General features: G+C 65.0%; 58 protein-coding genes and 1 pseudogene (2 of these 59 cut by a window edge). 20 read left to right on the top strand and 39 right to left on the bottom strand.

Features of this window, described 5'->3' with window-relative positions; all coding sequences use genetic code 11:
- From DID99_RS01805 to DID99_RS01770, 8 genes are all read right to left on the bottom strand, one after another.
- Nucleotides 1-55, bottom strand: partial view of an N-acetylmuramidase family protein gene (locus DID99_RS01805; RefSeq protein ID WP_124665957.1) — the beginning only. It extends 752 nt beyond the left edge of the window; the window shows 55 of its 807 coding nt (coding positions 1-55); its start codon is at nucleotides 53-55; the stop codon falls past the left edge of the window.
- On the bottom strand, nucleotides 52-324 hold the full coding sequence (locus tag DID99_RS01800) for a phage holin family protein (protein WP_124665956.1): 273 nt from the start codon (nucleotides 322-324) through the stop codon (nucleotides 52-54). Before DID99_RS01800 ends, DID99_RS01805 begins: the two co-directional genes overlap by 4 nt.
- 1 nt (nucleotide 325) lies before the next feature.
- Entirely contained in the window at nucleotides 326-670 is a 345-nt protein-coding gene (locus DID99_RS01795; RefSeq protein WP_124665955.1) for a putative holin, read from the bottom strand.
- 16 nt (nucleotides 671-686) lie between these two features.
- Nucleotides 687-893 carry a tail protein X gene (locus DID99_RS01790; RefSeq protein ID WP_124665954.1) on the bottom strand — a complete coding sequence of 69 codons (207 nt, stop codon included), beginning with the start codon at nucleotides 891-893 and terminating at the stop codon, nucleotides 687-689.
- Nucleotides 893-1,366, bottom strand: a complete 474-nt coding sequence (locus DID99_RS01785; RefSeq protein WP_124665953.1) for a head completion/stabilization protein — start codon at nucleotides 1,364-1,366, stop codon at nucleotides 893-895. The genes DID99_RS01790 and DID99_RS01785 overlap by 1 nt, the downstream gene beginning before the upstream one ends.
- Nucleotides 1,367-1,463: 97 nt before the next feature.
- Nucleotides 1,464-2,147, bottom strand: coding sequence for a phage terminase small subunit (gene gpM, locus DID99_RS01780; RefSeq protein WP_185733723.1), 684 nt, complete (start codon nucleotides 2,145-2,147; stop codon nucleotides 1,464-1,466).
- Nucleotides 2,144-3,160, bottom strand: coding sequence for a phage major capsid protein, P2 family (locus DID99_RS01775; RefSeq protein WP_124665952.1), 1,017 nt, complete (start codon nucleotides 3,158-3,160; stop codon nucleotides 2,144-2,146). The genes gpM and DID99_RS01775 overlap by 4 nt, the downstream gene beginning before the upstream one ends.
- Nucleotides 3,161-3,220: 60 nt before the next feature.
- Nucleotides 3,221-4,300 carry a GPO family capsid scaffolding protein gene (locus DID99_RS01770; protein WP_124665951.1) on the bottom strand — a complete coding sequence of 360 codons (1,080 nt, stop codon included), beginning with the start codon at nucleotides 4,298-4,300 and terminating at the stop codon, nucleotides 3,221-3,223.
- Nucleotides 4,301-4,492: 192 nt separating this feature from the next.
- Between DID99_RS01770 and DID99_RS01765 the strand changes: the two genes are divergently transcribed.
- Both DID99_RS01765 and DID99_RS01760 read left to right on the top strand, forming a co-directional pair.
- Entirely contained in the window at nucleotides 4,493-6,256 is a 1,764-nt protein-coding gene (locus DID99_RS01765) for a terminase ATPase subunit family protein (protein WP_124665950.1), read from the top strand.
- Complete coding sequence (locus tag DID99_RS01760; RefSeq protein WP_124665949.1) at nucleotides 6,256-7,308, top strand: phage portal protein; 1,053 nt, start codon at nucleotides 6,256-6,258, stop codon at nucleotides 7,306-7,308. The genes DID99_RS01765 and DID99_RS01760 overlap by 1 nt, the downstream gene beginning before the upstream one ends.
- 7 nt (nucleotides 7,309-7,315) lie before the next feature.
- On the opposite strand, the gene DID99_RS01755 is transcribed toward DID99_RS01760, so the two are convergent.
- Entirely contained in the window at nucleotides 7,316-8,218 is a 903-nt protein-coding gene (locus DID99_RS01755) for a hypothetical protein (RefSeq protein ID WP_124665948.1), read from the bottom strand.
- Between the two features lie 496 nt (nucleotides 8,219-8,714).
- Between DID99_RS01755 and DID99_RS01750 the strand changes: the two genes are divergently transcribed.
- A complete protein-coding gene (locus DID99_RS01750) occupies nucleotides 8,715-8,969 on the top strand; it encodes a type II toxin-antitoxin system HicA family toxin (RefSeq protein WP_124665947.1) in 255 nt (84 codons plus the stop codon).
- A complete protein-coding gene (locus DID99_RS01745; protein ID WP_124665946.1) occupies nucleotides 8,966-9,361 on the top strand; it encodes a type II toxin-antitoxin system HicB family antitoxin in 396 nt (131 codons plus the stop codon). The genes DID99_RS01750 and DID99_RS01745 overlap by 4 nt, the downstream gene beginning before the upstream one ends.
- Before the next feature lie 21 nt (nucleotides 9,362-9,382).
- Here the strand turns inward: DID99_RS01745 and DID99_RS01740 are convergent, their stop codons facing one another.
- The 12 genes from DID99_RS01740 to DID99_RS01690 all read right to left on the bottom strand — a co-directional run bounded on the left by DID99_RS01740 (nucleotide 9,383) and on the right by DID99_RS01690 (nucleotide 15,737).
- Nucleotides 9,383-9,787: a hypothetical protein gene (locus DID99_RS01740; RefSeq protein ID WP_124665945.1), complete on the bottom strand. Its 405-nt coding sequence runs from the start codon at nucleotides 9,785-9,787 to the stop codon at nucleotides 9,383-9,385.
- Nucleotides 9,787-10,137 carry a hypothetical protein gene (locus DID99_RS01735; protein WP_260444529.1) on the bottom strand — a complete coding sequence of 117 codons (351 nt, stop codon included), beginning with the start codon at nucleotides 10,135-10,137 and terminating at the stop codon, nucleotides 9,787-9,789. The genes DID99_RS01740 and DID99_RS01735 overlap by 1 nt, the downstream gene beginning before the upstream one ends.
- On the bottom strand, nucleotides 10,118-10,753 hold the full coding sequence (locus tag DID99_RS01730; RefSeq protein ID WP_124665989.1) for an AAA family ATPase: 636 nt from the start codon (nucleotides 10,751-10,753) through the stop codon (nucleotides 10,118-10,120). Before DID99_RS01730 ends, DID99_RS01735 begins: the two co-directional genes overlap by 20 nt.
- Nucleotides 10,754-10,817: 64 nt before the next feature.
- Nucleotides 10,818-11,111: a hypothetical protein gene (locus tag DID99_RS01725; protein WP_124665944.1), complete on the bottom strand. Its 294-nt coding sequence runs from the start codon at nucleotides 11,109-11,111 to the stop codon at nucleotides 10,818-10,820.
- An 11-nt stretch (nucleotides 11,112-11,122) separates the two neighbouring features.
- The gene (locus DID99_RS01720) at nucleotides 11,123-11,335 is read right to left on the bottom strand and encodes an ogr/Delta-like zinc finger family protein (protein WP_124665943.1); all 213 of its coding nucleotides are present in this window, start codon (nucleotides 11,333-11,335) and stop codon (nucleotides 11,123-11,125) included.
- The gene (locus DID99_RS01715; RefSeq protein ID WP_185733721.1) at nucleotides 11,332-11,592 is read right to left on the bottom strand and encodes an ogr/Delta-like zinc finger family protein; all 261 of its coding nucleotides are present in this window, start codon (nucleotides 11,590-11,592) and stop codon (nucleotides 11,332-11,334) included. The genes DID99_RS01720 and DID99_RS01715 overlap by 4 nt, the downstream gene beginning before the upstream one ends.
- Complete coding sequence (locus tag DID99_RS01710; protein WP_260444528.1) at nucleotides 11,576-13,345, bottom strand: replication endonuclease; 1,770 nt, start codon at nucleotides 13,343-13,345, stop codon at nucleotides 11,576-11,578. Before DID99_RS01710 ends, DID99_RS01715 begins: the two co-directional genes overlap by 17 nt.
- A 283-nt stretch (nucleotides 13,346-13,628) precedes the next feature.
- A complete protein-coding gene (locus DID99_RS01705; protein WP_124665942.1) occupies nucleotides 13,629-14,603 on the bottom strand; it encodes a phosphoadenosine phosphosulfate reductase family protein in 975 nt (324 codons plus the stop codon).
- Nucleotides 14,600-14,875, bottom strand: coding sequence for a hypothetical protein (locus DID99_RS01700; RefSeq protein ID WP_124665941.1), 276 nt, complete (start codon nucleotides 14,873-14,875; stop codon nucleotides 14,600-14,602). Before DID99_RS01700 ends, DID99_RS01705 begins: the two co-directional genes overlap by 4 nt.
- A complete protein-coding gene (locus DID99_RS01695; RefSeq protein WP_124665940.1) occupies nucleotides 14,875-15,057 on the bottom strand; it encodes a hypothetical protein in 183 nt (60 codons plus the stop codon). The genes DID99_RS01700 and DID99_RS01695 overlap by 1 nt, the downstream gene beginning before the upstream one ends.
- 2 nt (nucleotides 15,058-15,059) lie before the next feature.
- Entirely contained in the window at nucleotides 15,060-15,197 is a 138-nt protein-coding gene (locus tag DID99_RS37095; protein ID WP_185733720.1) for a hypothetical protein, read from the bottom strand.
- A gap of 114 nt (nucleotides 15,198-15,311) precedes the next feature.
- Nucleotides 15,312-15,737, bottom strand: a complete 426-nt coding sequence (locus DID99_RS01690; RefSeq protein ID WP_124665939.1) for a hypothetical protein — start codon at nucleotides 15,735-15,737, stop codon at nucleotides 15,312-15,314.
- 232 nt (nucleotides 15,738-15,969) lie between these two features.
- Here DID99_RS01690 and DID99_RS01685 point away from each other — a divergent pair, with 232 nt between their 5' ends.
- Nucleotides 15,970-16,299 (top strand): DUF3693 domain-containing protein, encoded by a 330-nt coding sequence (locus DID99_RS01685; RefSeq protein ID WP_124665938.1) that lies wholly within the window; start codon nucleotides 15,970-15,972, stop codon nucleotides 16,297-16,299.
- 367 nt (nucleotides 16,300-16,666) lie between these two features.
- On the opposite strand, the gene DID99_RS01680 is transcribed toward DID99_RS01685, so the two are convergent.
- The 3 genes from DID99_RS01680 to DID99_RS01670 form a co-directional block, all read right to left on the bottom strand.
- A complete protein-coding gene (locus DID99_RS01680; protein ID WP_124519438.1) occupies nucleotides 16,667-17,035 on the bottom strand; it encodes an addiction module antidote protein in 369 nt (122 codons plus the stop codon).
- Nucleotides 17,036-17,037: 2 nt separating this feature from the next.
- Nucleotides 17,038-17,334, bottom strand: a complete 297-nt coding sequence (locus tag DID99_RS01675; RefSeq protein ID WP_059449128.1) for a type II toxin-antitoxin system RelE/ParE family toxin — start codon at nucleotides 17,332-17,334, stop codon at nucleotides 17,038-17,040.
- A 374-nt stretch (nucleotides 17,335-17,708) separates the two neighbouring features.
- Entirely contained in the window at nucleotides 17,709-18,473 is a 765-nt protein-coding gene (locus DID99_RS01670; RefSeq protein ID WP_409362688.1) for a TetR/AcrR family transcriptional regulator, read from the bottom strand.
- A 342-nt stretch (nucleotides 18,474-18,815) separates the two neighbouring features.
- Between DID99_RS01670 and DID99_RS01665 the strand changes: the two genes are divergently transcribed.
- The 7 genes and pseudogenes from DID99_RS01665 (at nucleotide 18,816) to DID99_RS01635 (ending at nucleotide 28,979) form a co-directional block, all read left to right on the top strand.
- Nucleotides 18,816-19,982, top strand: a complete 1,167-nt coding sequence (locus DID99_RS01665) for an efflux RND transporter periplasmic adaptor subunit (RefSeq protein WP_124665936.1) — start codon at nucleotides 18,816-18,818, stop codon at nucleotides 19,980-19,982.
- Nucleotides 19,979-23,149 (top strand): efflux RND transporter permease subunit, encoded by a 3,171-nt coding sequence (locus DID99_RS01660; RefSeq protein WP_124519531.1) that lies wholly within the window; start codon nucleotides 19,979-19,981, stop codon nucleotides 23,147-23,149. Before DID99_RS01665 ends, DID99_RS01660 begins: the two co-directional genes overlap by 4 nt.
- Nucleotides 23,149-24,615 (top strand): efflux transporter outer membrane subunit, encoded by a 1,467-nt coding sequence (locus DID99_RS01655; RefSeq protein ID WP_185733719.1) that lies wholly within the window; start codon nucleotides 23,149-23,151, stop codon nucleotides 24,613-24,615. Before DID99_RS01660 ends, DID99_RS01655 begins: the two co-directional genes overlap by 1 nt.
- Before the next feature lie 129 nt (nucleotides 24,616-24,744).
- Nucleotides 24,745-26,079: a paraquat-inducible protein A gene (locus DID99_RS01650; protein ID WP_124665934.1), complete on the top strand. Its 1,335-nt coding sequence runs from the start codon at nucleotides 24,745-24,747 to the stop codon at nucleotides 26,077-26,079.
- A 39-nt stretch (nucleotides 26,080-26,118) separates the two neighbouring features.
- Nucleotides 26,119-27,714 (top strand): annotated as a pseudogene (locus DID99_RS01645) (intermembrane transport protein PqiB).
- 26 nt (nucleotides 27,715-27,740) lie between these two features.
- Nucleotides 27,741-28,412, top strand: a complete 672-nt coding sequence (locus DID99_RS01640; protein ID WP_260444527.1) for a membrane integrity-associated transporter subunit PqiC — start codon at nucleotides 27,741-27,743, stop codon at nucleotides 28,410-28,412.
- Between the two features lie 81 nt (nucleotides 28,413-28,493).
- Complete coding sequence (locus tag DID99_RS01635) at nucleotides 28,494-28,979, top strand: TetR/AcrR family transcriptional regulator (RefSeq protein WP_124665932.1); 486 nt, start codon at nucleotides 28,494-28,496, stop codon at nucleotides 28,977-28,979.
- Nucleotides 28,980-29,142: 163 nt separating this feature from the next.
- Here the strand turns inward: DID99_RS01635 and DID99_RS01630 are convergent, their stop codons facing one another.
- The 8 genes from DID99_RS01630 to DID99_RS01595 form a co-directional block, all read right to left on the bottom strand.
- A complete protein-coding gene (locus DID99_RS01630; RefSeq protein ID WP_124665931.1) occupies nucleotides 29,143-29,868 on the bottom strand; it encodes an OmpW family protein in 726 nt (241 codons plus the stop codon).
- Nucleotides 29,869-29,987: 119 nt separating this feature from the next.
- On the bottom strand, nucleotides 29,988-31,043 hold the full coding sequence (locus DID99_RS01625; protein WP_124665930.1) for an amidohydrolase family protein: 1,056 nt from the start codon (nucleotides 31,041-31,043) through the stop codon (nucleotides 29,988-29,990).
- A 78-nt stretch (nucleotides 31,044-31,121) separates the two neighbouring features.
- On the bottom strand, nucleotides 31,122-32,153 hold the full coding sequence (gene dmpG, locus DID99_RS01620; protein WP_124519448.1) for a 4-hydroxy-2-oxovalerate aldolase: 1,032 nt from the start codon (nucleotides 32,151-32,153) through the stop codon (nucleotides 31,122-31,124).
- A gap of 11 nt (nucleotides 32,154-32,164) precedes the next feature.
- Nucleotides 32,165-33,112, bottom strand: a complete 948-nt coding sequence (locus DID99_RS01615; RefSeq protein ID WP_124665929.1) for an acetaldehyde dehydrogenase (acetylating) — start codon at nucleotides 33,110-33,112, stop codon at nucleotides 32,165-32,167.
- Nucleotides 33,109-33,918, bottom strand: coding sequence for a 2-keto-4-pentenoate hydratase (locus DID99_RS01610; RefSeq protein WP_124665928.1), 810 nt, complete (start codon nucleotides 33,916-33,918; stop codon nucleotides 33,109-33,111). Before DID99_RS01610 ends, DID99_RS01615 begins: the two co-directional genes overlap by 4 nt.
- A 26-nt stretch (nucleotides 33,919-33,944) precedes the next feature.
- The gene (locus DID99_RS01605; RefSeq protein WP_124665927.1) at nucleotides 33,945-35,711 is read right to left on the bottom strand and encodes a bifunctional 3-(3-hydroxy-phenyl)propionate/3-hydroxycinnamic acid hydroxylase; all 1,767 of its coding nucleotides are present in this window, start codon (nucleotides 35,709-35,711) and stop codon (nucleotides 33,945-33,947) included.
- A complete protein-coding gene (locus DID99_RS01600; protein WP_124665926.1) occupies nucleotides 35,708-36,718 on the bottom strand; it encodes a VOC family protein in 1,011 nt (336 codons plus the stop codon). The genes DID99_RS01605 and DID99_RS01600 overlap by 4 nt, the downstream gene beginning before the upstream one ends.
- Nucleotides 36,719-36,734: 16 nt before the next feature.
- Nucleotides 36,735-37,598, bottom strand: coding sequence for an alpha/beta fold hydrolase (locus DID99_RS01595; RefSeq protein WP_124665925.1), 864 nt, complete (start codon nucleotides 37,596-37,598; stop codon nucleotides 36,735-36,737).
- 155 nt (nucleotides 37,599-37,753) lie between these two features.
- Between DID99_RS01595 and DID99_RS01590 the strand changes: the two genes are divergently transcribed.
- Entirely contained in the window at nucleotides 37,754-38,455 is a 702-nt protein-coding gene (locus DID99_RS01590) for a TetR/AcrR family transcriptional regulator (protein ID WP_124665924.1), read from the top strand.
- A gap of 578 nt (nucleotides 38,456-39,033) precedes the next feature.
- Here the strand turns inward: DID99_RS01590 and DID99_RS01580 are convergent.
- Nucleotides 39,034-39,783, bottom strand: coding sequence for a TetR/AcrR family transcriptional regulator (locus DID99_RS01580; RefSeq protein ID WP_124484818.1), 750 nt, complete (start codon nucleotides 39,781-39,783; stop codon nucleotides 39,034-39,036).
- Between the two features lie 149 nt (nucleotides 39,784-39,932).
- Between DID99_RS01580 and DID99_RS01575 the strand changes: the two genes are divergently transcribed.
- The 7 genes from DID99_RS01575 (at nucleotide 39,933) to DID99_RS01545 (ending at nucleotide 49,074) form a co-directional block, all read left to right on the top strand.
- Nucleotides 39,933-40,241: a hypothetical protein gene (locus DID99_RS01575; protein ID WP_124519454.1), complete on the top strand. Its 309-nt coding sequence runs from the start codon at nucleotides 39,933-39,935 to the stop codon at nucleotides 40,239-40,241.
- 12 nt (nucleotides 40,242-40,253) lie between these two features.
- Nucleotides 40,254-41,324: a 2,4,5-trihydroxytoluene oxygenase gene (locus DID99_RS01570; RefSeq protein ID WP_124665923.1), complete on the top strand. Its 1,071-nt coding sequence runs from the start codon at nucleotides 40,254-40,256 to the stop codon at nucleotides 41,322-41,324.
- Between the two features lie 36 nt (nucleotides 41,325-41,360).
- Nucleotides 41,361-42,317, top strand: coding sequence for a fumarylacetoacetate hydrolase family protein (locus DID99_RS01565; RefSeq protein ID WP_124665922.1), 957 nt, complete (start codon nucleotides 41,361-41,363; stop codon nucleotides 42,315-42,317).
- On the top strand, nucleotides 42,314-44,308 hold the full coding sequence (locus DID99_RS01560; RefSeq protein ID WP_124665921.1) for an acyl-CoA synthetase: 1,995 nt from the start codon (nucleotides 42,314-42,316) through the stop codon (nucleotides 44,306-44,308). Before DID99_RS01565 ends, DID99_RS01560 begins: the two co-directional genes overlap by 4 nt.
- Nucleotides 44,309-44,423: 115 nt before the next feature.
- Nucleotides 44,424-45,161: an OmpW family protein gene (locus DID99_RS01555; protein ID WP_124484823.1), complete on the top strand. Its 738-nt coding sequence runs from the start codon at nucleotides 44,424-44,426 to the stop codon at nucleotides 45,159-45,161.
- Nucleotides 45,162-45,215: 54 nt separating this feature from the next.
- Complete coding sequence (locus DID99_RS01550; RefSeq protein ID WP_124665920.1) at nucleotides 45,216-48,194, top strand: molybdopterin-dependent oxidoreductase; 2,979 nt, start codon at nucleotides 45,216-45,218, stop codon at nucleotides 48,192-48,194.
- Nucleotides 48,195-48,204: 10 nt separating this feature from the next.
- Nucleotides 48,205-49,074: a 4Fe-4S dicluster domain-containing protein gene (locus DID99_RS01545; protein WP_124665919.1), complete on the top strand. Its 870-nt coding sequence runs from the start codon at nucleotides 48,205-48,207 to the stop codon at nucleotides 49,072-49,074.
- A gap of 139 nt (nucleotides 49,075-49,213) precedes the next feature.
- Here the strand turns inward: DID99_RS01545 and DID99_RS01540 are convergent, their stop codons facing one another.
- The 6 genes from DID99_RS01540 to DID99_RS01515 form a co-directional block, all read right to left on the bottom strand.
- Entirely contained in the window at nucleotides 49,214-50,659 is a 1,446-nt protein-coding gene (locus DID99_RS01540; protein WP_124519460.1) for an NAD-dependent succinate-semialdehyde dehydrogenase, read from the bottom strand.
- Between the two features lie 175 nt (nucleotides 50,660-50,834).
- Nucleotides 50,835-52,163, bottom strand: a complete 1,329-nt coding sequence (locus tag DID99_RS01535; protein WP_185733718.1) for a cytochrome c — start codon at nucleotides 52,161-52,163, stop codon at nucleotides 50,835-50,837.
- 16 nt (nucleotides 52,164-52,179) lie between these two features.
- On the bottom strand, nucleotides 52,180-54,399 hold the full coding sequence (locus tag DID99_RS01530; RefSeq protein ID WP_124665918.1) for a xanthine dehydrogenase family protein molybdopterin-binding subunit: 2,220 nt from the start codon (nucleotides 54,397-54,399) through the stop codon (nucleotides 52,180-52,182).
- 1 nt (nucleotide 54,400) lies between these two features.
- Entirely contained in the window at nucleotides 54,401-54,856 is a 456-nt protein-coding gene (locus tag DID99_RS01525; protein WP_124665917.1) for a (2Fe-2S)-binding protein, read from the bottom strand.
- 142 nt (nucleotides 54,857-54,998) lie between these two features.
- A complete protein-coding gene (locus DID99_RS01520; RefSeq protein ID WP_124665916.1) occupies nucleotides 54,999-55,298 on the bottom strand; it encodes a putative quinol monooxygenase in 300 nt (99 codons plus the stop codon).
- A 94-nt stretch (nucleotides 55,299-55,392) separates the two neighbouring features.
- Nucleotides 55,393-55,532, bottom strand: partial view of an NADP-dependent oxidoreductase gene (locus DID99_RS01515; protein WP_124665915.1) — the 3' portion only. It continues 919 nt past the right edge of the window; 140 of the gene's 1,059 nt are visible here — the last part of the coding sequence; the start codon falls outside the window, past its right edge; it ends in the stop codon at nucleotides 55,393-55,395.

The raw sequence follows: 55,532 nt of genomic DNA, 5'->3' as shown, positions 1-55,532 counted from the left end.
GTCGTTGCAGCAGCCCGACATCGTCACCGATGGCGTTTAGCCGTAGGGTTTTCATACGTGGTCGCTCCGAAGCAAGCGCGCTACGTTGCCGCGCGCGCTAAACACAAACAGGGTGAGCAGCACCGCCGTCGCCGCTTCGAAAAAGCCAACGTGCCGCGCATGCAATGCGAGCTCGATCGATGAGCCGCCGGACACGGCGACCAGCGCCCACGCAATCCACGAAACGTGGTTCCGATGCCGCGCGCCATTGCGGCGGTATGCGAGGATGCGCAGCATCGCTGCGATGTGGGCGGCCAGTGCGATGACGGCGAAAGAGATGTGCATATCAGCCTCCCCGCTTGAAGAACGCGAGCAGGTCGGCATTCTTCAGCCGCTCGATCAACTGCAGCGTGACGGTGATCACCAGCGCGGCCGACAGGAATCCGGCGACGCCCGTCGATCGAATCGGCGTCAGGTTGACCAACTCCGGTGCAGCGATATAGCCCATGACGAGCGAAATCAGCATGTACGCGATGCGCTTGAACATGCCGAGATCCTTCGAAGTCACCACGACGAGCGCGGCGCCGGTGAATGCACCGATCAGTGCGTTCCCATCAATTCCGGGCGCCAGGCCCGCCAGACCGATGACGGTCGACAGCGCGGCGGCGGTAGTGGTGTTCGGTTCAGCCATCACGCAAACTCCCTTGTCAGTCGAATAGTTGCAGCAGCGGCGCCGTACTCTCGACCGTCGTCAGATCAGGCATTTCGACGACGGTGCCGAGCGGCAACACCGTGCCGAGGTCCGCGAGGCCGGCATTCGCTTCGAGCACGGCTTCGACCGTCCCATCGGTGCGCCCGTAGTAGCGCCAGCACAACAGGTCGACCGTGTCGCCTTGCATCGTCCGAACGTTCATCACACCAGCTCGACGGTTGATCGCGGAATGCCGCGCAGATCGTTCAGCGCCCAACGCGCATTTCGGCGCGACGTGCAAATCGTCCCTTCGAGGTCTTCAGCCTTCTGACCGCCGGATTTCGTCGTGTCGAGGTCGCGATATCGCTCCGTCAGGTCCGCGTGCGCGAGGTTGTAGACTGCGCGGCGGTACAGCGACACCAGCTCACTGACACCGCCGATCGTCTCGGCCGGCACGTCGGCCAGCGTCGCGTAGCCGGCACCGACCTGTGCGCGCCACGTCTTCAGTTCGGCGTTCACGCTGCGGATCGCGTCGATCGTCGCCTCGCGTACACGCTCGTGAGTCACGGTGCCGTCAAGACGCGTCACGCCGCGCAGCTCCGAAATCGAGATATCGGGGAAAAATCCGTTGTTCTCGATCACGTCCGCCTCGGAGGTCGGCGGTGCAGCGTCGGCAGGCGCAATGAAACTCGGCATGTCGTGACTCGGAATAGATGGCGGTGGACCGGGGTCGGAGACGCGTAGCTGTCAGCCGTTGCGCTCGTCACCCGGTGCCGCCATTGCCAGGGGGGGCTCAGTTCGTGCGGACGGCTGTCGCCGCCGCACTCCTCAACTCGGCTTCGAGTCGAGTGATGTCCTTTTTCACGCCGACGCGATCATGAAGATCGACCGCGCGGCGCAGCATTTCGAGGGCTCGGAGCTTGTCCGAGCTTTCCAGCGCGTAGCCAAGCGCCTTGTGCAACTTCGCGCGGATCTGGTCGTGCATGTCGTACGTGCTCGTCAGGTCCGCGACTTCCTGCAGGAACGCGAGCGGGAATGCTTCACCGGCGGCCGCCGCCCGATTGCCCGCTTCCGCGAATTCCTCCGCGACGGCGGCCGGCAGTGACCGTTCGTACTGTTCCGGTAACGTCATGCGGTGCTGCAAAGCGTGCCGCGCGATGTCCAGCGCGCCGGCGTAGTCGCCGACATCGACGCGCCAGATCATCACCGTCGTCAGCACGTCATCCTGAGCGCCCTTCCCGCCCGTCAGTACACCGTCGACGTAAGCCGCGTATTCCGGCAATACCTCGCGCTTGACTTCGACCTTTCGCGCGACCGACTGAATTTCCTTCAGCCGGCGCCGATCGTTGCCGAGCTTCGCGAGCATGAGATCGTAGTGACGGTGTCCGGCCAGCGACTGACCGGGCGCGACCGACGCGGCGGTTTCTGCCGCGCGGACGCGCATCTGGTGACGGCGGGCCGGGCTGCTCATGATCAGGCCGCCGCGACTTCGATGTTTTCGACCACCGCCGCGCAGCCGTAGTCCTCGACGACGTACGCTTCATTGCTCGACTCGTAGTTCTCGATCTGGTCGCGCTTCGCGTTGTCGACGATCGTGCGGCGACGGCTGCCGTTCTGGTAGTACATCGACAGGTTGTCGAGTCGCGTGATCAGGAGCGAGTTCGGCGGGAAGAACGGCGCGCTCACCGCCTGCTTTCCGCCGACGCGCTTCGCGCTCACGACCATGTCGATCGCTGCCGCTTCGGTCGCGACGTTCGCGCCGCTGATCAGCGGGAAATACTTGTCGTGCAGCAGGCCGCTGCCGAGCACGACGACGACGGACGGATCCTCGCGATACCACTCGTCGAGCAGTTGCAGCGCGTCGAACACGAGCGCGTCGATGTTCTTGTAGTCGGTACCGGCGCCGGTACCGATCTTGACCTTGCCCGAGCCTTCGACCGCTTCGTGCATCACGCGATCCGGCGCGTTCGTGCGCATCTTCTGCAACCAGCCAATGTTCACGTCCTGCAACAGCGGATTCGCAGCGCGGTCGGACGTCGCAGCACGCGACGTGCCGTTGAAGCCGACGCAGATACGGTCGAGCGCCGTACGTTGTACGATCGCGTCCCGGATGCGGGTCTGGAAATCCGGGAAGTGCGCCCACGAATCGAGACGCGAGTAACGCAGCGCGGTGTCGAAGTTCGTCTGCGTGCACATATAGCCGCTGTTGTCGAGCGTCGTCGGATCGACGGGTGTGCGGTCCTTCGCGGTCGTGTCGGTCGTGCTCGCGATCGGCTGGCCGATGCCGAGGCCGACTTTCTCGCCGCTTTGCTCCGTGACGCCGACGATATTGATGCGTTGCAGGAACTGGCTCGACGCCTGAATCCGACTCTCGAGCTTTTGCTGGACGGCCGGCGACACCGCGAACTTCGTGCGTGCGTCCGGCACGCCGTTCAGTTCCTCGATTGCCTTCACGTACGCGTTGAACGCGACGCGGGTTTCGTTACGCATGGGTGATTCTCCGAATCGTTGAATGGATGGACCGACTTCGCACCGCCTGGCTGTCGCCGGTCAGCAGTCCGTCTTCGTGCTGCCCGTGGTGCCCGTCGCGGCCGGTCGCGGTGCGCCGCCCGGCTGGGCCGACAGCGTCTCGGTCAGCGCTTTCAGGTCGGCCGACGTTTTCGTATGCGCGTCCTTTTCCGCCGTGAGCGCGGTATTCAACGAGTCCACGGTCGCGGTCAGCTTCGTGATCGTTTCGGCCTGTTCGCGGCCGAACGTCGCGAGCGCTTCGACGGCCTGCGTCAGATCACTGAATCGCTTGTCGTCGGCGTCGCCCTTGCTTTTCACGATGCCGAGCAATTCGGCGACACGGGCGAATACACCCGGCGTCTGCGTCTCGAACTCGATCACGGTTTCTTCGGCCGCCGTGAAGAGGTTGTCGCGGTGTTGCTTGCGCGTGGCAAACGGGTTGTCGTCGCCTTTCCCAGCCGCGAACGCGAGGATTTCCGTGCCGAGACTCGCCGGGCTGTCGGTGACGGCGAGACCGATGAGGTACGCCTGTTTGGTGTCCGCGAACGACGGTGCCACCTCGATCGACGTGTAGATCTTCTGGGATTTCTTCGTCATGTCGACGAGCGCCGGCGTCGGCTGAATCTGCGCGTACAGCGCCAGCTTCCCTTTCAGCGGACCGTCGCTGATCGCTTCGGCGCGCAGTGCGGTAACGTCGCCATACGAGCCGAACTGGTTCGTACTCGCGCCGGTCATGGGTGCATAGCCGCGAATGTGCTCGCAGTTCACGCGTGCGCCGTACATATCGCGGTTGTACGTGGCCGCCATTTGCGTGATCCAGTCGCGCTCGATCGTGCGACCGTCCGTCGTGGCACCCTCGACGGCGACGCGGAACCATTTCGAGGTCGTCGCGTGATTGCCGGTGGCCGCCACGCTGCCGATCCCGAGTGCCGCGAGGCCGAGGCCGCCGGCGACGGCGCCGTGACTCGTCATCGTTGAGAACATGTCGGCATGGCCGACCAAGGCGTGAACCTGCTCGCCGACGACAGCCGCGTGTGCGTACATCGGTGCAAGCATCGCGGCGATGGCCGCGCCGAGCGCGGACGCGCCCACAACAATGATTCGTTTCGCCGGTCGGTTCATCGAATTCCTCTCAGGTTCCGTTCTCGTATTGGCGCCGCACTTCGCGGCGCATCGTCGCTTGTAACAATGTGCGACTGGTGTAACGGAATGTTGCCGGGATGCTTCCTCTCGAACAACGACAGGACTCCGTAATCTGTCGGAGTACAAACTGTCACGCTCCGCGCGCGCGTGCGACGCCGGTACGCTTCCGGCATGATCGAAACTGTCGAAAACCTCTCCGCTGATATCGAGCCGAGGCGCGTCGCGCGTGACCTTTATTGGAAGGGCTGGCGCGTGACGTCGATCGCGCGTGTCCTGAACGAACCGAGATCCACAATCGAATCGTGGAAACAGCGCGACCAGTGGGATAAAGCCAGTGTTGCCGAGCGTGTCGAATCGTCGATCGAGATGCGCATGATGCTGCTGATCGCCAAAGAGGTGAAAGACCCGGTCGACTTCAAAGAAATCGATCTGCTCGGCCGCGAGCTTGAGCGCATGGCGCGCGTGCGCAAATATAGCGATACCGGAAAAGAATCCGACCTGAATCCCGCGATCAAGGCCCGCAACGAAGGACCGAGGAAACGCACCCCCAAGAACAACATCACGCCCGAACAGCAAGCCAAACTGCACGATGCGTTCCTCGAATCGCAGTTCGACTACCAGAAAGTCTGGTACCGAAACGGCCAAAACCGCACGCGCAATCTGCTGAAGTCGCGGCAGATCGGTGCGACGTTCTATTTCTCGCGTGAAGCGCTCGACGATGCGCTCGAAACTGGCCGCAACCAGATTTTCCTATCGGCCAGCAAGGCACAGGTGCACGTGTTCCGGCAGTACATCTGCGCGTTCGCGCGCGAGGTGGCGGAGGTCGAATTGACCGGCGACACGATCCTGCTGCCTAACGGTGCCGAGTTGATCTTTCTCAGCACGAATGCGAAGACGGCGCAGAGCTATCACGGCAACTTCTACTTCGACGAGTACTTTTGGGTTCACGGCTTCAAGACGCTGAACAAAGTTGCCAGCGGCATGGCGATGCACAAGCACTGGCGCAAGACGTATTTCTCGACGCCGTCGAGCATCACGCACGAGGCCTACACGTTCTGGACGGGCGACCACTATAACCGCGGACGGGCGAAGGCCGATCACATTCACCTGGACGTATCGCATACGGCACTCGCAAACGGCCGCGTTTGCGAGGATCGGCAGTGGCGCCAGATTGTCACGGTCGAGGATGCCGTCGCTGGCGGTTGCAATCTGTTCGATCTGAACGAATTGCGACTCGAATACAGCGCAGACGAGTACTCCAACCTGCTGATGTGTCAGTTCATCGACGACAGCGCATCGATATTCCCCCTCGCCGACCTTCAACGCTGCATGGTCGACATGTGGGAAGAATGGGACGACGTACAGTTTCTGGCCGATCGACCCTACGGCTATCGGCCTGTTTGGGTCGGCTACGACCCTGCCCTTACGGGCGACTCGGCCGGCTGCGTCGTGCTCGCTCCGCCTGCCGTCGAGGGCGGCAAGTTCCGTGTTCTGGAAGCGCTGCAGTGGAACAAGATGGATTTCGAGGCGCAGGCCGAAGGTATCCGGAAGATCACGCAGCGCTACACGGTCGCATACATGGCGATCGATACGACAGGCATCGGTCAGGGCGTGTATCAGCTCGTTCGCCAGTTCTACCCTGCCGCCGTCGCGCTCAACTACTCGCCCGAGGTCAAAACACGGTTGGTGCTGAAGGGCCAATCGGTGATAGGAAAAGCCCGTCTCGAATTCGACGCGGGCCGCACGGATATCGCGCAGTCGTTCATGGCGATCCGCAAGACGCTGACGGCCAGTGGCCGACAGGTGACGTACCACGCCGGCCGCAGCGAGGAAACCGGGCACGCCGACCTTGCATGGGCCTGCCTGCATGCGCTTGGTAACGAACCGCTCGAAGGCTCGACCGTCAACAACCGCAGTTTCATGGAGATTTCCTGATGAAGAAGCCCCAACGCCCGAGCGGCAAGCACAACGTCGATACCGCACCGGCGACGAGCGCGGCCACCGGTCAGGCGTTCACGTTCGGCGATCCGATGCCGGTCATGTCGCGCACGGAAATCCTCGACTATTCCGAGGTCTGGTCGAACGGCGAATGGTATGAGCCGCCCGTGAGTTTTTCCGGGCTCGCGAAGTCGTTTCGCGCCGGCACGCATCACGCGTCGGCCATCTACTTCAAGCGTAACGTGCTCGCGTCGACCTTCATCCCGCATCCGCTGTTCTCGCGCGAAGCGTTCCGGCGTTTCGCGCTCGACTTCCTGACGTTCGGCAACGCGATTACCGAGCGAAAGCTGAATCGAATCGGAAAGACAATGGCGTTCGAACCGGCGCCGGCGAAGTATGTGCGCCGCAAACCGGATCTGGTGAACTACGTGCAGACGAACGGGTTCCAGACAAAATACGAATTCCCGGAAGGCTCGGTGTTCCACCTGATGGAGCCCGACATCAACCAGGAGGTGTACGGCCTGCCCGAGTATCTCGGCGCGCTTCACGCGGCCTGGCTGAACGAGTCGTCGACGCTGTTCCGGCGCCGCTACTACGAAAACGGCAGTCATGCCGGGTTCATCCTGTACATGACGGACGCCGCTCAGCAGCAGACGGACGTCGATGCGATCCGCGACGCGCTGAAGAACTCGAAGGGGCCGGGCAACTTCCGGAATCTGTTCGTGTATTCGCCGAACGGCCACAAGGACGGCATCCAGCTGATCCCGGTTTCGGAGGTCGCCGCGAAAGACGAGTTCTTCAACATCAAGAACGTGACGCGCGACGACCTGCTTGCCGCGCATCGCGTGCCGCCGCAACTGCTCGGTATCGTGCCGAGCAACACCGGCGGTTTCGGCGCGGCCGACACTGCGACGCGCGTGTTCGCGCGCAACGAAATCGAGCCGCTACAGGCTCAGTTCCTTGCGTTCAATGAATGGGCCGGCGACGAGATTATCCGCTTCAATCCTTATACGCTGCCGACCCTTGAGGCAACCGCGCAGAACAAGTAGCGGAGTATCAACGCTTTTTCATGATGTCGATGCACTGTTCAAAGTTTGCTTCGACGAAGTACAGATTCTTTTTCCCGCATGCGATCTTCCATTCATCGAATCCCGGCTTAGATGATGGGCTTCCGAAATAGGTTACCTTTGCGCCGGTTTTCGCCAAGGTATCCCAAATGTGGCCATCCTCATGCACGACCCGGACGCCAGATACAAAAACGCGGGCAGCTTTTTTGACCGCTGATTGCCATTGAGCTTGCTGATTTTCCACAAAATCCGGCGATACCTTGACGGCCTTTCCCTTTGCGTACATGGCGAGCGCGGGTGAAAAACTATCGTCGTTTGCGCATCGATGTAACGTCTCTTCGAGAGTCAATGTCCGGATCGGTGCGGAGACGTCGGCACGTCCAGAATCTGCAATTTGGATGTTTTTGAATGTCCCAAGGGGTATGTCCGGCCAGAAATTGGACGAGCCATGGAGCTTTAGCAGCGCCATGTGTCTGGATGGCACGTTGGACGAATACAGGAGACCGTCAAGGAGACCTTCAAGGCCGACGATTCTCGCTGACTCTTCGATCAGCAAATCGTAGTTCAGGCTCGAATACACGACATGCGTTGTTCCCACCTCGCGAATCATTCGAACGTAGACGTTATTCGGTCCGGGCCTAAACTGCGCAAGATACTGAGCGAGTTCACGCTGGAATCGCATGATATTCCGCCCACTCCATTCGTAGTATTCGGCCATGCCGGCTTCGAAGTCGGAGCGAAACGTCGCTTTCAGTTCGTCCGGCAACGTCGCAGCGACCCCGCCGGCTTTCACCAGCTCGTCAAAGAGATATCCGCCGAGTGGCGGTGTATGCGGGTGCGCGTCAATACTTCCATAGCTGGCGCCAGCGCCGAGCAAAACGACCGTTGACATGTTTGGATCCCCGATTCCGATGCGTCTATTCGCTTGTTCTCCGCCCGGTGATCTGCATTTACCGGCGGCCCTAATCGTCATACTTATCCGAGCCATATTTTCTCGTAAACGGATGCATCAGACTCCCCATTCTGTGCGTTAACGTGCGGCATTTTTACAACGAGGAATTTCGCCGGGGACCGCCGCCCGGCATAGCTTCCCGCCGGGTGCGCGACCGCATCAAAAATGGGGAGACAAGAAGCGGGCAGGCGGGGAGGGGGGACCGCGTTTCAGGAACCGTGATTGTGGTACGAAAGCAACAGGCCCGCCCCCCGTTTTCGCCCCGCCGCGCCCTCTTCCTGCCCCGCCACGGCCCTGCGTCCGCCCAGCCGGTGTCTGCCGCACCCCGCGACGCCCGACCGCTCCTAGCGGTTCCTGCCGCGTCTGCGCCTCTTCCCGGTTCCGTGATATCACTTTTTGATTGCACAATGCTTGCACTTTTTGCTATCATTTCGGTATGAAATCGAAACACGCCCGCACCCTCGCCGCGATCTTCACCAAGCCGACTCTGGGCGGGATCGTGTTTTCTGACATTGAATCGCTCGTCGTCGCACTCGGCGGCGAAATCCACGAAGGCGCAGGTTCGCGCATCGCCTTCGAACTGAACGGCACGCGCCGCTATCACCATCGCCCGCATCCGGGCAAAGAGGCGAAGCGATATCAGGTGGAAGATCTGCGCGACTGGTTTATCGGAATGGGAATCAAGCCATGAACAACGCCATGTCTTACAAGGGATATTTCGCGCGGATCGATTTCGACGGGCGCGATAGCATTTTCGTCGGCCACGTGCTCGGCGTGGATGACAAGATCAGCTTCCACGGCGAAACGGTGGAGGATCTGTCTCGCGACTTTCATGCGGCCGTCGATCACTATCTCGACGACTGCAAGCGCGCCGGACGCGAGCCGCAAAAGCCCGCTTCAGGCAAGCTGATGCTGCGCATCGATCCGGCCGTGCATGCGCGCGTCGGTATCGCTGCCGCCCTGTCGGACGAAAGTATCAACCAGTGGTCGGAGGAAGTATTGGGGCGCGCGGCCCGTGAAGTGCTTGAACGCGCAGGGTACGCGCCTGATGGGCGCGCCCCGGCGCAGGTTGCCGGGGCGTGAGAAGTGATCCGCGATGGATGGCTAGATCGATGTTGCCGGGCGCCACCATCGTTCCGCATCACGTATCGCGGCAATAAGCGCGCGGGCCGTGTAGCCCAGGCACTCCGCGCGCTGCACAAGTTCGCACCGCACACGCCACGCATTCGCAGATACCAACGATCGCTCTCGCGGGCTGAACGGCATGATTGCGCCGTCGATGATCGGGCCGGTACACACGACACGGTCATATGCCTCGCACCGTTCGTGATATTCGACCGCCAGCGACGTCAGTCCGTTGTTCGTCTCCCACGTTTGACTGTACAGCACGTGGGTAACGCCCCAATCGTCCCTGGCCATCGTGCAGATTGCAGCGCGCTCACCGTCACCCGGATCGTATCCGATCCAGCTGTTCTCACCGAACGTGCTGATCGTCGCGCACCGTTCCATCACGCGCCCTCCGCGTCGACAAACCGCGACACCGCCATCGCGACGGCGGCCGCCCTGCTGACGCCCAGGCGCGCGGCCACCGCATCGACGCGCGCGAGCAGCGTCGGATCGATCCCAAGGCTGATCGTTTCTTTCTTCTGACGTGCGGGCGCGCGAGCCTGCGTCGCGACGGTCGACCGTTCCGGCGCGGCTGCGTCCGGTGCGCTTCCGATGAACTGCTCGATTGCGGCCGCTTTGCGTGCGTCCGGTCGCTTCGTGATTGTCATGCCTCCCCCTTTCGATATTGAACCGATATCGCTTTGATATCGGTTCTCCATTGCTTCGATAGTGTTACGCGGCCAGAACGGCATCGAGCAAGCGCTCGGCCTCCGCGCACGCGGACATATCCCGACGCGGCATTTCTTCAACGTGCAGCCCGGCGGCCGCCGCGTTCGCGAACGCCTTGCGCCGCGTCAAACGGCATTCGAGCAGTTCGAACGTGGAGAACTCTCGCAGCGCGGCCGCCGCGTCGCGATTGTCGGGCCCGCTCACGTCGGCAAGGTTCATGAAGGCGAGTGCCTTCAGATCGTGGACCGCGCGCGCTTCGTCGATGAGCTCGGCAATGTCCTTCACCGCCCACACTTCGAAGGATCTCGGCACGAATGGGATCAGCGCCACGTCTGCGACCGTCAGCGCGGCCCGCAGCGCGCTCGAATCGCCCACGCCGGCATCGATGACGACGTGATCGAATGCTCCGGCCTGGGCCGTGACCTGCGCGCGCAGCGTGGCGCCGTTCGAATAAGCCGAAGCGGCGATCGGCGGCCGGCCGCTTTCGGCGCGGATCGTGATCGCGCTGATCGCGGTTTCCTGACGATCGCCATCGACAAGCCAGACGCGTGCGCCGGTGAGCGACAGGCCGATAGCGAGCTGCAATGCGGTCGTCGATTTGCCGACGCCGCCCTTGGTGTTCACGACTGCGATTTTCATATTGCTCCCCCGAGCATTGACCTGCATTGACCATCCATCAATTTGCTATCGTTTCGATATCGAATCACCGCTGCTCCGCCATCGGTATTATTTCCAAGCGTCCGACCGGTACGGCCGCCATTGCTTTGCGGAACTGCTCGATATCTATTTCGCCGACGTCGGCGCGCACGGTAAGGCATCGGTCGACACCTCCGCGAGCCTCGATTTGGCTCGGCAAAACGAAGCGATCAAGCAGATAAGACGCGCAGTCGTGCGGTCGGTCCGACCATACTTTGATCCCCGTGTCGCGGTGCGACACTTCCCACATCGGGTAATTTCCGCCCTTGAGCCATTTGGCACGGGCCTTTGTCGTTTGCATACGCTCTCCAATTACACGTCGAATTCGAACTCTGGTGTCGTGCGGCGCGGCCGCTTCGGAATCGGAAGCTCGGGCGGCTCCATCTGCACGCGCGTGCGGTACGTGTGGCCGCACGTCACTTCGTCGCACTGGAAATCGATTAGCCATTCGGTCTCTGAAACCTTCTCCATCGCGCGCGCGATGCCGCGCGTGTCGCAATGCGGGCATGCGATCGTGAATCTCATGCTCGTGCGTCCTGGCGCATCGTCGTGCGTGCGTTGACCGCGCCGCGCAGCGGCGTCGACGGCATGACGTCGAGCTGCACGCCGGCGCGCGGCCGTGCCGATGCCGATAGCGAAAACAGAATCTCGAAGCCCGCCGGCGTGCGATAGCCGCAGTCGTCGCAGTAGAAGTACATGCGACGGAACGTGGTCGACAGTCCTTCCGTGTGACGCGCGTCGATTTCACCGCCGCAGCACGGGCATTCAATTTTCATAGTCATATGGCCTCCATTCGCGCTCGTTTCGGCCGGTCCCGGCCCCGTCATTGGTCTGTTCCGGCGGATCGTCGTGCGTCCAGCCGCTGTTTTCGTACTCGTTGACGCCGCCTTCGAGCGGCGGCGTACAGTTATTTACACGGGTCCAAGGCGCACGCTGCGCGTGCTCCAAACCCGACTCCCAATCCGCGGCCGCCGCGGGATGCTCGGCCGCCCACTTCGCGTATTCGTCACCCGTCAGGATCAGATCCGGGATCTCGATGCCGTCGACGCCACGCTCGGCGTAACCGCCGCGCGTGATCGCGATATCGAACGTCCCCGTGACCTTTGCGGCCGCCGAGCGCGACGCGCGCGTGATTTCCCACGTGTACCGCTTCGACGGCACCGTGACCGTGCGCGGCATGACGTCGATCCAGTTGCCGAGCACGTCACGGACCTTCGCCACCTCGTGGTATTCGATCCCAACGATGCGCGGTGCGCCGTCTTCCCCGTACTGGTTCGGCTGGTCGTTCTCGATCTTCGCGATTCGCACGCGATAGTCGCGGCCGCACGCGACGCCGCCCTGTGCCTGCACGTAGTGATCCCATGCGACGGACGCGTTCTCGCGCCCCTCATAAACCGCTACCTTGTTCACGGCGTTGTGCGCGAGCTGTACAAACTTCGGCGCGTCACTCGGCACCGCCTCGACGCGGCGAAGTTCGCGCCAGACCGACACCGGCGGGCCGCCGATCTGCTGAAACTGGCGGATGCGCCAGCGCGTCGCCCATGCCTCGACGCGCTCCGACGTCTCGATCGAGTCGTTCCCGTGCAGATCCTTTTCGAGCCGATATCCGTCAATGTTCTTCGCTACGTACTTTGCGATGTAGCCTGCCGCCGTTCCCTTGTCTGGGTCCATGCGCCTGAGTTCGACGCGACGCTCCTGCGCGCCGCGCTCGTCGCCGTCGACGGCGAGCGCATATCGGCGGATCGTCGCGCGCACCGTCGCGTCATGCTGCCTCGGATAGAACAGCAGGCAGTGCCAATGCGGCGTGCCGTCATGGTTCGGTTCTGCAATCCGGAAGCCGTACATGCAGATGTCTTTGCGCGCGAGTGCTGCGCGGATGCGCGCCCACGTTTTGCGCAGATGAGCTTGCGCCTCACGGGGAGACGTGCCGTCCCACTTCGTATTGGCGCGTGCTCGCCCGTACACCGTCGTCATGCGGTGCATGCGCGACGGGCACGTGATCGTGGCAAACATCCCTGTATCGCCGGCCGCGATTGCGATGCGCTCGAACCCGTTGATGCGCGTCATCAGCTCTGCTCGGCGGATCGACTTGTTGGCTGTACCCTTCGCGGCGAGTTGCGCGAGCGTGAATTCCTGATCGGTTTCGATGTTGCGGGCGATCGTCGCGTCGAGCGCGGCCGCGTTGCGGTCGTTCTGTTCCTGGCGATCGCGTACCGAGACGTTCGACACGTAACACTCGCGGTCTTGCGACACGATCCCCAGCAGGATTGCGGCCGATTCCTTCGCCATGCCGTGTGCTTTGCGCAGGCGGCCTTTCCACCACTTCGCGGCGACCATTCGGCGCACCGCCGGGCCGTCTTCGTACATTTCGTCCGGCGCCTCGATGTTGTATCCAGCGCAGATCGCCGACAGCGCGACACGCTGCTCGAACACGTCGGCGCCTTTCGCCTGCGCTTCCGTCAGCCCCGCAGCGCGCAGCACGCCGACGTCGAACGTGCCTCGACGCTGCTCGCGCTCCAGCTTGATCACTGTCACACGACATGCTTCTGCCGCCTTCCAAGCCGCATCGCACACTTCGTGATCAGCTGCGCCGAGTGGCAATTGCGGGCACGCCGGCCGCAGCAGCGCAACGCTGTCGCGCAACGCCTCATTCGCCGCCCGCCGCGCGATGCCCTCTGCCGTGACTTTCGAGCGGCTGAACGACGAACGTCGGCGCTCCCATTGAGACAGGAGACGCATCGCCCACGGGCGTGGAAGGTCAGCGACCATTTCGTTGGCCCAGGCGTGATCCCCCCCGATTTCGTACATACCCATCTGCTTACTCGCAGAGCCCGTAAGCGGAAGCGCATGCTGTCGCCGGTTCGGCGTCCGCGAGAAGGTCGTACTGCCGGCCGCCGCGTGTGGTCTTCGCCCATTCGACAACATCGAGAATCGTGCTCACCTTGCCGGTGTGGCCTTGCGTGCCGCGGTGAAAAAACGACACTGGGCTGCCCGGCCGGCAAACGTCGGAGACGAGGCCCTCCCATTCCGCGATCCGCTCCACGTGCTCGGGAAAGCGGCGCGCGATTTCCCGCAGTTCAAACTTCCCAGCGTTGATGCAGGGCATACAGCCAACCCGTGCCATTCCTTCGCGATACAGCGGATTCGCGCGAATCCCTGCTGCTGCATGCGCGTCGAACACGTCAGCTACGTTCCATCGCAGGATCGGTCGATACACCGAGTAATGACCGCCGCGAGCCTCGTACGAGGGGAGCCAGCGGCGCGCCTCGCTTTCGTCGGCGCGAACTCCTTGCCATGATTCAACCGCGAAGCCCTGATCGATCAGGTCGAGCTGATACTCGGTGAGCGGGTTGCGCTTCAGATATTCGGTGCAGAACTGGCGCTTGCGGGACGGGAAGCCGCCACGCACCATGCACAGGTCAAGGAACGAGTTTCCCGTCGGGTGCAGCAGGTCGAGCGCGCGAGCCGCCGCCTCGCGCGTCCACGCGTACATGAACTCACGCTTTCCGTAGACGGCCGATTCCGGCTCGCCCGCGGCGATCCGCGCGAGGTTTGCGCGCTTCGTAGCGAACTCGTCGGTGAAGTCGGCGCGCACAACGTCGACCGAGACGCCGAGTACGCGCGGCAGGTACTCCAGCGCGTACTCGTACGTCGCCTCGTGCTCGTTGCCGGTGTCGGCGAACACGGCGCGCACGCTCTCGCGGCCGTGCAGCTCGAGCGCGACGAGCAGCGTCGCGGTGCTGTCCTTGCCGCCAGACAGGGAAACGACGTGGAGGATCCGCCTCTCGCTCATGCGAAACCTCTTCCGATGCGACTGATCGCCGCCCAATAGCGCTCGGGCGTCACTGCATTCCGTTCGCTGCGTGATTCATGCGCGGCCGGGAAGCGGTGATGAACGAGGTCAACGAGCGCGGCGCATGCAGCGCTACCGGTCGATGTCGGCTTGATATCCGAAACGCGCGGCGTCGGCCGAGGCGTGAACGAAATGTGCGAATCGCCGAGATAGCCGATATCGCCGTCGTCGAGGCGGTATCCGAGGTCAGAAAAAGCGGTCGAAGTGGCCATCAGTGCAATGCCCCCTCGCTCACCTCCGGGATTGCGCCGCCGTCCAGCGCGAAATCCCACGCCATGTAGTAGGCCTGCGACAGCCCAAAATCTTCCGGCAATGAGCGCACAAGGCCGAAATCGTCAACCACAATCCCGAACAATACCTGCGGTTGGTAATGCTTGTAGTGGAGCGTGATCATGATCAAGCCCCCAGCCAATAGAAGAAGCGATCGAGCGCGCGAGCGACACGCCAGTGACGGCGGAAATACGGGCCTTCCAGCGTGAAACCGCCCAGGCTCGACGGATGGATTCGTGCATGCTTCAGGTGAATTTGCGACATGGTTCACTCCATACGGTGATTAGCAGTCCGATTGGACTAAGCTGATACCCGCCCCTGGAATTGATGACCTGTACAGACAGCGCGGCCGGGCGGAACAGGCGCGCGATCTGCGCCTTATCCCGCCCGGCCGGTCTTTGCGAGCACGTCCGCGCGCAGTCGCATGGCGTTTTCGACCGAAAGCGCCAACGTGCCGGCCTTGTCGGCTTGCGTGACTCGTTCGCGTGCGTCATCGATCGCGAGCATGCGCATCGCGGCGTTGCCGACGCTGAATCCTGATTCGATGTGGGTGACGACGTAGCGCTGCGGGCTGTCGAACGAGTGGTAGACGTTGCAGTGCACGCCAAAGGTCATGCCCTGCCCGTTCTTGATGGTGAGCGGTTCACCTACGACGCTGCGCAGGCCGTTTTCTTGAAGGATGCTGTAGCGGATAGTCCGGCCATTTGCCGGTGCTTCGCCTATCGATCTGGCACCGTTTTCCGAGGTATCGGCGGGTTTCGAAGCGGTGAGATTTGTAACGGTCTGTTGCGGCGAATCCTGCATTTTGCTGCCCCCTATTCAACCCCCGAGACGATGTTTTGGTGAAACATCGCCCCGACAGCCGGGTAGCAAGTCCAGCACCGGCGGGGGTTTTAGCCGGTTGCGGGGCGACAGCCGGAGAATACTGCAAGATTCGTAAAGCATGCAAGTATCTTGCACGTGCAAAGTTTGTGCAGGTTGCAGGATCAAGAACCTTGCAGTACCGTGCAACCTATTGATCCAAGGGGGGATTTCAATGCTGAACTGTGACCACTATCTGGACCTTGCGAAGATCAAGCGCGATCTTCCGTCCGACTATGCCCTCGCCAAACTGCTCGGCGTTGGTCAGTCTGCCCTCACGAACTACCGCAAGGGCCGCAGCCACTTCGACGATGCGATGGCGATCAAGATCGCTCAGATCTGCGAAATCGACCCGGCCGAAGTCCTGTTTGCGATGCAAGTCGAGCGTGCGAAAACTGACGAGGCACGAGCTGTCTGGTCTGGCCTTCTGGAAAAATTTTCCAAGGGTTTTCGGTGGCTGGCGCTACCCGCTAACGCTTGTGGGGCTTTGATCCCGCAGGTGTAACGCCAGCTAAGTTAGCTTTGGGGCAGGACTAGTCTTCACGTTATGTCAACTACGAGGGCTGACCAAACCGATGCTCCGATTCGGCAAAAACTGACGCCCGACGAAATGCTCGCTTGGCTCGGCGTGCACGCGTCGCATTACTTTTCGAGCCAGCGCAACCTCGTGCACTACGTGCGTGGCAGGAACGTCGTCGACGCGATTCGCGCGCGAAGCACGACCGCCCATTCGCCGCCGCCCTCGCGCGGTGATTGAACGACTGGCTCGACGAAGAAGTCGTGAGCTTCGATCCATACGCCATTCCGCCGGCCCAGCCGGCTGCATAGACCACGGTGGACCGGCGCGACATTCGCGGTCGGCCCCGGTGACGCTACGCATGCGCCGCAGTGCGGGCGCGCGGGCGGGCGCGCGTTCGTGTCGGAGCTGGCTCCGGCGTCGCTTCGGCCGCCGACTGTGCCGGCGCAACGGTCAGATGCAATCCCAACGCGCCGACAACCTTCATGATCGTTGCAAACTCCGCGTTCCCACCTTCCGACAGCGCACGATAGAGTGCTTCGCGCTTTACGCCGGACTCGCGCGCCAGCGCGGTCATGCCGCGCGCTTTCGCGACGTTCCCGAGCGCGGCCTGGATCAGGCGCGGATCGCCATCTTCGAACGCTTGCGCCAGGTAGTGACGAATCGTTTCCTCGTCCTTCAGGTACTTCGAGCCGTCGAATTCGGCCAGTTCGCTGATTTTCATCTTCAATCCTCCAGTTCACCGGCGATTTGCTTCGCCGTCTTGATGTCCTTTTTTTGCGTCGACTTGTCCCCGCCACACAACACCACGACGATGATTTTTCCGCGCCGCACGAAGTACGCCCGGTATCCCGGCCCGACGTCGATCTTCATTTCGTTGACACCGTCACCGACTGCGCGCCACTGGCCAAGGTTGCCGAGCTTCGCCCGCTCGATGCGCAGACTGATTGCCGCGCTGCCGACCGGATCGCGAAGCCCGTCGAGCCAGCTATCAAATTGGGGGGTGGTCAGGACTTTGAACATGAATGGATTGTAACCTATGGGGGACACTGCAGCTACTGCCTCGTGCGGTTTCGCCTAATCGGCGCTCGCCGCTGTCGGACGCGGCGGGCGGAGTCCGAAGTCGCAGCCTCTCGTGCTCACTTCCGCACGTTTTCTCTCTTTGGGCATACCCGTAGACGGCCTACACCGGGTTGCCTGTCGATTGCCCCTCGAGGCCCAGGCATGCGGCCGCTTCCCGATGCGGGATTTCCGTGCAATTGGATGCACAATTCGTTTACCGTGATTCAGGACCGACGCGTCCGCACCATTCGCTGTCGTGCAAGCGCGACTCCTCAAGGATCGTTGTGTCAAAGCCTCACTATTTCGGCCAGCCCCGCGTCGACGGCAACCAACCGTCAACAGCTCTCCGCAGCGGTGAAGTCGCCGGGCGGCAATGGTCGGTTCGCCACGTCCTTTGCTTCGGCGCGCGTCAGGCCTAGCGTCTGCAACACCATCGCCGCGGCCCGCTCGGGGAGCCGGCCTTCGTCTCCCGCCGGCTTCCTCGCTTCGCCCTCAGCCGTGTCGGCCGCGTAGCACTCCGCCGCGATCGCCGCCAGGATCGTCCCCGTCATCGCGAGCACGCTCATGAACGGATCGCCGACGACGAAGCGGCGTGCCGCGATTCCGCGCTCGCTGTCCCGCCGCAAGTGCCGGCCCAGCCCGTGGTCGAGCGCACGCGCGGAAAAGCCCTCCCGCATCAGGAACCGCCCCCACAGCCGCTCGCGGCGCGCGCGCATCAGCGTGTGACGCACGCAAACCGACACGACCTCGGCCGGATCCGACAAACCGCTCGCAAGACGCTCGAGCCCGTCCGCGAAATCGTCGAACACCCACTCGGTCAGCGCGGCGAAGATGCCGTCCTTCGATTCGAAGTGGTAGTAAAACGAGCCGAACCCCACATCCGCCGCCTCGGTGATCTCACTGATCGCGACGTTGTCCCTGCCCTTTTCCGCCATCAGGCCGAACGCCGCCCGCAGCAAGCGCATACGTGTCGCCTCCTTGCGCCGGGCGCCGCGGGGTTGACGCTGTTCCGCTTCCGCCACTGACGCATTCGGGCGACGCGGCCGGACCGGTTTGTCGTCCACGAGCGCACCTTCCCTTTCCATAAGAATTTTCTGCATGACGCAATTCTAGATGACTCGCTCATACTTGACAACATTATCAGTTATGAGTCTAATCTCGAAAATAGCAGAACCGGTTCCTGTCCGGACACTGTTCCGGACCCACGCCAGCGAGCGTCGGTGACGCGCAGGCGGCCCCGTCGGCACACTCGGCGGCCATCGTCGTGCGCAAGCCGTGTCATGTCGGCAATCGGAACGATCTGCACCTCGAACGTCGGAGTACTGATTGATCGTCATGCGCACCGTCGGCGGAGACGCCCTCGCGCGCCTGCATAAACCGGGGTGACCCGCCGTGGTCGCCGAATCATTTTTAGTTTGACCCTCACTTGTCTTGGAAACATCGTGAAATCACCCGGACTTGACGCGCGGACTTCAACGCGCCCGTTTCTGACACGCATCGCGCCACCGCTTCGGCGCGCCCCGATCGCATTCGCCTGCTGTGCGATTCTTCTCGCGGCTTGCCACTCGCACGAGGCCCCGGCGCCCGAACTGCAACCGGTGGTCGCGCTGCCGGTTCATGCGGACAATGGCGCCGTGCAGCGCGTGCTGCCCGCGCAGGTTCAGGCGCGATATTCGACGCCGCTGTCGTTCCGGGTCGGCGGCAAGATCGTCGAGCGGCGCGTGCGAATCGGCGACACCGTCAAGGCCGGCCAGACCCTCGCGATGCTCGATCCGGCCGATCTGCACAACACGTTGCTGAACGCGCGCGCGCAGCTCGATGCCGCCGAGCATCGCCTCGCCTATGCGAAGCAGCAACTGGATCGCGACCGCGCGCAGGCTCAGGCCAACCTGATCGCGCCCGCGCAGCTCGAGACAACGCAGGACGCGTATGCATCGGCGGTCGCGCAACGCGATTCCGCGCTCGCGCAAATGGCGCTCGCGGGCGATCACCTGCGCTACGCGACGCTGGTCGCGGATCACGACGGCGTCATCACGTCGGAGGATGCCGATACCGGGCAGAACGTCGAGCCCGGCCAGGCGGTGTTTCATCTGGACTGGAGCGGCGACCTCGACATCGTCTGCGACGTCGCGGAGCGCGATCTGCGCGATCTCGCGGTCGGCCGCACCGCGCACGTCAGCCTGACGGCACTGCCGGGCAAGGTGCTCGACGCACGCGTGCGCGAAGTCGCGGCGGCCGCTGATCCGCAAAGCCGCACCTGGCGCGTGAAGCTGACGCTGGTCGCGCCGGGGCCGGACGTCCGCTCCGGGATGACCGCCAGCATCTCGTTCGACGGCGCCACCGACACCGCCGTGGACCACGCGATCACGCTGCCGGCCACCGCACTCTTCCATCGCGGCGAAGCGCCGGCGGTCTGGGTCATTCGCAAAGGCAGCGACACGCTGGAACTGCGCCCGGTAACGGTCGGACGCTACGACGAGCGTACGGTCACGGTCACGTCCGGCCTCGCGGAAAACGAGCGTGTCGTGATGCAAGGCGTCCATACGGTGAGTACCGGCCAGCACGTGCGCGTGGTGCCGCCGCTGCATGCGGAGGACTTCGCATCATGAACGGTCCAGAACACCGGTCCTCGATGGACGGTGCGCTCGGCGCACAAAGCGGTGCCGCGTCGCGCGATGACGGCGGTTTCAATCTGTCGGCATGGGCGCTGAAGCATCAGCAACTGGTGATCTTCCTGATCGGCCTCGCGACGATCTTCGGCATGATCGGCTATACGCGCCTCGCGCAATCGGAGGATCCGCCGTTCACGTTCCGAACCATGGTGATCCAGACCTATTGGCCGGGCGCCACGGCGCGCGAAGTGCAGGAACAGGTCACGGACCGGATCGGCCGCCAGCTCCAGGCCGCGCCTTACGTCGATAACATCAAGAGCTATTCGCGCCCCGGCGAGTCGATGATCTTCTTTGCGATGAAGGATTCGGCGCCGGTCGACCAGGTGCCGGAAACCTGGTATCAGGTGCGCAAGAAGGTCGGCGACATCCGGGCGACGCTGCCGAAGGGCACTGTCGGCCCGTTCTTCAACGACGAATTCGGCGACGTCTATACCAACATCTATGCGCTCGAAGGCGACGGCTACTCGCCCGCGCAACTGCACGATTACGCGGACAAGCTGCGCACCGTGCTGTTGCGCGTGCCGGGTGTCGCGAAGGTCGACTACTTCGGCGACCCCGCCCAGCACGTATTCGTCGAGATCTCGAACGCGCAACTGACGCGGCTCGCGATCACGCCGCAGCAGCTCGCGCAGGCCATCGACGCGCAAAACGCCGTCGCACCGGTCGGCACGATCACGACATCGGACGACCGCGTATTCGTGCGGCCGAGCGGCGCGTTCAAGGACACGCAGGCGCTCGCCGACATGCTGATCACGGTGAACGGCCGGACGTTCCGGCTCGGCGACGTCGCGAAGGTCACGCGCGGCTACGACGATCCGCCCGTCACGCAGATGCGTACGAACGGTCACGCGGTGCTCGGCATCGGCGTAACGATGCAAAAAGGCGGTGACGTGATCGACCTCGGCAAGGCGCTCGACGCGAAGGCAGCCGAGCTCCGGGCTGGTTTGCCCGCCGGACTGAAGCTGGCCGCGGTGTCGAGCATGCCGCATGCCGTCAAGCACTCGGTGGACGATTTCGTCGAAGCGGTCGGCGAAGCCGTCGCGATCGTGCTCGTCGTCAGCCTCGTGTCGCTGGGCCTGCGCACCGGCATGGTCGTCGTCATCACGATTCCGATCGTGCTCGCCGTGACGGCACTGTGCATGCACGTGTTCGGCATCGGCCTCGACAAGGTGTCGCTCGGCACGCTGGTGCTCGCGCTGGGGCTGCTGGTGGACGATGCGATCATCGCCGTCGAAATGATGGCGGTGAAGCTCGAGCAGGGTTGGAGCCGCGCGCGCGCGGCGGCCTTCGCCTACACGAGCACGGCGTTCCCGATGCTGACCGGCACGCTCGTCACGGTATCGGGCTTCCTGCCGATCGCGCTCGCGAAATCGAGCACCGGCGAATACACGCGGTCGATCTTCGAGGTTTCCGCGATCTCGCTGATCGTGTCGTGGTTCGCGGCCGTCGTGCTGGTGCCGCTGCTGGGCTACCACATGCTGCCCGAGCAGCAGCATCACGACGCTCATGCACATGGGCAGGACGTTTATGAAACGGGCTTTTACCGGCGGCTGTCCGGATGGATCTCGGCGTGCATCGAGCGCCGCTGGGTGGTGCTGGGCGTAACGGCCGTGCTGTTCGCGATCGCGATGGCGGCATTCACGCGCGTGCCACAGCAATTTTTCCCGAACTCGGAGCGCCCCGAGCTGCTGGTCGACCTGCGCCTGCCGGAAGGCGCTTCGTTCGACGCGACACTGCGTGAGGCCACGCGGCTCGAGAAGGTGCTCGACGGTCGGCCCGAAATCGATCACGTCGTCGATTTCGTCGGCACCGGTGCGCCGCGCTTCTACCTGCCGCTCGACCAGCAGCTCCAGCAGCCGAACTTCGCGCAGTTCGTGATCACGGCCAAGGACGTCGAATCGCGCGACCGGTTGTCGCATTGGCTCGAGTCGACGCTGGCAAGCCGTTTCCCGACCGTGCGCACGCGCGTCGCGCGCCTCGAGAACGGGCCGCCCGTCGGCTTTCCGATCAAGTTCCGCGTGAGCGGCGACGACATCGCGACCGTTCGCGGCATTGCCGAAAAAGTGGCGGACAAGATGCGCGCCGATGCCCGCACGCGCAACGTGCAGTTCGACTGGGACGAGCCGGCGGAGCGATCGGTGTCGTTCGAAATCGATCAACTGAAGGCACGCCAGCTCGGCGTGACGTCGGAAGACGTGTCGAGTTTCCTCGCGATGACGCTGTCCGGCTATACGGTTACGCAGTATCGCGAACGCGACAAGCTGATCGACGTCGACCTGCGCGCGCCGAAGCGCGAACGGATCGACCCGTCGCAGCTCGCCGGCCTGGCGATCCCGACGCCGCACGGCCCCGTGCCGCTCGGCACGATCGGCCACGTGCGCGACACGCTCGAATACGGCGTGATCTGGGAACGCGACCGCCAGCCGACCGTCACGGTGCAGGCCGACGTTCGTGGCGAAGCGCCGAGCATCGGCGTGACGCGCGCCATCGACGGCACCCTGGCGACGCTGCGCGCCACGCTGCCGACCGGTTACCGGATCGAGGTCGGCGGTGCAGCCGAGGAGAGCATGAAGGGCCAGACGTCGATCAACGCGCAGATGCCGCTCATGATCATCGCGGTGCTGACGCTGCTGATGATCCAGCTCAAGCGCTTCTCGCGCACCTTCATCGTCGTGCTGACGGCCCCGCTCGGCCTGATCGGCGTGGTCGCGGCGCTGCTGCTGTTCGGCAAGCCGTTCGGCTTCGTCGCGCTGCTCGGCGTGATCGCGATGTTCGGGATCATCATGCGCAACTCGGTGATCCTGGTCGACCAGATCGACCAGGACATCGCGGCCGGGCAGCCACGCTTCACCGCGATCGTGGGCGCGACCGTGCGCCGCTTCCGGCCGATCATGCTGACCGCCGCGGCCGCCGTGCTCGCGCTGATTCCGCTGTTGCGTTCCGGCTTCTTCGGCCCGATGGCCACCGCGCTGATGGGCGGTATCACGATCGCGACGGTGCTGACCATCTTCTTCCTGCCGGCCCTCTATGCGACCTGCTTCAAGGTGCGCAGCGACGAACGCGAGTCGCACGCAATGGACGTCGCGTCCTCGGAGACATGCTGATGAAATTTCCCCTTACCACATCGGTGCTCGCCGCGAGCGCGGCGCTCTGCCTGAGCGGCTGTGCAATGGCCCCGAGCAGCACGCCGCCCGCGATGCCGTCGCCGGCGCACTACGGCGCGACGCCTCAGGCGCCGCGCACCGCCGAAGCGGCAGGCGTCGCGCAGCAGTTCGACGTCGGCGCCGCGCCCGTCCCGCAATGGTGGCGCCTGTATCGATCCAGCGCGCTCGACGCGCTGGTCGACGAAGGCCTGCGCGCGAACCCGACTCTGGCCGCGGCGGAAAAGACGCTCGCCGCCGCGCAGGAGGAGCTGCGCGCGCAGATCGGGGCGTCGACGCTGCCGTCGATCGACGCGAACGCGCAGGTGGCCCGCACGCGCACGCCCGACATCTCCGGCGCGGGCGCGCAAAGCCTGCGCTACAACGTCTTCGTCGGGCAACTGCAGGCGCATTACACCTTCGACCTGTTCGGCGCCACGCGATACGCGAACGAGGCGAGCGCCGCGCGCGTCGACGTGCGCGGTTGCGAGCTCGAAGCGGCAAGGCGTGCGCTGGCGGCCAACATCGTCGGCACCGCCATCCGCGCCGCGACGCTCGACCGCCAGATCCTGCTGACGGAGCGCCTGGTCGCCGTTGCCGAGGCATCCGCAGTCGAAGACCAGCAACGTTACGCGCTCGGCGCGGTGTCCCACGTGCAGTCGCTGGCGTCGACGCAGGGCGCGGCGTCGCTCGCCGCGACGCTGCCGCCGCTGCGCCAGCAGCGTGCGAGCGCGGTTCACGCGCTCGCGATCCTGCTGGGCCGCACGCCCGACGCGCCACCTCCGGTCCCCTCCTACACTGGACTGTCGCTGCCGGAACACGTGCCCGTGGTCGTGCCGTCCGACCTGCTGAAGGCACGGCCGGACATCCGCGCGGCCGCGGCAGCCGTGAAGGCGGCATCGGCGGACGTCGGCGAGGCGACCGCCCAGTTGTTCCCGAGCCTGTCGCTCACCGCGACGATGGGGCGCGGCGGCTTCAGCTGGCCAGCGCTGTTGTCGGGCGCGGGCGGGCTGTGGGCCGTCGGCGCCGGGCTGTCGCAGCCGATCTTCCACGGCGGTGCGCTGCTGGCTCACCGGCGGGCGTCGCGCGATGCGTACGACGCCGCGGTGCTGCAGTACAAGGCGGCGGTGCTGTCCGCATTCGGCGATGTCGCCGATTCGCTCGCCGCGCTGGACAACGACGCGCAAGGACTGGCCGCGAACGAACTCGCGGCGCGCGCGGCAGGCGAGGCTTTCCACGAAACGGCGCAACGCCGCACATTGGGTGCCGTTCCGATGTCCGCGCAACGGTCGAGCGAACAGCTCTATCTGAACGCGGAACTCGATGCGGTGCGTGCCGCGAGCCGCCGGATGACCGATACGGCGGCGCTGCTGCAGGCAATGGGCGAACTGCCGCCCGCCACCGGCACGACGGTCGCGGCCCGGCAATAGCCGCTGCTTGCGTCGATGGACCGGCTGCGCGCCTTCGGGCCGCACCGGTCCGCAGTCTCGAAGCCCGATGCCCGGCGTACCGTGCATCGCGCGGCGCCGGGCCTTCATTACCCGCATGGTTGATTCCCGATGAAATCCGACAACCTGGTCGCTTGCCACGAATGCGACCTGCTGATTCAGCGTCCGCCGCGCCTGCGCGCGCTCACGGCGCACTGCCCGAGATGCCACGCTCGCGTGAGCGGTGCGGCGCACGGCCGCCGCTCGCTCGACCGGCTGTGCGCATTGACGGTCGCCGCGCTGGTGACGTGTTGCGTCGCGCAGGCCTTTCCGATCGTCGCGCTTGATGCGGCCGGCATCGCGTCGCATGCGACGCTCGGTGACGCGGTTCGCGCGCTATGGTCGAACGGTCAGCCGCTGGTGGCCGCGCTCGTGTTCTGCACGACGATGCTGTTTCCGATACTGGAGCTCGCCGCATGGCTGTACCTGCTCGCGCCGTTGCGCGCGGGCCGCGTACCGCGCCACTTCGCGCAAGTGCTGCGCGGCATTCACCGATTGCGGCCGTGGAGCATGGTCGAGGTGCTGATGCTCGGCGTGCTCATCACGATCGTCAAACTGACGAGCCTCGCACACGTGCTTGCCGGGCCCGCGCTATTCGCGTTCGCCGGGCTTACCGTGATGCTCTGCGTGCTGTCGACGATCGAACCGGCCCGACTGTGGGAAGCGCACGACGAACTCGTCGCACTGCGGCCAGGCGATGCCGAGCGTGCGAAACCGCCCCGCCCCGACACGACGCGACATGCGGCGCCCCGGGCCGCGGAAAGCAGCGGATCGGCGGGCATGACGGCCCGCGCCGCGGGATGGATCGCCTGTCACCTCTGCGCGCGCGTGCAGCCGGCACACACATGCGGCGAGCGCTGCACGCGCTGCGGATCGCCGCTGCACGCGCGCCGTCCGCACAGCATCGCGCGCACGGGCGCGCTCGTCGCTGCCGCTGCGTTGCTCTATATCCCGGCGAACCTGTTGCCCGTCATGCACGCGACCTCGCTCGGCCGGGCCGAGGACGACACGATCCTCGGCGGTGTCGCGTACTTCTGGATGTCCGGCGACTGGGCACTCGCCGTCATCGTGTTCATCGCGAGTGTGCTCGTGCCGATGCTCAAGCTTGCGGCCCTCGCATTCCAGGCGATCGCCGCCCATCGCGGCGTGCGATGGCGGCCGCTCGAACGAGCCCGGCTGCATCGGCTGGTCGAGCGCGTGGGGCGCTGGTCGATGCTCGACGTATTCGTCGTGGCGCTCACGATCGCGCTCGTGCATTTCGGGTCGTTCGCCGACATCACGCCCGGCCCCGGCGCGCTCGCGTTCGGCGCCGTGGTCGTGCTGACCATGTGCGCGTCGATGCAGTTCGACCCGCGGCTCATCTGGGACGGCGCGCCCCGCCCCGCCGCCGCCCATCACCAACCTTGAACCGGCGCAAGCGCCCGCTTTATTTCGAATTCCAAAACGATGTCTTCTTTCGATTTTTCTCCGCCCGAGATCCGGCCGCGCAGCCGCTGGATCCCGTCTCTCGTCTGAATCGTGCCGCTCGTGTGCGCGCTGATCGGGCTGTCGCTCGTGATCCGGACCGTCACCGCCAACGGTCCGACGATCACGGTCACGTTCGCCAACGCCGAGGGCCTCGAAGCCGGCAAGACCAAGGTCCGCTACAAGGACGTCGATATCGGCACCGTCCAGACCATCACGCTCACGCCCGACTTCAAGCGCGTGGTCGTCGGCATTCAGCTGACGCACGAGGCCGCGCGCTTCGCGAACCGCGACACGCGCTTCTGGGTCGTTCGACCGCGCGTCGGTGCCACCGGCATTTCCGGCCTCGGCACGCTGCTCTCCGGCGCATTCATCGGCGCGGATCTTGGCCGCTCGTCGCAGAAGCAGACCGATTTCACCGGTCTCGAGACGCCGCCCGCCGTCACCGCGGACCAGCAGGGCCGACGCTTTCTGCTGCACGGCGACTCGCTGGGCTCGGTCGACATCGGCTCGCCGGTGTTCTACCGGCATGTGCAGGTCGGTCAGGTCGTGGGATTCTCGCTCGACAAGGACGGTACGGGCGTCGACGTTCAGGCGTTCGTGAAGGCGCCCTACGACAAGTACGTCAGCGTCAATACGCGCTGGTGGCACGCGAGCGGCGTGGATCTTCGGCTCGATTCGAGCGGCCTGAAACTCAACACGCAGTCGCTGGCGACCGTGATCGTCGGCGGTCTCGCGTTTCAGTCGCCGCCCGGACAAGCGGACGCGCCGCAGGCAGCCGACAACACGCCGTTCCGGCTCGCCCCCGACGAAGCCGACGCGATGCGCGACCCCGACGGCACGCCGCTGATGGTCGTCATGCGCTTCGACCAGTCACTGCGCGGGCTGTCGGTCGGCGCGCCGGTCGATCTGCGGGGCATCGTGCTCGGTCAGGTCACGAACATCGGGATCGAGTACAACGAACACACGCGCAACTTCAGCATGAAGGTCGCGATGGCGCTGTATCCGTCGCGACTGAGCCGACACAGCGATACGGCGCTGCCCGCGCCCGATACGGCCGGCGGCCACGAACTGCTCCAACACCTGGTGCTCCAGGGGCTGCGCGGGCAGTTGCGTACCGGCAGCCTGCTGACCGGTCAGCTCTATGTGGCGCTCGACATGTTCCCGAAGGCGCCGCACGCGAGCGTCGACGCGCGCCGCACGCCGGTGGAACTGCCGACCGTGCCCAACACGCTCGACGAACTGCAGGTGCAGATCGCCGACATCGCGCGCAAGCTCGATCAGGTGCCGTTCGACCGGATCGGCAACAATCTGAACGGCGCGCTCGCGCATGCGAACCAGTTGTTCGGTCACCTCGATGAGCAGGTCGTGCCGCAGGCGCGCGACACGCTGGCCGCCGCGCAACGCACGTTCAGCGCGGCAGAGTCGACGTTGGGGCAGAATTCGCCGATGCAGTCGGACGTTCATGAGGCGATGCAGTCGCTCACGCAAACGCTGCAGTCGTTGAATGCGCTTGCGGACTATCTGGAACGTCATCCCGAATCGCTGCTGTTCGGCAAGAAGGGGGACCGCCAATGAAAGCGCGTTCGTTTGGTCGTCTCCGTATGCCGGCGCGCATCGCGACGTGCGTCGCACTCGCGGTGCTGAGCGCGTGCGCGTCGCCGCCGGTGCATTTCCATACCCTCGCGGTGACAGACGATGCGGGTGTTGAGGCCACCGCCGCGCATCCCGCCTGGCTGATCGACATCCAGGCCGTGCACGTTGCGGCGCCTGCGGACGGCAGCCGGCTCGTCGTGCAACGCGGCCCCGATCGGACCGACATCCTGGAGCAGGAGCGCTGGGCCGCGCCGCTCGGCGACGAGATGCGCGGCGGACTGTCGACGCGCGTCGCGTCCCGGCTCGGCACGATCGATGTTCATCGCGTCGCCCACCCGGACGGCGCGCCCGTCTACCGGGTCGCGGTGGACGTCCAGCGAATCGAATCCTGGCCGGCATCGCACGTGCTGCTCGATGCGACATGGAGTGTGAGTTCCGGGTCCAGACAGCCGGCACTGACGTGCCGCAGCATCGTTCGGTCCGGTGCGTCGACGGGCTACGAAGCACTCGTCGACGCGCAGCGTCGCGCGCTCGATGCGCTCGCGCTCGGGATCGCCGCGGGCATTCGCGCGGCGGCCGCGCACGCCGCGCCGCCGGCCGATTGCCGCGCGGGCGCACCCGGGCGCCCGATCGCGCCCCCCGCTGTCGATCGCGGTGCGCCGGACGCGCTCGACGATTGAATCTGCGCCGTGACGACGCGACATTTCCCGCGGCGCGACGTCGCGCCACTTCAATCATTTCCACCGCACGGACAGCACAGGATGAAAACCGCCCGCCTGACCCGCATGCAGCGCCGGCTCGACACCCGCGAACGGCTCATCGCCGCCGCTCGCGAATGCTTCATCGCGAAGGGCTTCGCCGATACGACCGTCGAGCATATCGTCGAGCGTGCTGGCTATACGCGCGGCGCGTTCTATGCGAACTTCGGGCACAAGCGCGAGCTGTTGATCGAAATCCTGCGTCGCGACCGCCCGAAATTACTGGCGAAAATGCGGCCGGCAGCGCATGAGCACCGAGGCTCCCGCACCGCCGGCTCCGCGGACATCGCCGCCGGCTGGGAATGTTTCCCGCTGTGGGTCGAGGTGCACCTGTACGCGCTGCGCGATGCCGGGATCCGGCAGATCGTCGACCGGCTGCACGCCGAGCCTGCTTCGGCGAGCGGTGCGGCGGACACCTCGGAGCGCATGCCATCGTCGGCCGAATGCGCGGCAGTGCTCGGCGTCGCACTGATGCGTGCCGGTGCGTAATACGCACGTTACGACGAGCCGACGCAAGACACCGTGATGCGCGCCGTTCGGGCGGCCGCCCGGTCCATCAATCCGACCGTCCCGAACGAGTATCCGCACAATGGCGGACGCCGGCCTTCCGCAAAGGCTGGCTGTCGAATGGGCGCCAGCCGCTTGATCCCGTTCAGAACCGATACCCGACCGACACGAAAGTCGTGATCGGATCGATCTTGATCCGCGTCGAACTGGTCACGGTTCCGACCGCGGATCGCGTGCTCAGGTCGGCTTTCGTCGACAGCCACACGTAGGCGACCGACACGCCGACCGACCAGTGCGGATCGATGTTGTACGTGAGCCCGGCGTTGACGATCGGCGCAAAGGAATGGCTCAGCGCCACCGACGTGGGGCCCTCCAGGCGATTGCCGAGCGTCGGCGAATACAGGAATGCGCCGCTCGCGACCTTGTTGCTCAGCTGTACGTCCCTGAACCATACATAGGTGAGACCCGCGCCGACGTATGGCCGAAAGCGGGCCGACGGTTCGCCGAAATGATATTGCGCGAGAATCGCCGGGCTCCATGCGCGAGCCGTCCCCAGTTCGCCGAGCGACGACAGGGAGCCCGTGCCGCTCAGATGCAATTTCGGCGGAATGCCCAGGATCGTCTCGACTGCGACGTGATCCGTGACGAAATAGGTCGCCGTCAGCGCGAACGTATCGGTATCGGCCACGCTCGCGCCGCTACCCGCCACCGTGCCCGAGCGCCCGAGCGCGTTGACCGTCAGCGGCTCGCTCGAATCCTGCGGCGCCATGTGCAGCCATCCGGCGTTCATGACCCACTGACCGGCCGATTGTGCGCGGGCGCACGACATCGCCGCGATCGACAGAAGAATTGCCGCGCTCGTATGCTTCATGGTGTCTCCGATTGTTGTGATGTGCAGGATGGCGCCGCCGGGGAACGGCGGCATGCGTCGCCGCCGGACGGAGGTCATCCGCCCGGCATGCGCGTCCAGGGTTCCGGACGAAACGGGATTCAGCGGTCTCTGAGCCGGTCGATCAACCGGACGCCCGCGCCGGCAGCCGCGCGCCTGAGCGACGCCAGCGGGCCGTCCTCGGCCGAGGGCGTACCGGCGACACGCTCCGCGCCGCCGGCAAAACGCGGGAACAGGCGCAATGCGTTGCCGCGCTCGATGCCGGCGCGCGCGTCGGTATCCCAAACGGGCGACCGTTCGAGCGTGTCGCGCTGCATGGCGGTGACCGGTGCCGGCGCGAACGGGAAATCGCTGCCGAAGAGGATCTGCGTCGGCTCGACCAGTTCGCGCAATGCGGCCTGCGGATACGCGGCTGGCGACAATGCCGTGTCGAAGTGGAATCGACGAATGGTCGTGAGCACGCCGGCCGGTACCGCAGCAAGGTATTCCGGCATCAGGTTGGCCAGCGACACGCGCCACGCGACGTAAGGCAGGAATCCGCCCGCATGCGCGAGAATCCAGCGAATGTTCGGGTAACGCGCCAGCGTCCCCGTCAGCAGCAGATTGACCGCCGCGCGCGTCGTATCGCACAGGAATTCGATCAGGAATCCCGGCGCACCCAGCCCGAGCGCCTCGCTTGTCCGATGCAGGTTCGGATGCACGAACACGACGGCCTGCCGACGATCGAGTTCGGCCATCAGTTCGTCGAATTCCGGTGCGCCGAGAAACTTTCCTTCCGTACTGCCGAGCAGCACGACGCCGTCCGCCTTCAGCACGTCGAGCGCATGAACGGCTTCCGCGCAGGCCAGTTCGGTAAACGGCATCGGCAGAACCGCGAACGAACCGAAGCGGCCGGGATGCGCATCGCAGAGCTGCGCCGAATATTCGTTACATTGACGAGCGAGCGTGCGTGCCTCTTCGACGTCGCCGAAATACACGCCCGGCGCCGAGATCGACAGCAGTGCCGCCTGAATCCCGTTCACGTTCATCACGTCGAGCGACGCTTGCGCATGCCATTCCGGCAACGCCGCGCCGGCGACCTTCTGTATGCCATGCCTGGACATTGCGTCGCGATAGGCCGGCGGAACGAAATGATGATGGACGTCGATTCGGTGCACGATCTGCTCCGGCGCGAAACATTGATATGGATGACAAAATATTATTCAGGCGCGTCTTCGCGCAAAACGAATCAGTCGCTACGTCGCATGCCCGGATGCGGCCCGTGCGTTCGACAGATCCAGCGCAACATCGACGATCATGTCTTCCTGCCCACCCACCATGCCGCGTCGCCCCAGCTCGACGAGGATATCGACCGTGCCGAGGCCATACTTTCGGGCGGCCAGTTCGGCATGGCGCAGGAAGCTGGAGTACACCCCGGCATAACCGAGCGCGAGCGTTTCGCGGTCGACGCGCACCGGGCGATCCTGCAGCGGCCGAACGATTTCGTCCGCCGCATCCATCAGCCGGTACAGATCCGTACCGTGACGCCAACCAAGGCGCTCGGCCGCCGCGATGAATACCTCGAGCGGCGCGTTCCCCGCCCCGGCCCCCATCCCCGCCAGGCTCGCGTCGACGCGATCGCAGCCCTCCTCGACGGCGACGATCGAGTTCGCCACACCGAGACTCAGGTTGTGATGCGCGTGAATGCCCACCTCCGTTTCCGGTTTCAGCACGTCCTTGAACGCGCGGACGCGATCGCGCACGTCGTTCATGTTCATCGCGCCGCCGGAATCCACGACGTAGCAGCACGTCGCGCCATAGCTTTCCATCTGCTTCGCCTGCTCGGCGAGCCCGACGGGCGTGTGCATGTGACTCATCATCAGGAAGCCCACGGCCTCCATGCCGAGCTCACGCGCGGATTCGATGTGTTGACGGGAAATGTCGGCTTCCGTGCAATGCGTGGCGACCCGCACGATGCGTGCGCCAGCGTCGTACGCGGCGCGCAGATCGTGCACGGTGCCGATACCGGGCAGCAGGAGCGTGGCGACCTTCGCGTGGGTGACGGCACCGGCGACCGCTTCGATCCATTCGACATCCGTGTGTGCGCCGAAACCGTAGTTGAAGCTGCCGCCCTGCAGGCCGTCGCCATGCGCGACTTCGATCGAATCGACCCGCGCAGCGTCGAGCGCCATGGCGATTTGCCGCGCCTGCGCGATGCTGTACTGGTGGCGAATCGCGTGGCTGCCGTCGCGCAATGTCACGTCGGAGATGTAAATCTTCTTGTCCATGGTCGGGAATCTCACGTTGCGTCGCGCAGCATGCGGGCGGCGACCCGTTCGGCCATCGCCATGGCTGCGCTCGTCATGATGTCGAGGTTGCCGGCGTAGGCGGGCAGGTAGTGGGCGGCCCCCTCGACTTCGAGGAAGATCGAAGTCTTGAGGCCCGACATGCGTTCGCCGACGCCCGGAATGCGGATCGGCCGATCGGATTCGATGCGATCGAACTGCACGCGCTGTTTCAGGCGATAGCCCGGCACATACGACTGCACCGCTTCCACCATTCGCGCGACGGAGGCTTCGATGCGCGCTTCGTCGGCGAAATCGCTGAGGGCGTACACCGTATCGCGCATCATGAGCGGCGGCTCGGCCGGATTGAGCACGATGATGGCCTTGCCTCTCGCGGCGCCACCGACGGTTTCGATCGCGCGCGCCGTCGTTTCGGTGAATTCGTCGATATTGGCGCGGGTACCCGGCCCTGCGCTCCTGCTCGAGATCGATGCGACGATCTCGCCGTAGTGAACGTTGGCGACCTGCGACACCGCCGCGATCATCGGGATCGTCGCCTGTCCTCCGCACGTCACCATGTTGACGTTGGGCGCATCCAGATGGCGCTCGCCGTTCACCACCGGTACGCAGTACGGGCCGATAGCTGCCGGCGTCAGGTCGACCATGCGGATGCCGGGCTTGAACGCACGCAGGAGCGCATCGTTGTGCGCGTGGGCCGACGCCGACGTCGCGTCGAACACGATGTCGATGTCGTCGAAGCCAGGCATCCGCGCAAGCCCTTCGACGCCTTCGTGCGTCGTGGCGACACCCATCCGGGCCGCACGCCGCAGCCCGTCCGACGCCGCGTCGATGCCGACCATCGCGCCCATCTCGATGTGTTCGCCGTGCCGCAGGATCTTGATCATCAGATCCGTGCCGATGTTGCCGCTGCCGACGATACCGACCTTGAGTTTCCTGCTCATCGCGACGCTCCTTCGCCCAGGCGGCAATGCACGCTGCCAAGCGCGCCGATCTGCGCTCGAATGACGTCCCCGCTCGCCACCGCCACCATCGGGCCGAGCGCGCCGGACAGGATCACGTCGCCCTCGCGCAGCCTCTGTCCGTGACGCGCGATCGTGCAGGCGAGCCAGTAAACCGCGCGCAACGGATGGCCGAGACAGGCGGCGCCGACGCCTGTCGATACCACTGCATCCTGTTTCGTCATCGTCATTCCTAGTTCGCCGAGCGAAAGCCGGCCGAGTGCAATGGGCTGATGACCGAGCACGTATGCGCCGCACGACGCGTTGTCGGCGACGGTGTCCTCGAGCGTGATCCGCCAATCGGCGATTGCGCTGTCGACGATCTCGAGCGCCGGCAGCGCATAGGCCAGCGATGACAGTACGCGGCCATAGCTCGGCGCGTCGTCGTCGAGATCGCGCCCGACGACGAATGCGATCTCGGCCTCGATCTTCGGTTGCAGCAGGCGATTCATCGGCACATCGTCGCCGTCGAGATGCGCCATGTCGTCGAACAGCACGCCGAAGTCGGGCTGATCGACACCGAGTTGCCGCTGCACCGCGCGCGACGTCAAGCCGATTTTCCTGCCGACGATGCGCGCGCCGGCAGCGATCCGCGCCGCCGTGTTCGTTTCGGCCACCGCATACGCGGCAGCGACCCCGGCAATGCCGAACCGCTCGGCAATCGGTTCGATCGGGATGCGCGTCGCGCGCGCATTGCGCAACGCGTCGGCGGCGGCGTGAATACGGGAGTGATCGGGCAATGGTGACATGATTGATGGAACGAGAGAGTCGGAATTCAGGCGGCCCTGGCGAGCGACGATGCCTCGGCCGGCACGGCCGCGCGGGTGCCGCTGCGGGTGTTCGGCACACCGAGCTGGTCGCGCAGGCGCGTCACGGCGCGTTCGAGTTCGGTCACGGGTACGACGGCGAATACGAACCGGTCGGGCCGCAGGATCGCCACGGCCTTGTCGCGAAACCCGGCCTTCGCGAACCACGCGATCATGTTGCCGTCGATGTCCTCGACCTCGGTTGCGCCGCCGTTGCGGTTGTCGCGTTCGACGCCTTCGAGCCCTTGCGGACGCCCGCCATACGGATAGAGCGTGACGTACCGTACCGACAATGCCTGCAGCGCTTCGGCGGACGCATCGTCCAGATACCGGGAGGGATCGACGTTCAGGCCGACGAGCGAAAACCCGCGCCCGAGCACGTCGTCCATCCGTTGCCTCGCGCCGTCGAACCGGCGCACGTCGGGTTGCGGGGCGAGCGCGCCCTCCGGGCCGTTGCGGCGCCGCCGCGGCAAACCGACGTACGCGTTCTTTTTATAGACCGGCGCCGGCTTGAAGCCCCCCTCCTGGAACCAGCGCTTGAGCGGAGGGATCATCCGGATGACCGCGAGCGAGGTGTCGCGCACGAGCGTGCCCAGCGGATTGCGCACGGACACGACGTTCTTGAGCAGCACGGACACGTCGATCATCGCCTTGGCGTGCGCGTGGCGCTCTGACTGATAGGTGTCCAGCAGTGCGTCGCCGGCGGCGCCGCGCAGCACGAGGTCGAGCTTCCATCCGAGGTTGTACGCATCGCGCACGCCGGAACTGGCCCCCTGCCCCATGAACTGCGGCGTCATGTGTGCCGCGTCGCCTGCGAGCAGCACGCGGCCGACCCGCCATTTGGCCGCGATCAGCGCGTTGAACGTATAGACGAGCTTGCGCTTGACGACGAACTGGTCCGGGTCGACGAACCGGGACAGGTACGCGCGCACCGTCTCCGGCCGTTCCATGTTCTCTTTCGTTTCACCGGGCATCAGCATGAATTCGAAGCGGTGGAACTTGTCGGGCTGAACGCAGCTCACGACCGGCAGCTTCGGGTCGACGACGAAATTGAAGTACGGCAGGTGACGCAGCGCGTCGGTACCCGGCTTGCGCTCGATGTCCACGACGAGCCACGGCTCGGGAAAGCTCTTGCCGGCCATGTCGATGCCGAGCCGCGTGCGAACGATGCTGCGCCCGCCGTCCGCGCCGACCATGTACCGCGCCCGCAACGACTGCACGTCGGGATCGTTGTTCATGCTCGTGCGCGCATCCGTCGCATCGCTGAAGCGCGCTTCACGCGTGGCCTGGTGCACGATGCCGACGCCGTCGGCGTCCTGCGAGAAATCGACGACTTCGCGCCCGCGCCGGATCGTGACGTTCGGATAGCGCGACAGCGTGTCCGACAGCGTCGTTTCGAGATACGGCTGGTAGAAGAAGTTGATGATCGGCCAGCCGAGCGGCCGCTTGCGCGGCATGTATTGCGTGATCGGCGTGCCGTCGGGGCGCACGAGCTGCACCGGCGTTTCCATCATCATCCGTGCCTGCAATTCGTCGGCTACCGCCAGATGCTGGAAGATCCGCATGCATTCGTCGTCGGTATAAACAGCGCGGGCATTGCCGTAAAACACCGGCTCGCGCTCGAGCACCACGACGCGATGGCCAGCCTGGCCGAGCAGGTGCGCAAGCACGAGGCCGGTCGGTCCGAGCCCCACGATAGCGACGTCGCACGCATCGTCCTGATGCACTGCGTTCATGTTTGGTCTCCCTGGATGATGAATTCCGGATGCAGCAGCGATGCGAACGCGCGCCGGGCACGGCCCAGCCGGCCGCGCAAGGTCAGGTTCTCCGGGCGATGGCCCCACAGGCTGATCCCCTGGTAGGTCGTCGTGCGCCACGCGCGCTCGTCCACCACGATCGGGTTCCAGCCCAGTTCAATCTCGAAGCCCGACGGTGTCCGAACGTAGAACGACAGCTCGCGGTCGTTCGGATGCTGGCCGATCGTATTGGCGATCGGGTATCCCATCGACCGGCATCGCAAGTAGGCCTGAGTCACGTCGTCCAGCGATACGCACTGAAGATTCAGGTGGTGGATCTGCGTGCGCAGCGGATTCATACGGATGCCGCGCGTCGACGCGGTTGCAAGCGAATGGTGGCGCTCGTTCAGTCGAAGAAACGCGAAGTCGAGATTCAGGCCGTCGATCTTGTCCTCGATCTCGTCCGACAAGCGTGCGTCGAACACCTTCTTCCAGAACGCCTGCATCGCTTCCGGCCGACGCGTCGTGATCGCGACGTGCCCCAGGCCGGATGCGCCGGTCACGAATCCGCTCGCCTTCATCTGCAATGGCGAATCGCTCAGCACCGCATCGGTGAACAGCTCGGTGCGCAGCCGCTTCGGTCCGGTGAAGTACCAGAATCGCTGCACGCCTCGCAGCGCGGCTTCATTCGCGCTGCCCTCCCGGACATCGATGCCGAGCGCGGACAGCCGCGCGAGCACGAGCTGCAACGCCGCGTCATCGGCCAGTTGCCAGCCGATCGCGGTGACGTCTTCCGCTTGCCCCTCGTGGATAATCAATCGGCGCTGGTGCGCATCGATCCGACACGCGAGCACCGTGCGTAGCGGACGATCCGCATGCAGCCCGAGCCCCTCGGTGACGAACGTGCTCCATGCGTCCAGGCGGACGGACTGGATCAGCAAATAGCCGAGATGCACGCGACCGAACAAGCTGTCGGGCGCGGCCGGCGAACTGGCGATGGTAGGCATGGCGACGCGCTCCGGATCAGACGCGGCGGACGACGCGCGCGTCAACGCGGTCCTCGGCCAGAAACGCCACCACCATCGCGTTGAATTCGTCGGCGCGCTCCCACTGCACCCAGTGGCCGGTCTTGCTGAACAGGTGCACGTCGCAGTTCGGCATGCGCCGCTGCAGCGAGCGTGCGCCGCTTGGTCGATTGACCTTGTCCTCCGTTCCCCACAGCACGAGCGTCGGATTCTGTACGGCGGCCAGGCGCGGATCGCGCGTGAAATCGAGATTCCTGAAATTCGGAATGCCTTTGGGCCCGAGCAACGGCGGGCTGGCGACGACCTCCGGATCGATGCTGGACTGAAAGCGCTCCTGGAGCGTCGCATCGGATACCAGGCTGCCGTCGTAGACGAGGTCGCCCCGGATGAACGCCGCGAGCTTTTGCAGTGTCGGGCCTTCGCCCTTGTAATAGTTCAGCAGACGTTTGAGGCCGGGCGTGGGCAATGCGCGCGTCGTGTCCACGCCGCCGGGCCCCATCAGCACGAGGCGCCCCACCGCGGCCGGACGCTCGATCGCCATGCGTAACGCACATGCCCCGCCGAGCGAGTTGCCGAGGACGTGCGCGCGCTCGATGCGCAACGCATCGAGCATGCCGAGCATGCTCGCCGTCAGGTCGCCGAACGGATCGCCGCGATCCAGCCCCTTCGTCGATTTGCCGTAGCCCGGCATGTCGGGCACGACGACCCGGTGGACGCATGCGAGCGCGCCGACATTGCGGGCGTAATTGGACATGCCGGAAGCGCCGGGGCCGCCGCCGTGGAGCATGAGCACCACCGGCCCCTCGCCTGCTTCGGTAAAGGAAATGGTCCGCGCACCGACCCGAACGGTACGTTGAATCATTGCGTGAGTCATGGACGGGGCATTCACGGCGTGGTCGCTCCAGACGGTTGATCGAACTTGCTTGGTGTTAATAATGAGATAGTTGTCATCATGACAATATTCTCGTTTTCACCTAGCGCCTCGGAGCGCCTGCTGCGTCGCCTTATAATTCCGCCATGAATGAAACGACCGTTGACCATCGGACCCGTGTGGCGGCAGAGCGTCGCGAGCGCATGCGTGCCCGGCTGATCGAAAGTGCGATGCTGGTGTTCGCAGAAAAGGGCGTCGGCGCAAGCGTCATCCAGGACGTCATTGCGGCCGCGGACGTATCGCAGGGCACGTTCTACAAGTACTTCCGCACCAACGAGGATCTGCTCGCGGCAGTGACGCAGGAGCTGAACGACGAGTTGCTGCGCCTGATCGAAACGGAAGTCCACGGCTATGGGGATCCGGCGCTGCGCATCGCGTGCGGTGTGCGCATGTTCCTGCACGCCGCGCGCGCGTATCCGCTGCTGGCGCGCTTCATTTGCGCGGCCGGCTTGCATTCGGCGGGGCCGAGCAGCCTGATTTACGTGTTCCTGCCACCCCACATCGAACAGGGGCTGGCGCTGGGACGTTTCAGCGATGTCGGCGTCGGAACCGCACTCGACGTGATCGCCGGAACCGCACTCGCGACGATCCTCAGAATCACCAATGAAGGCCCGCAAAACGTCGTTCCGGAGCCCGTGGTCGCAGCAATTCTGCGCGCACTGGGCGTCGGGCACCTCGAGGCGGAAAAGTTGGTCGAAACGGCATTGCCGCCGATTGAAACGCCCGTTGCATCACTGCTCGAACGCGGACAGGCACGGATGCAGGCCCAGGCGCAGCCCGCGATCTGACCGTTTCGGGAATGCTCGGTCCGGCACGAAGCGTCATGCTCGATGACGATCGCCGGGCCTCAGCCGTCGGCGACGAGTTTCGCGGTATGCCTTCAATCCAGGTAACGCGCCGGCCGAGCGCGATCGACGTGCATGGTGACCGGCACGACGAGGACCTTCCCTGTATAGCGTGTTGCCATCTCGATTCGGCGATGCCAATCGTCGCCAGGTTCGCAGGTCCTGATTGATGCGAGATGGAGCGCGCGCCAGGCGCACGACCGGCAAACGCCGACTTGCCACGGCGAGATCCGGGAAAACGCTCCAAAGACAGCGATACGCTCGTCGGTAGTCACCGTCCGGCACTGCAAGAAACTGCGTGTGAGGTAGTCGTCGGTATTCGCGGGATAGTCGCGAAGCCGGTCTTTCATGCGACGCCCGCGTGGGTTGCGTCCGAAATGACGCCCACGACATCGCCGCGCGCTATTCCACTTCGACAAGCGCCGGCTGAACAGCGCAGGCGTCGCATCGCCCCCGTCGGCTGACGGGTACCGCACGAGCGCTCGGGGTGGCTTGGCCGCCGCCTGCGTCACCCCATTACGTCACTGCGCCGTCTCGGCCGCATCCACAACGGGCAGCGGCCGGCTTGCGATCTTCTCGGCTTCCGCACGCTTGAGCCCCAGCGTATGCAGCAGCGTCGCCGCCGTGCGTTCCGGAAAATGCTCTCCGTTGAAGCCGAGTTCCTTCAGGACACCGGCAGCCGGTGCGCCCGGAGCGACGAAGTTGAGTTCGGCGGCAATCGCGGTCAGCACCGTACCGCCAACCGAAAGGAAGCCGACGAATGGGTCGGCGACCACGAAGCGTTTCTCGGCGATACCGCGCTCCATGTCCCGCAGCAGGCGTTGACCCAGGCCAAGCGTCAGGACGCGCGCCGAAAAGCCCTCGCGTATCAGGAAGTGTCCCCACACCGGCTCGCGCCGCGCGCGCATCAGCGTATGTCGCACCGAGACGGAAATGATCTCCGCCGGGTCGGACAAGCCGCTGGCCAGGCGATCGAGCGAATCCGCGAACTCCTCGAATACCGATTCCACGAGGGTCGCGTAGATCGCCTCCTTCGATTCGAAGTGGTTGTAGAACGAGCCGAAGCCGACGTCGGCGGCCTCGGTGATTTCGTTGATGGCAACGCCTTCCATGCCCTTCTCCGCCATCAGCCTGAGCGCGGCATCCAGCAGGCGGGCACGGGTCTCCCGCTTGCGGCGCGCGCCACGCGGCTCGCGCTCTTCGGCGACCGCGGGACTGGATGCTTCCGGAGCGGAGCGCTTTGGTGTCCGGCGGCTCGGTGTATTCGTCATGACGTTTTCGATCCTTGTTCGTGCCCAAGTATAGATTCAAATGTCTACATTGACAAAGTCATCATCTATGATTTTAATGTCATCAAGGACGGCAGAACACGGCCTCGAGAACCGATCGAACGACGAATGGAGATACGGTGGAGACACACATGCACACGGGCGCCAGCGCGTCCATTCACAACAGCTCGCACGCGTCGCCGAAGTGCGGGCTGCCATCGATGCTCGGCGTATTGATCGCAGGATTCACGCCGGTCGGCGCCGCATCGGGCCATTTTTCGGCCAGTCACGGCGCCGGCGGCGAGGCGCGCCGCTCCCATGCGAAATCGACGAGCGACCTCGCGACATTCATGGTCCGGCCAGTGATGTCCTGCGACGGTGAGATTGCATGCCCGCCGTTGCGCGGCAAGCCCCTCGATGCGACGGCGCCCGCCTTCGCGATTGTCATTCGACCTGCCTGATTGTCATCCGCCATGAAACTGACCACCACACAACCGGCTCGCCACCCGCACCCCACATCGAAGGCATCGGCGCTCGCCTATCTGATCTTCGATCGCCCCGATCTCGACGAAGCAGAGCACTTTCTCAACGATTTCGGTCTCCGAACGGTGCTGCGGGATGACACGCAATTGCTGCTGCGCGGAACCGGCAGCGCACACTTCTGTTATGTCGTTCGCCACGCGCCGAAGGCCCGCTTTGTAGGCTTCGGATTGCAGGTCGACAGTCGTGCCGATCTCGAGGCGCTCGCCAAAATCCCTGGCGCGTCGGAGATCGAGGCATCGGATTGGCCAGGCGGCGGCCTCCGGGTGCGGCTCGCCGATCCGTCGGGTTTTCGGGTCGACGCGATTGCCGGCCAGACCCGGGCCGACACGTTGCCGCACCGTGCCGCGCTTTCATTCAACTCGGTCGACACGCCGTTGCGGATCAACGAAACGCAGCGGCCGCCGGCGAGCGCGCCTGAAGTCATTCGGCTCGGACACGTCGTGCTCGAACTCGCCGACTACCAGGAAACCTGCGCGTGGTACACGCGACATTTCGGGTTCATCCCCAGCGATGTCCAGGTGCTGCCGGACGGCTCACCCGCGGTTGCCTTCATGCGGCTCGATCTCGGCGACCGGCCGGCCGACCACCATACGCTCGCGCTCGCCCAGGGGTTCGTGCCGACTTATAGCCATAGCGCGTACGAACTGGTCGACGCCGATGCCGTCGGCATGGGCCAGCGCATGCTGCACGACAACGGATGGGCACACGCGTGGGGCATCGGCCGGCACATTCTCGGCAGCCAGATCTTCGACTATTGGCAGGACCCGTGGGGCGACAAGCACGAACACTATTGCGACGGCGACCTGTTCACGGCCGACGAGCCGACGGGCGTGCACGCGGTCAGTCGCGAAGCGATGGCGCAGTGGGGCCCGACGATGCCGCGCAGCTTCACGAAGCCCCGGCTCACGCCGTCGAGCATCGCGGCGCTGTTCCGCAACCTGCGCCGCAGTCCCGATCTGACGGTCAGCAAGCTGCTGACCCTGGCGAAGCTGTTCGCCTGATCCCCAACCGCCCATTCGACTCACGAGAGATCATTCATGTCACTGCATGTCCTGCACTTCCGGCATCATGGCCGCGCCCAATGGGGCGTGGTCGCCAACGGCGCCGTCACGCCGATTCCCGGCGACTTCGAGACAACCGCGAGCTTTCTCGCGGCGAATCCGGTTGAACGACTCGTCTCGCTCGACGGACCGACGATTCCGGAGTCGGACGTGGAGTGGCTGCCACCGGTGACCGCCAACCAGCAGTTCGTTTGCCAGGGGGCGAATTACCGTCGGCACATGATCGAATCCGGCATGGATCCGGACGCGAAAAAGTTCAACATGATCTTCACGAAGGCGACGAGTTGCATCGTCGCCGCCGACTCACGAGTCGTGAAACCCCGGCACGTCCGGTTTCTCGACTACGAAATCGAGCTCGGCCTCATCCTCAAACGCGACATCACGTCTCATCAGCAGATCACGGACGCGAACCTGCACGACTATGTCGCCGGCACCGTGATCGTCAACGACTATTCCGCGCGCGATGTCCAGATCCCGCAGATGCAGTTCTACAAGGGCAAGAGCTTCCGGACGTTCGGCCCGGTCGGCCCCTATCTGTGCCTGCTCGAGCGGCATGACTTCCCGAAGCTGAAGGCGCTCGACCTGACGTTGACCGTCAACGGCGCGGTGCGCCAGCAGGACTCGACATCGAACCTCGTCTACGGTCCGGCGGAAACGTTGACCGAGTTGTCGGGCGTGCACGACCTTCGCGCCGGCGACCTGCTCGCGACCGGCACGCCGGCCGGCTGCGCACTCAGCATCCCGTCGCCGTTCAAGCAGCGGGCCGTCGCGCTTTTCCCGGAATCCGTCAAATGGAAGATGTTCATGAAGGTGCAGGCGGGGCGAGCGCAGTATCTGAAGGCCGGAGACATCGTCGAAGCCCGGATCGCGAGCCGCGACGGATCGATCGACCTGGGCGTGCAACGTAACGAGATCGTGGACGAAGCAGCATGAACGGCATCGCGACCCAAGACGACGTGCTGGCGATCGAAGCGCCGGGCCTTCCGCCGGACCTTCCGGCCAGCACGTACGAGATGATCTGCGCCGGTGCGGCCATCGATCCGTCCGCCCCCGCCCTCTCCTTTTTCATGACCGCCGACGCGCACCGCGACGCCGAGTGCTGGACCTATCGCGAGCTGGTCCGTGACATCACGCGCACGGCCAACATGTTCGCGCGCCTCGGTGTGAATTCGCAGTCGGTGATCGCTTATGTGCTGCCCAATCTGCCCGAAACGCATTTTGTGATCTGGGGCGGACAGGCAACCGGCATCGTATGCGCGATCAATCCGCTGCTTGAAGGCGAAGCGATCGGTCAGCTGCTCAAAGCCGCCGGCGCCAGCGTGCTCGTGACGCTCGCGCCATTTCCCGGGACCGATCTCTGGCAAAAAGTCGCGGACATCCTTCATGAGGTCGAGCCGCTGCGGCATCTCGTGCTGGTCAACCTGGCCGATCGCGTGCGGGGCATGGCGCAGTCGGCGGCACGCACGCTCCAGCACGACGCGTGTGCGCAGTTGTACGGCGCTGGCGGTTTGCGCAGCGCCGTGCCTGCGCACATCCAGATCCACGACTTCGGTACGGCAATCGCGCAGGAATCCGGTACGGCGCTCGACAGTGCGCGCCGCATTCGACCCGGCGACATGTCCTCTTACTTCTGTACCGGTGGAACCACCGGGTTGCCGAAAATCGCGATGCGCAGTCATGGCAACGAAGTGGCGAATGCCTGGAGCGCCGGCCGGTTCTTCGGCGACAGTATCGGCCCCGGCAAAACGACTTTTTGCGGCTTGCCGCTCTTTCACGTCAACGCCGCGATGGTGACCGGCCTCCTGCCTTTCTCGCGCGGTGCCCATGTCGTGCTCGGCACACCGCAGGGTTACCGGGGCGACGGCGTCGTCAAACGCTTCTGGGAAATCGTCGAACATCATCACATCAATTTCTTCAGTGGCGTCCCGACGCTTTATGCTTCGCTGCTCGACATTCCCTCCGAGGATCATGTCATCGACTCGCTCGAATACGGCCTGTGCGGTGCCGCGCCGATGCCGGTCGGCGTCTTCAGGTCCTTCCAGGAAAAAACGGGCATCCGGATTCTCGAAGGTTACGGCCTGACCGAAGGAACGTGCGTGAGCAGCGTCAACCCGCCGAACGGCGAGCGTCGGCTGGGATCAATCGGGCTTCGCATCCCCTTCCAGGCGATGAAGGCGGTCGTCGTGGACGATGCGGGACGGTATCTGCGCGACTGCGCAGCGAACGAAGAGGGGTTGCTCGTCATCTCCGGGCCGAACGTGTTCACCGGCTACACGCGTGCCGACCAGAACGAGGCCCTGTGGCTCGATCTCGGCGACGGCAAGCGCTGGCTCAACACGGGCGACCTCGGCCGCTGCGACATCGACGGTTACTTCTGGCTGACCGGCCGCAAGAAGGAGTTGATCATCCGCGGCGGACACAATATCGACCCGGCGACGATCGAGGAACCGCTGCATCGACACCCGGCAGTCCAGGTCGCAGCGGCGATCGGGCGCCCCGATGCCTATGCCGGCGAGTTGCCGGTCGCGTATGTTCAGCTCAAGCCGGGCATGACGGCTAGCGAACACGATCTGGAAGTGTTCATGCAGCAGGAGATCGCTGAACGCGCCGCCCTGCCGAAGCACGTCCGAATCGTCGAGGCGATCCCGCTCACCGGCGTCGGCAAGATATTCAAACCCGAACTCAAGCGCCGCGAGACGAGTGACGCACTCCGCGCGGCATTGGACCAGGGCGGAGCGCCCGGCGCATCAGTCGACGTCTCGACCAGTGATTCCGGCGGAATGTCGGTCTCGGTCGAGCTGAGCAATCCCGGGCTCGAGACTGCCGCGCGCTTCGTGCTGGGGCGTTTTCCGTTTGCGTTTTCGATCTCGTTCGCAGCGGAACCCATTCGGTCGTCCGGTCCGGCAGCAACAGATCTGCGGTGACGGAGGCGCGTGACTAGCCGCGACAACACAAATTCCGAGAGCGGCTTGTCACTATCAATAAGGTATCCAAATCAACTGTAGTTCTTTAATCGGACCGAGACAGAGGAGACGCAAAATGAAATTGAGGCGAACGACGAGTTTCGCAGGTGCGATGGTTTGCATCTGCACGGCTGCACTTGCCGACAACGCAGATGCGCAGACGGCCGGAAGCATCACTACTTCGGTTGGATGGCTGCACGTCGCGCCCCAGGGCGACGCGACGCCCCTGACCGTGCAAAGTGTCGGCGGCGTAACGGTGAATCAGCAAATGGGTGGTACCGGGGCGCATGCCAGCTCGACGGATACGATGGGCATCACCACCGAGTACTACGTCACCGACAACATTGGTGTCGCCATGCTGTTCGGACTGCCACTGACAGTCAATCTGGTCGGTGACGGGACGTTGCAGAAGTACGGAACCCTCGGCACGACAAGGCCGATGCCGCCCGCCGTCGAACTTCGATATCACCTGTTTTCAGCTGAATCGAAATTCCGTCCGTACGTAGGACTTGGCGTCAACTACACGTGGTTCACCCAGGTTCGGGCGACCAATCGCCAGTTCGTCACCGACAGCTTCGGGCCGGGCGGCTCGGCGCGCGCGACACTCAGTTCATCGTGGAACCCGGTGTTCGAGCTCGGGGCGAGTTACGCGATGACCAAACATTGGTCGGTCGGTGCTTCCGTCGGCTACATGCCGGTGAAGACCCACCTCACGTTATACGGACAGACCGCGACCGGCACGCAGATCGTTTCCACATCGACGCTCCGACTCAATCCCGTCAACGTCTTCCTGAACGTCGCTTACACGTTCTAGCGGGTGCGTCCCGATGCCAGCCCCCCGCATGGAAGCAACACTTTGGATCGAACGATGAAACGACAGGCTCTCAAGACCATTCTTTTTGCATTGCCCAAGGTTCTGGACCTGACGGCGCGCCGCTTCCCCGCCTACCGCGATCGCCTCAAGGAGCGCAATCTCGTCGCGTGGATCGGGCTCATGGATCAAAGCATCGGTCGCACCATCGAGTTCAGGAATGGCCGCATTCGGTCGCGCGCCGGCAAGCATGCGCGGCCCGATGTACGCATGGCCTTCAAGGACGTCGCCACCGCCCTGAAGTTCCTTTCCCCGAACCCGGACCAGGGCGAGATCGTCCACGCCGCCAAGAACTTCAAGGTGGTCACCGAGGGCGAGGACGAACTGCTGGTCTGGCTCATGCAAACCCTGAGCATGATGCGCACGGTCGGCCTGACGATGGGCACGCCCATGCGCGACGGCACCCGACGCTACACCACCTGTACCAATGGCGGCCCCCTGTTCGTCTACGTCAAGGATGGCCGCATCGTCCGCGTGACGCCCATCGAGCTGGACGATACGGATGCGTCAAGCTGGGTGATCGAGGCACGTGGACGCCGCTTCAGCCCGCCACGGCGCGGACTGGTCGCGCCCCACGCGTTGACCCTCAAGTCGCTGGTCTACTCCGACAAGCGCATCCTTCACCCGATGAAACGGGTCGACTTCGACCCGGACGGCGAGCGCAATCCGCAGAACCGGGGCAAGTCCGGCTATGTGCGTATCAGCTGGGACGAGGCCCTGGACATCGTCGCCAGGGAGATCAACCGGCAGAAGCGTGTTCACGGCCCCGGTTCCATCACGTTCCCGATGTCGTCCCACCACCAGTGGGGCAACGTCGGCTACTACCTCAGCGCGCTGACGCGCTTCGCCAACCTGATCGGCTTCACCCGGGTTGCCGCGAATCCGGACAGCTGGGAAGGCTGGTACTGGGGCGCCATGCATCATTTCGGCAACTCGATGCGCGTCGGCGTGCCCTCCGGCTACGGCGGCCTCGAGGATGGTCTCAAGGAAGCCGAAATGATCGTGTTCTGGTCCTGCGACCCCGAAAGTACCAACGGAGCCTACGCAGGATTCGAGGGAACCCCGCGCCGCCTGTGGGCCAAGGAACTCGGCATCGAGTTCGTTCACATCGACCCGCACTGCAATCCCACCGCACAGCTGCTGGGCGGCCGCTGGATCCCGATCCGGCCGCAAACCGATGCCGCGCTGGCGACCGCCATCATGTACGTCTGGACCGTGGAGGGCCTGTACGACAAGGATTACGTCGCGACCCGCACGACCGGTTTCGACGATTGGAAAGCCTACCTGCTGGGCGAAACCGACGGTACCCCCAAGACGCCCGAGTGGCAGGAGAGCGAGACCGGCGTGCCGGCCAAGGACGCCCGTGCGCTTGCGCGCCTGTGGGGGAAGAAGAAGGTGCATCTCGCCGTCGGGATGACCGGCGCGGGATTCGGCGGCGCGGGCCGCGGGGCGACCGGCGCGCAATGGGCGCGCTGCATGATCATGATGATGTCCATGCAGGGCTGGGGCAAGCCCGGGGTGAATTTCGGATGCCTCGAAATCGGCGTCCCGCACGATCTCCAGTTCTACTTCCCCGGCTACGCGGACGGCGGCATTTCAGGCGACCTGGCGTGGACCGCCAATGCGGTGGACAACTACCAGCGCATGCCGCATATCCTGACCATGAATCCCGTCAAGCAAATGGTGCCGCGACAGCAGATGCCCGATGCGATCCTCGACGGTCACGCCACCGGTTATCTCTGGGACGGCATGTCGCAGGAAGCCCAGTTTGCGCCGTTCACCTACCCGATGCCCGGCTATTCGCCGATCCACATGATCTATCGCTACGGCGGATCCGCGTTCAGTACCGTGACGAATTCCGGACGCTGGACGCAGGCCTACCGGCACTCGAGCATCGAGTTCGTCGTCAATCAGTCGATCTGGATGGAGGGCGAAGCCCAGTTCGCCGACATCATCCTGCCCGCGTGCACTTCGCTGGAGCGTTGGGACATCGGAGAATGGGCGAATTCGGGCGGCTACGCCCACCACGGGTATGGCACAGTCAACCATCGCATGCTGACGCTGCAGCACAAGTGCATCGAACCCCTGGGCGAGTCCCGCTCCGACTACGACATTTTCACTGCCATCCTGACCCGGTTGGGCCTGGGTGGCATTTTCACCGAAGGCTGCGGGGATCTCGACTGGGTCAAGCGCGTCTTCGACTCGTCGGATCTGCCCGATCACATTTCGTGGCGCGAATTTTGCCGCAAAGGCTATTTCGTCGTGCCGCCCGAAAAGCCCGAGTTGCGCCATCCCGTGGATATGCGCTGGTTTGCGGAAGACAGGAAGAAGGACCTGCCGGAACCTCATCCGCTGCCGTCACAGTTCTCGGAGCGGTTCGGCAAGGGCCTGCAGACGCCGAGCGGCAAGCTGGAGTTCGTGCCCGAGTTGCTGAAGCGGCACACCGCGGACAATCCGGAGCGACCACCGCTCAACCGATATATCCCCTCCTGGGAAGGGTTGCGCTCGGACAAGGCCCGGCGCTACCCGCTGCAGTTGATCGCTACCCACAGCCGCTACAGCTTTCATACCCACGGTGACGGAAAGAATTCTGCCGTGAACGGCATCGACGATCATCGCGCGCTGATCGCGGGGCACCGGTTCTGGCTGCTGAGGCTCAATCCGGCAGACGCCGCTGTTCGATGCATCGCCCATCGCGATCTCGTCAAAGTACACAACGACCGCGGCGCCGTGATCTGTGCGGCCGATGTCTCGCCCCTGGTGAACGCTGGAGTGGTGAAATCCTACGAGGCGAGCGCTGAATTTCAGCTGATCGAAATCGATGGCGAGCAAGTCGAGATCGGCGGCTGCATGAACATGCTGACCCCCGATCGGCCGCAGACCGCCGGCACCAGCAGCATGAGCCCGAATTCCTGCCTGGTGCAGGTCGAGAAATGGCGCGGTGCCGAGGCATTCATGCTCGGTCGCGCAGCGTGAGGAATGTCAAATGAGCAAGTGGAACCTGATCATCAACGTCGGCCGTTGCGAGAACTGCCAGAACTGCGTGATCGCCGCGCGGGACGAGCACGTCGGCAATGATTTCCCCGGCTACGCGGCACCCGCCGCGGCCAGCGCCGAGAGCCCCATCCGCATCCTGCGTCGTGTACAGGGTGCTTCGCACATGATCGAGACCACTTATCTGCCGGTCATGTGCAACCACTGCGACGACGCGCCCTGCATGCGTGTGGGCGGCAGCGCCATTCGCAAGCGCGCCGACGGCATCGTCATCATCGATCCGGACAAGGCGCGAGGCCGAAAGGACATCGTCAAGGCGTGCCCTTATAAGGCGATCGTCTGGAACGAAGAACTGCAACTGCCCCAGATCTGGATCTTCGATGCGCATTTGCTCGACCAGGGCTGGTCCCGCCCGCGTTGTCAGCAGTCGTGCCCCACCGATGTCTTCGAGACGGTCAAGCTCGATGACACGGCGATGGCCGAGAAGGCCAGGCGCGAGGGACTCAAGGTATTGCGACCCAACCTGAGCACGAAGCCCCGCGTGTGGTATAGCGGCCTCGAGCGGTGGGAAACGTGCTTCGTCGGCGGAAGTGTCAGTGCTCAGGCAGGAGACGTGGTCGAGTGTGTCACGGATGCGGTCGTCGTCTTATATGCAGGTAATCGGCAGGTGGCCGAAACCGTCTCGGACGGCTTCGGCGATTTCCGGTTCGACGGCCTGGCCAGGGGCAGCGGCCTCTACAGAGTCCAAATCCGGCATGCCCGCGGCAATGCCTGGCGCGAGTGCAGATTGGGCGACAGTGCCTACCTGGGCGAGATCAGGCTCAGTCAATCGACAAACGCCGTGGCGATGGAGTGCTCGTGATCCGGGCGAGACTGGACGCCGCGGTGACCGACGGTGAACGAATCAGAAAAAACAAGGCCGGGCAGAACACCCGGCTCTCGGCAACGCCATGCCGCGTGCGCACCGCCCAAACGGCGGCACGCACGCGACCACCCGGTCATCAGACCGCCATCACCGTCACCGACTTCGTGACGAGATACGGCTCCAGCGCTTCCGGCCCGCCTTCCGACCCATAGCCCGAATCCTTCACGCCGCCGAACGGCATTTCCGGCCAGGGCGTCGCCGGCTGGTTGATCCACAGCATCCCGACTTCGAGGCGCTGCGTCAGCAGGTGCACGTTCGCGAACGAACGCGTGAACGCATAGCCGGCCAGCCCGAACGGCAGGCGATTGGCTTCGGCGATCGCATCCTCGAGCTTGTCGAAACCGCGGATCGCCGCGACCGGGCCGAACGGCTCGTTGTTGAACACGTCCGCTTCGAGCGGCACGTTCGCGATCACGGTCGGCGCGAAGAAGTTGCCTTCCGAGCCGATCCGTTCGCCGCCCGTCTCGATGCTCGCGCCGACCTTGCGCGCATTCTCGACGACCGACGCCATCGCGGTCAGCCGGCGCGGGTTCGCCAGCGCGCCGAGCGTCGTGCCTTCCTCGAGGCCGTTGCCGACCTTCAGCCCCTGCGCATGCGCGACCAGCGCACGCGTGAATTCGTCGCGGATGCTGTTGTGCACGAGGAAACGCGTCGGCGAGATGCACACCTGGCCCGCGTTGCGGAACTTCGCGCCACCGGCGGCCTTCACCGCCAGCGCGACGTCCGCGTCCTCGGCGACGATCACCGGCGCGTGGCCGCCCAGTTCCATCGTCGCGCGCTTCATGTGCTGGCCCGCGAGCGCCGCGAGCTGCTTGCCGACCGGCGTCGAGCCCGTGAACGTCACCTTGCGGATCACCGGATGCGGAATCAGGTACGACGAGATTTCCGCCGGATCGCCGTACACGAGACCGATCACACCGGCCGGCACGCCCGCGTCGACGAACGCGCGCAGCAGCGCGGCCGGCGATGCCGGGGTTTCTTCCGGCGCCTTCACGAGGAACGAACAGCCGGTCGCCAGCGCGGCGCTCAGCTTGCGCACGACCTGGTTGACCGGGAAATTCCACGGCGTGAACGCCGCGACCGGTCCGACCGGCTCCTTCACGACGGTCTGCTGCGCGCCGAGATTGCGCGGCGGCACGATCCGGCCATACACGCGGCGGCCTTCGTCCGCGAACCATTCGATGATGTCGGCGGCCGACAGCACTTCCACACGCGCTTCCGTGAGCGGCTTGCCCTGCTCCTGCGTCATCAACTGCGCGATCGTGTCGGCGCGCTCGCGCACCAGCGCGGCCGCCTTGCGCATCGTCGCCGCGCGCTCGTGCGCGGGCACCTTGCGCCATGCTTCGAAACCGCGCTGCGCCGCGGCCAGCGCGCGATCGAGATCGGCGATGCCCGCGTGGGCCACCTTGCCGATCGCCTTGCCCGTCGCCGGGTTCACGACGTCGATCGTCTTGCCGCTCGCGGCGTCGACCCACTCGCCGTCGATCAGCAGTTGCGTATCCGTATAAGTCACGTTAGCCATCCAGACACCCCAGTTTTACGTCGATAAAACGCGCGCGGCCGCGAACGGCCGCACGCCGGTTGACAGAAAGAGCTGCGCCACCGGGCGCCCTGCACCCGGCAATGTGCGACGACCGGCGTGCGGCACGCATGCCCGTCGTCGTCCGCCGCGGTCGGCCGCGCTCGGCGCTCCGCGCTCAGCGCGCGGCCGCCGTCGCCTTGCGGAGTTTCGCGACCTCCGCCGCCTGCACGGCCGGCGCGCCGTTGTTCCAGCCGGCGCGCATGAACGTCAGCACGTCGGCGATCTGCTGGTCGTTCAGCTGGTTCGCGAACGCCGGCATCGGGTACGCGGACGGCACGCCACCGATCACGAGCGACTCGCTGCCGTTCAACGTCACGTTGATCAGCGACGCGGCATCGGCCTCGAGCACGTTCGGGTTGCCGGCGAGCGGCGCGAGCAGCGGCGCGTAGCCGCGGCCGTCCGCGCCATGACAATGCAGGCAGTAAGCGTTATACACCTTTGCGCCCGGATCGTTCGCCGGCCGGCCCAACACGACCTGCGTCGCCTTCGGCTCATAACGGTAAGGCGGCGCGCCCGTGCCGCCCGCTGCCGGCAGCGATTTCAGGTAGCGGGACATCGCCGCCAGATCGTCGTCGGTCAGTTCCTGCGTGCTGTGGTTGATCACGCTGACCATCGAGCCGAACGCGGTCGCATGCCGGTTCGCGCCGGTCTTCAGGAATTGCGCGATATCCGCATCGCTCCAGCGGCCCAGCCCGGTATTGTGCTCGCCGGTCAGGTTCGACGCGAACCAGTTGTCGATCGGCGCGCCCGACAGGAACGCCGAACCGCCCTCGTCCAGCGCCTTCTCCTGGAAGCCGACACCGCGCGGCGTATGGCACGATCCGCAGTGCCCGAGCCCCTGCACGAGATACGCGCCGCGGTTCCACATCGCGTCCTTGGCCGGCTTGTCGGCATAAGGCGTCGTATCGAGGAACACCATGTTCCACAACGCGAGCGGCCAGCGCATGTTGAGCGGCCACGGGATGTCGGACGCCCGGTTCGCCTGCTTCACCGGCTCGACGCCGTGCATGAAGTACGCGTACAGCGCCTTCACGTCGTCGTCCTTCAGCTTCGCGTACGACGGATACGGCATCGCCGGATACAGGTTGTGGCCGTCCTTCGCGACGCCCTTGCGCAACGCGTTCGCAAAATCGGCTTCCGTATAGCCGCCGATGCCCGTGTCCGGGTCGGGCGTGATGTTGGTCGTGTAGATCGCGCCCATCGGCGTGACCATCTTCAGGCCGCCGGCGAACGGCGTGCCGCGCGGCGCGGTGTGGCACGCGACGCAATCGCCGGCCTTCGCGAGATACGCGCCGCGTGCGACCAGCGCGCTGTCGGCGGCCGCCGCTTGCGCGGCGTGCGCCGCCGTGCCGGCCATCAGTGCGGACAGCGCGATCAACGACGTGCCGAACGTGCGAGCGGCGCGATTCAGGCGGTTCGGACGATTCGAGGTGAGGTTTCGCATGGTTCGTGTCCTCCCCTCAAGCCGTCTTCAGCTGGTTGCCGACCGGCAGCTTGCGCAGCCGCGTGCCGGTCGCCGCGAAGATCGCGTTCGACACGGCAGCCGCGGTCGCCGCGGTGCCCGGCTCGCCGATTCCGCCCGGCGCCTCGGCGCTTTTGACGAGATGAACCTCGATCGGCGGCGTCTCGTTGATGCGCATCACCCGGTAGTCGGTGAAGTTGCTCTGCACGACGCGGCCGTCCTCGATCGTGATCTCGCCATACAGCGCGCCCGTGATCCCGAAGATGATGCCGCCCTGCACCTGCGCCTCGATCGTGCTCGGATTCACGGCCATCCCGCAGTCGACCGCGCACACGGCACGCTTGACCTGCACTTCGCCGCCTTCCACCGCGACGTCGATGACGATCGAGAAGAAGCTGCCGAACGCGTGCATCACCGATACGCCGCGCCCTTGCCCCTTCGGCAGCGGCGTGCCCCAGCCGGCCGCCTTCGTCGCGACGTCGAGCACGTTGCGCGCACGCGGCGTCTTGTCGAGCAGCGCGCGGCGGTACTGGGCGGGATCGGTCTTGGCCTGCGCCGCGAGTTCGTCGATGAAGCTCTCGACGACGAACGTGCTGCGGGTCGGCCCGACGCCGCGCCAGAACGCGGTCGGCACGTGGCGCGGTTCCTGGCGCACGTAGTCGATTAACTGGTTCGGCAGGTCGTACGGCAGGTCGTTGGCAACCTCGACCGCATCGGGATCGACGCCGTCCTTGAAGGCCGGCGGTGCGAAGCGCGCGAGGATCGACGAACCGACGATCCGGTGCTGCCATGCGACCGGCTTGCCGTTCGCATCGAGGCCGGCCGAGATCCGGTCGTAGTAGTACGGGCGATACATGTCGTGCTGGATGTCTTCCTCGCGCGTCCACACGACCTTCACCGGCGCGTTGACCTGCTTCGCGATCTTCACGGCCTGGCCGATCATGTCCGTTTCGAGCCGTCGGCCGAAACCGCCGCCGAGCAGGTGGTTGTGCACGACGATCCGGTCGGGCGCGAGACCCGTGAGCTTCTGCACGGTGTCGACCGCCCGCGTCGGCACCTGCGTGCCGACCCAGATCTCGCAGCCGTCGCCGCGCACGTGCACCGTGCAGTTCACCGGCTCCATTGTTGCGTGCGCAAGGAGCGGCTGTTCGTAGACGGCATCGATGCGCGTCTTCGCGTTCGCGAACGCGCGGCCGACGTCGCCGTCCTTGCGCGCGACCGCGCCCTTGCCATTCGCTGCGGCCTGCGCGAGATCGGCGACGATGTCCTTCGTCGACACCTTCGCGCCCGCGCCTTCGTTCCACTTCACGACGAGCGCCGACGCGCCGCGCTTCGCGGCCCACGTGTGATCGCCGACCACCGCGACCGCGTTGTCCGCGCGCACCACCTGGCGCACGCCGGGGATCTTCTTCGCGGCCGTGTCGTCGACGCTCGCGACCGTGCCGCCGAACACCGGGCTGTTCACGATCACCGCATACAGCATGCCGGGCACGCGCACGTCGAGCCCGAACTGCGCGGTGCCGTCGACCTTCTCCGGCGAATCGAGCCGCTTCACCGGCTTGCCGATCAGCTTGAAATCGGCCGGCTGCTTCAGTGCGACGTCCTTCGGCACCGGCAGCTTCGACGCAGCGTCCGCGAGCTGGCCGTACGATGCGCGCCGGCCGCTCGCCGTGTGCTGCACTTCGCCGTTCGCCGCCCGGCAGGTGGCCGGATCGACGTTCCATTGCTTCGCCGCCGCCGAAACCAGCAGCGTGCGTGCGGTCGCGCCCGCGCGGCGCAGCGGTTCCCACGCGTAGCGCACCGACGTCGAGCCGCCGGTCAGCTGGCCGCCGAGCAGCGGATCGAGGAACAGCTTCTCGTTCGGGGGCGCATGGTCGAGCGTGACGTTCGACAGCGGCACCTCGAGTTCCTCGGCGATCAGCATCGGCAGCGCCGTGTAGACGCCCTGGCCCATTTCGACCTTCGGCATCACCAGCGTGACCTTGCCGGCGCGGTCGATCTGCACGAACGCGTTCGGCGCGAATACGCCGGCGCGCGCGCTTTCGTCCGCATCGCCGCCGATCACCGAGCGGCGTGCATCATCGCCCGCCGCCGGCATGCTGAAGCCGAGCAGCAGGCCGCCGCCCGCCGCCGCGCCGAGCGACATGCCCGCCTTGAGAAACGAACGGCGCGACACGCCCGCGCCGGCCCGACCTGCTTCGATCAGTCCTCGCGACATGTCATACCCCCTTCGCGGCGTGTTTGACCGCCGCGCGAATCCGGTTGTAGGTACCACAGCGGCAGATGTTGCCGGCCATCGCCGCGTCAATGTCGGCGTCGCTCGGGTTCGGGTTCGATGCGATCAGCGCGGTGGCCGCCATCACCTGCCCGGACTGGCAGTAGCCGCACTGGACGACGTCGAGCTCGCGCCATGCCTGCTGGACCTTCTGCCCGGCCGGCGTCGCGCCGACGGCTTCGATCGTCGTGATCCTGCGGCCCGCGACGGCCGCGACCGGCAGCACGCACGCACGAGCGGCGACACCATCGAGATGCACGGTGCACGCGCCGCATTGCGCGATCCCGCAGCCGAATTTCGTGCCGGTCAGGCCGACGACGTCGCGCAGGACCCACAGCAGGGGCATGTCGTCGGGGGCGTCGACCGTGCGGTTCTCGCCGTTGATGTTGAGGGTGACCATTCAGCCTCCGGGGCGGTGTATTGGGGAAGCGGCGCGAACGATGCGCTGCGCCGCGTTGTCGTTGTCATCGCCGTTGCGTCATGCGTGACGGCTGCCGCACGGTCCCGGGCGAGAACGGGCCGTGACGGGGGGTACCGCGTCGTTACTCGGCCACGTCGATGCCCGACAGCACCTTGATGACGGGCGGCGCCGCGAACCAGTCGGCCGACTTCACGCGAAATTCCGTGAAATGCGGGCTGGCGAGGTGCGAGTCGAACGCGGCCTGGTCGTCGTAGATCTCGTACAGGTGCAGGTTCGGCGAACCGTCCTGCTCGCGGAACAGGTCGTAGCGCCGGTTGCCCGGCTCGACGCGCGTCTTGGCGACCATGCTGCGCAATTCGGCCTCGGCGGCCTGCGCGTGTTCGGGTTTCAGGAACAGGGAAGCAATCACGTGAAGCGCCATCTTTGTCACTCCTTTCGAAACGGAATCGAGCATGCCACAAGCCGGCGTCTCGCGACGCCAGCGTGCAATCGTCGTGTGTCGTCTTGCGCCGGTGTCAGGCCAGTTCGTCCGGACCCACGCGCACGACGACCTTGCCGAAATTCTTGCCGGCGAGCAAGCCGATCAGCGCTTGCGGCGCGTCAGCCAGGTCGGGGACCACATCTTCTAGCGTCTTCACCTTGCCCTGCGCGACCC

It is taken from the genome of Burkholderia sp. Bp8986 (assembly GCF_003854225.1).
GTDB lineage: Bacteria > Pseudomonadota > Gammaproteobacteria > Burkholderiales > Burkholderiaceae > Burkholderia.
Note: the sequence above shows the minus strand (reverse complement) of the source record. Positions and strands in the feature narration are given on the sequence as shown.

Excerpts from the sequence above, each read along its gene's own strand:
- DID99_RS01800 (WP_124665956.1), bottom strand. The coding sequence starts at position 324 with ATGCACATCTCTTTCGCCGTCATCGCACTGGCCGCCCACATCGCAGCG.
- DID99_RS01795 (WP_124665955.1), bottom strand. The coding sequence starts at position 670 with ATGGCTGAACCGAACACCACTACCGCCGCCGCGCTGTCGACCGTCATC.
- DID99_RS01790 (WP_124665954.1), bottom strand. The coding sequence starts at position 893 with ATGAACGTTCGGACGATGCAAGGCGACACGGTCGACCTGTTGTGCTGG.
- DID99_RS01785 (WP_124665953.1), bottom strand. The coding sequence starts at position 1,366 with ATGCCGAGTTTCATTGCGCCTGCCGACGCTGCACCGCCGACCTCCGAG.
- DID99_RS01775 (WP_124665952.1), bottom strand. The coding sequence starts at position 3,160 with ATGCGTAACGAAACCCGCGTCGCGTTCAACGCGTACGTGAAGGCAATC.
- DID99_RS01770 (WP_124665951.1), bottom strand. The coding sequence starts at position 4,300 with ATGAACCGACCGGCGAAACGAATCATTGTTGTGGGCGCGTCCGCGCTC.
- DID99_RS01765 (WP_124665950.1), top strand. The coding sequence starts at position 4,493 with ATGATCGAAACTGTCGAAAACCTCTCCGCTGATATCGAGCCGAGGCGC.
- DID99_RS01760 (WP_124665949.1), top strand. The coding sequence starts at position 6,256 with ATGAAGAAGCCCCAACGCCCGAGCGGCAAGCACAACGTCGATACCGCA.
- DID99_RS01755 (WP_124665948.1), bottom strand. The coding sequence starts at position 8,218 with ATGTCAACGGTCGTTTTGCTCGGCGCTGGCGCCAGCTATGGAAGTATT.
- DID99_RS01750 (WP_124665947.1), top strand. The coding sequence starts at position 8,715 with ATGAAATCGAAACACGCCCGCACCCTCGCCGCGATCTTCACCAAGCCG.
- DID99_RS01745 (WP_124665946.1), top strand. The coding sequence starts at position 8,966 with ATGAACAACGCCATGTCTTACAAGGGATATTTCGCGCGGATCGATTTC.
- DID99_RS01740 (WP_124665945.1), bottom strand. The coding sequence starts at position 9,787 with ATGGAACGGTGCGCGACGATCAGCACGTTCGGTGAGAACAGCTGGATC.
- DID99_RS01735 (WP_260444529.1), bottom strand. The coding sequence starts at position 10,137 with ATGCCGTTCTGGCCGCGTAACACTATCGAAGCAATGGAGAACCGATAT.
- DID99_RS01730 (WP_124665989.1), bottom strand. The coding sequence starts at position 10,753 with ATGAAAATCGCAGTCGTGAACACCAAGGGCGGCGTCGGCAAATCGACG.
- DID99_RS01725 (WP_124665944.1), bottom strand. The coding sequence starts at position 11,111 with ATGCAAACGACAAAGGCCCGTGCCAAATGGCTCAAGGGCGGAAATTAC.
- DID99_RS01720 (WP_124665943.1), bottom strand. The coding sequence starts at position 11,335 with ATGAGATTCACGATCGCATGCCCGCATTGCGACACGCGCGGCATCGCG.
- DID99_RS01715 (WP_185733721.1), bottom strand. The coding sequence starts at position 11,592 with ATGACTATGAAAATTGAATGCCCGTGCTGCGGCGGTGAAATCGACGCG.
- DID99_RS01705 (WP_124665942.1), bottom strand. The coding sequence starts at position 14,603 with ATGAGCGAGAGGCGGATCCTCCACGTCGTTTCCCTGTCTGGCGGCAAG.
- DID99_RS01700 (WP_124665941.1), bottom strand. The coding sequence starts at position 14,875 with ATGGCCACTTCGACCGCTTTTTCTGACCTCGGATACCGCCTCGACGAC.
- DID99_RS01695 (WP_124665940.1), bottom strand. The coding sequence starts at position 15,057 with ATGATCACGCTCCACTACAAGCATTACCAACCGCAGGTATTGTTCGGG.
- DID99_RS37095 (WP_185733720.1), bottom strand. The coding sequence starts at position 15,197 with ATGTCGCAAATTCACCTGAAGCATGCACGAATCCATCCGTCGAGCCTG.
- DID99_RS01690 (WP_124665939.1), bottom strand. The coding sequence starts at position 15,737 with ATGCAGGATTCGCCGCAACAGACCGTTACAAATCTCACCGCTTCGAAA.
- DID99_RS01685 (WP_124665938.1), top strand. The coding sequence starts at position 15,970 with ATGCTGAACTGTGACCACTATCTGGACCTTGCGAAGATCAAGCGCGAT.
- DID99_RS01680 (WP_124519438.1), bottom strand. The coding sequence starts at position 17,035 with ATGAAAATCAGCGAACTGGCCGAATTCGACGGCTCGAAGTACCTGAAG.
- DID99_RS01675 (WP_059449128.1), bottom strand. The coding sequence starts at position 17,334 with ATGTTCAAAGTCCTGACCACCCCCCAATTTGATAGCTGGCTCGACGGG.
- DID99_RS01670 (WP_409362688.1), bottom strand. The coding sequence starts at position 18,473 with ATGCAGAAAATTCTTATGGAAAGGGAAGGTGCGCTCGTGGACGACAAA.
- DID99_RS01660 (WP_124519531.1), top strand. The coding sequence starts at position 19,979 with ATGAACGGTCCAGAACACCGGTCCTCGATGGACGGTGCGCTCGGCGCA.
- DID99_RS01655 (WP_185733719.1), top strand. The coding sequence starts at position 23,149 with ATGAAATTTCCCCTTACCACATCGGTGCTCGCCGCGAGCGCGGCGCTC.
- DID99_RS01650 (WP_124665934.1), top strand. The coding sequence starts at position 24,745 with ATGAAATCCGACAACCTGGTCGCTTGCCACGAATGCGACCTGCTGATT.
- DID99_RS01640 (WP_260444527.1), top strand. The coding sequence starts at position 27,741 with ATGCCGGCGCGCATCGCGACGTGCGTCGCACTCGCGGTGCTGAGCGCG.
- DID99_RS01635 (WP_124665932.1), top strand. The coding sequence starts at position 28,494 with ATGAAAACCGCCCGCCTGACCCGCATGCAGCGCCGGCTCGACACCCGC.
- DID99_RS01630 (WP_124665931.1), bottom strand. The coding sequence starts at position 29,868 with ATGAAGCATACGAGCGCGGCAATTCTTCTGTCGATCGCGGCGATGTCG.
- dmpG (WP_124519448.1), bottom strand. The coding sequence starts at position 32,153 with ATGGACAAGAAGATTTACATCTCCGACGTGACATTGCGCGACGGCAGC.
- DID99_RS01615 (WP_124665929.1), bottom strand. The coding sequence starts at position 33,112 with ATGAGCAGGAAACTCAAGGTCGGTATCGTCGGCAGCGGCAACATCGGC.
- DID99_RS01610 (WP_124665928.1), bottom strand. The coding sequence starts at position 33,918 with ATGTCACCATTGCCCGATCACTCCCGTATTCACGCCGCCGCCGACGCG.
- DID99_RS01605 (WP_124665927.1), bottom strand. The coding sequence starts at position 35,711 with ATGAACGCAGTGCATCAGGACGATGCGTGCGACGTCGCTATCGTGGGG.
- DID99_RS01600 (WP_124665926.1), bottom strand. The coding sequence starts at position 36,718 with ATGCCTACCATCGCCAGTTCGCCGGCCGCGCCCGACAGCTTGTTCGGT.
- DID99_RS01595 (WP_124665925.1), bottom strand. The coding sequence starts at position 37,598 with ATGATTCAACGTACCGTTCGGGTCGGTGCGCGGACCATTTCCTTTACC.
- DID99_RS01590 (WP_124665924.1), top strand. The coding sequence starts at position 37,754 with ATGAATGAAACGACCGTTGACCATCGGACCCGTGTGGCGGCAGAGCGT.
- DID99_RS01580 (WP_124484818.1), bottom strand. The coding sequence starts at position 39,783 with ATGACGAATACACCGAGCCGCCGGACACCAAAGCGCTCCGCTCCGGAA.
- DID99_RS01575 (WP_124519454.1), top strand. The coding sequence starts at position 39,933 with ATGCACACGGGCGCCAGCGCGTCCATTCACAACAGCTCGCACGCGTCG.
- DID99_RS01570 (WP_124665923.1), top strand. The coding sequence starts at position 40,254 with ATGAAACTGACCACCACACAACCGGCTCGCCACCCGCACCCCACATCG.
- DID99_RS01565 (WP_124665922.1), top strand. The coding sequence starts at position 41,361 with ATGTCACTGCATGTCCTGCACTTCCGGCATCATGGCCGCGCCCAATGG.
- DID99_RS01560 (WP_124665921.1), top strand. The coding sequence starts at position 42,314 with ATGAACGGCATCGCGACCCAAGACGACGTGCTGGCGATCGAAGCGCCG.
- DID99_RS01555 (WP_124484823.1), top strand. The coding sequence starts at position 44,424 with ATGAAATTGAGGCGAACGACGAGTTTCGCAGGTGCGATGGTTTGCATC.
- DID99_RS01550 (WP_124665920.1), top strand. The coding sequence starts at position 45,216 with ATGAAACGACAGGCTCTCAAGACCATTCTTTTTGCATTGCCCAAGGTT.
- DID99_RS01545 (WP_124665919.1), top strand. The coding sequence starts at position 48,205 with ATGAGCAAGTGGAACCTGATCATCAACGTCGGCCGTTGCGAGAACTGC.
- DID99_RS01540 (WP_124519460.1), bottom strand. The coding sequence starts at position 50,659 with ATGGCTAACGTGACTTATACGGATACGCAACTGCTGATCGACGGCGAG.
- DID99_RS01535 (WP_185733718.1), bottom strand. The coding sequence starts at position 52,163 with ATGCGAAACCTCACCTCGAATCGTCCGAACCGCCTGAATCGCGCCGCT.
- DID99_RS01530 (WP_124665918.1), bottom strand. The coding sequence starts at position 54,399 with ATGTCGCGAGGACTGATCGAAGCAGGTCGGGCCGGCGCGGGCGTGTCG.
- DID99_RS01525 (WP_124665917.1), bottom strand. The coding sequence starts at position 54,856 with ATGGTCACCCTCAACATCAACGGCGAGAACCGCACGGTCGACGCCCCC.
- DID99_RS01520 (WP_124665916.1), bottom strand. The coding sequence starts at position 55,298 with ATGGCGCTTCACGTGATTGCTTCCCTGTTCCTGAAACCCGAACACGCG.